Raw genomic sequence first — 57,671 nt, forward strand, 5'->3', positions numbered from 1 at the left:
TTAAAAACTTCATGCTTTTCATTGACCAAAATCGTAATCGTATATTTAGTATCTGATATTTTTTCTTCCGAAAGTATTTTGTAAAAATCTTTTAAAACCATTTTTTATTTTACTTTAAAAGTATAACTAATACCAAACTGCAATACCTGATTTAAAATAATTTGATCATAATAATAGTCATCATAATCAATACCGTCATAACCGTAAATATCGATTAAACCTTGTTTAAATCTTGCTTCAAAAGTCAATCCGTTTGGTAATGTATAGCCAATACCGCCAACAAATGCGAAATCGGTACCAATTGGATCATATCCGTAACGCCCAAAATTGTCACTTGTCTTCAAGTCAAGTGATGGTCCTGCCAATACATGAAAACCTTTTCCTCCAAAGTTAAATTTTGCAACAGCCCCAAGCGTTACATAATTCAACTCATATTTTGCATCCTGAAAAGCATTTGATCCGTTATAATATTCTCTTCCTTCGGCACCTTGTCTTGAATATGTGATTTCAGGCTGAAGTGTAAAATACCTATTGAATTTTATTGCCACTAATCCTCCAATATAATAATCAGCTTTCATACTGTTGTTATCAATATTGGTTAAACTTGTAAGGTTTAAACCACCTCTAATACCTGGATTTACTGATACTTGTGCTTGCATTGAAGCAACACCAATAAATAGTACAAATGCAAATAAGGTTATTTTTTTCATAGTTGGATTCGTTTATATTTTTACTCTGATTTAAAATAATTCAGTTCAATTTTCAACTTGATATTCTGATGTAAAATGACGACTTTTTTAGCAAAATTATCGTTTTCTAAAGTAAAAGTAATTGTTATTTTATCTTTTGTTTTAGAAGAACGTACTACTTTTTCTAATTTTTGGTCTTTTTTTGAAAAGAAAAGATAATTGTCACGAGCGCCATCCGCTGATTTATAAATGTTAAAATCTACATTTTCAAACTGTTCCTGAATCAGAAAATCTTTTTTAAGAAGAATTCTGAAATCTTCAGTTAATGTATTAATTAGGATTTTTCGATCCAATTCAGAAACTATCGAATTGACTTTAAAAGTCTTTTCAGCAATTTCAAAATCTAATAATTTGTTTCCAAATTCGGTTGTAAAAACTACTCGATGCGTTGTGTCATTTACTTTCTTGGCAATAAAAATTCCGGACAATTCATGACCATAAACGGTGATGTTTGTTTTATAAACATAATCAGCATTTGCATCAGCAAAATAGGGAACTTCAATAGCTGTTTTTTCTAATTTTTTAGGCGTATAATTTTTTGTGACCGAGCCACAGGAAACTAAAAAAATGGCCAGAAAACAATTAATTAGTAAAAACTGAATCGTCGATTTTTGCATTGATCACTTTATTTTTAAGTACAATTCGGGTATAATCTTCAGATGATTCTAATAATTTTACCTGAACAACTGTTGCTTCTTCCTTGTCGAAAGTCAGCTCGATTTGTTTAATGTATTTTTTCAAAGTTGCATCTTTCGGAACAAATTTCGCTAAGTTCTGACCTTTCAATTTAAAATACGAAATCGTAAATTCTTTGTCATCAAACATATTGCCGCTCACACTTCCGATAATCAATTTGTTGATGCGAGCAAAAATTTTACTGTTCCCAATATCAACCGCACTTTTCTTTCCTTCGTCGTTAATCAGGATTTTTCCGTTCTTGAAAACAATGCTGTAATTATATGGTTTTTTGTACTGCCAAGATAATAACGCCGGTTCTTTAAAAATCATTTTTCCAGAAGTTTCAATATCTTTCGAAAGAAAATCCAAATGTTTGTACTGAACAAAATCAGTACTTAAAGTTTTGATTTTTTTGGAAACCACATTTACCTCTTGTTTGAAAGTGGCAATTTCAGCATCAGTCATTTTTTGTTCTTGAGCAAAAATGGAAATGCTGAAAATATTCAGGAAAAGGAAAATATATAATCTAGTTTTCATAAGCTTTAAGATTCAGTAATTCTTCAACAGAAACCACTTCATAATTGTTTTGCTGTAAAAATTGCAAAAACTGTTCCAATACCAAAACGGAGTGCGGAGCAGTATCATGCAAAAGTACAATTCCGCCGGGATAAAGTCGTTTTTTAATTCGGCTTAAAATCAATTCCGTATTTTTTGTTCCGCCGTCAAGCGAACGAATATTCCAGCCAATAACTTTGTGTCCGGTAACTTTTAAAGCCCTGCGAATTGAAGGAGTGGTAACCCCATAAGGCGGACGAAAAAAGTTTATTTTTTTGGATGTGAATTTTTCCAACAATTTATCTGTTTTCTGAAGTTCTTCGGTTATTTTTTTAGCATTATAAAAATCAAAAAACTTAGAATGTGAATAAGAATGATTTCCAACCAAGTGACCTTTTGAAATAATTTTTTGGAGGATTTCCGGATGCTTTTCAATATTTTTTCCAATACAGAAAAAAGTCGCTTTGGCATTGTTTTTTTTCAGCAATTCTAAAACTTCCAAAGTAAATTCACTCGGGCCGTCATCAAAAGTTAAGGCAATTTTTTTTTCTGTTTCCGATTGATTATTGCAGAAAGCTTTTACATGATAATTAGAAGAAATTCGGGCAGAACCAAAAGCATTTATTCCCGTCCAAATCAAAACAATCAAAAGAAACCACCAAAAATTAATTGCTGTATAAAAGTTCAAAAGAAATAATACGAGCAATAAAAAGATAAAAAAAACAGATATGTTTTTATGCGTTATCATTTTGAAAGCAACATAAAACTATGATTTTTTCCATTTACTTGATTATACAATAAAATGGTATTATAGGCAGGTTTTGAAACCGAATTTACTTTTATAATTTCCGGAATTTCTTGAGTTTTTATAATTTTTGATGCCATCCACAAAGCAAATGCCGAAGCCGTATCATATTCTCCGCTCAAATGTTTGTAATACAGTTGAGGCGTTTCTGCGAAAGTATTTTCAGAAAGATTCTTATAATAGAAATCAGAATCTGCGTTTCCGTCAAAACCTAAAACAACGGCGTCAAGATCTGAAATTTGTAAATTATTTACTTTTAGAAAAGAAATTAAAGCAGTTTCTACTTCATTTTTTTCTAAAGTATTTACAATTTCGACATCAAGAATTTCAGCATAAGTATTCGCTTTTCTTTCATTTTCCAAAATAAAAAAACTGGCACCTTCACCATAAATAACGCCACTGGAATTTGAATTTAAAAACTCAGAATGAAGATCATTTTCTTTTTTAATTCTTCCCGCCAATTTAAAAAGTGACATCGTATAATCGCCGGTTTCATCAACTCCGCCAACTAAAATTGAATTGGCTTCGTTTTCTTCAATTTGCATTTTGGCATCCAAAAGTGCCGATTCAAAGGAAACCGCGCCATTTACATACGTAAAATTATAACCTTTACATTGTAAAGAAAGTGCGATTTGTGCACCAACAGTATTATGAGTCGATTGAATAAAAGAAGTTGGTGTTAAAAATTCTTCGTTATTATCGAGAATGTTTTTCAGGAATTTTTCAGAATCTTCAATACAACCTAAACCCGTTCCGGTAATGATGGCATCGACATTTTCTACATTAGCATCTTTCATTGCCAAAGCCGAAGCTACAATTCCGTTTTTCACTCCTTTTGCCATTCTTCTTATCATCGTAGGAGAAATATAATCTTTGTAAACCGGAGGAACGATTGAAAGAACCGTTTCATTTTGATTGTAAACAGCGTCTTCTAAAAAAACAGTATCAAATGTTTTTTGAGTCGAAATACAGCCTACTCCATTTATATATGTCTTTTTTGTCATTAGCTTTTAGAAAATATAAGGGTTGAACAATTTCCGCCAAAACCAAAAGAATTGGATAAAACGTGTTCGATATTTTTCATTTTTAAAGTTTTTTGAGGTTTCAATTCAAATTCTTCCATTGGCACTTCAAAATTCAAATTTGGATAAACCACACTATTCTGAATTGCCAAAACAGAATAAACGGCTTCAATTGCCGCCGCCGCCGCTAAAGTGTGTCCTGTAAAAGGTTTTGTAGAACTGAAATCCGGCACTTTTTCATCTTTATAAATTCGCAATAATGCTCTTCCTTCAGATAAATCATTGTTTGGTGTTGCGGTTCCGTGAACGTTGATATAATCAATTTCAGAAGGTTTTAAACCCGAAACTTCAAAGGCTTTTTTCATGGCCAAATAAGCGCCGTCGCCGTTTTCTGAAGAAGCAGTTTGGTGAAAAGCATCATTTGCATTTCCATAACCAGAAACTCTTGCTAGGACTTTTTTGTTTTGTTTGGCAACAATTTCATCTGATTCTAAAACTAAAAAAGCAGCCGCTTCACCAAGATTTAGCCCTTTTCGATTATTATCAAATGGTTTGTTATAATCGTCAGATAAAATCATTAAAGTCTTGAATCCGTTGATGGTGAATTTTGCCAAAGCATCAGTTCCCCCAACAATTACGCGATCCAGTTTTCCAGATTTAATTAGTCGTGTGCCTAACATGATTGAATTTGCCGCCGAGGAACAAGCCGTACTGATTGTCGTAACCATTCCTTTTAAACCTAGTTCAGAAGCAATTTTTTCAGCCACATCGCCGCCGTCATGACAAGTTATGTATTTGACCAATTCCGGTTTTTCGAAATAATCGAAATAATGTTTTTCCGTCATGTCCATTCCGCCCACACTTGTAGCCGAAATAAGTCCCGTCCTGAATTCGTTTATAGAAGTAATTCCAGCATTTTCAACAGCTTGTTTGGCTGCCAAAGCACCAATCATCGCCGTTCTCGAAAAGTTATTATTTTCTGAAAGCTGTAATTCGGAAATTAATTCTTCATTGGTTTTTTTGATTTCACCAACTTTGATTATATCAGCATGAACCGTCGGAATATTTTCAATTCTGGAAATACCAATTTTATTTTCGATTAGGGAAATATAATTTTCTTCGACTGAATTTCCAATCGAAGAGATAATTCCCATTCCGGTTATTGCGACACCTTTTGCCATTTTAGACTTTATTTTAGACTTCTTAGATTTTCAGACTGACTTAGACTTCTTAGATTTTTTGAATTTTATTCTTGTCTAAGCAAGTCTATTTAGTTCTGTTCGCGCTAATATACGCTGCCATAGTTTCGATAGACTGGAAAATTGATTTTCCTTCTTTCGGGTCAACCAGTTTAATTCCGTAATCTTTATCTAAAATCACGATTAATTCAAGTGCATCAATCGAGTCTAAACCTAAACCGTCTCCAAACAAAGGATCGTTATCAGCAATGTCTTCGATAGTGATATCTTCCAGGTTTAAAGTCGTAATGATTTTATTTTTTAATTCTTCTTTTAATGCTTCCATGATTATTTATTGTATAATGTATTGATATTTTCGTTTGTATATTTTTCGTTTTCTTCTTTACTAAAGATGCAAAGAAACGCTTTATAATTGTCATTGTAAAATTCTACCCAACCACACAGAACTGAATCTGCTTTATTTGTGTTTAATAAAATCTCAGAATAATTCAACAAAAATTCAGAATTGAAAGCATCAAATATAAAAAAAGAATTTTCACTTTTCAGCTGATGACGGATACTTATTTCGCCCAAACAAATATTTGGCAGCGTATAAACAAAAACCGCCGGACTCGGATAATAGTTTTCTTTATCAGAAATCGATTCCTGATATTTTACATCGGTATCTAAACTCGATGACTTATTGGCCAAAACCAAAGCGATATTATTTTCTTCTTCAGCAGAAACAATCGGACTCAAAAGCAACTCCGATCCTAAAAAAGCCAGTTTGCTCAAAGCATCCATTTTGAAAAACTTTGGATATTGTATTTCAAAATTACGATAGGCTTGTTTGGAGAAATCAGCAAAATCGGTTGGTTCAGTTTTGAATACGGAAGTTCCGTTCAAAACAATTTCGTTGTTTTGAATGGTGATGTAGGATTGTATGCAGGTTTTGGTTTTAGTCATTTTATTTTATATAATCTTCTGCCTGATAAGCATCAATAGGAAAATCTTCTTCTGTTGCCGATTTATAAAAGAAAGTTCCAATACTCATTTTTAGATCAATGTAAACTTTATCTAAATCTTCAATATTTTCTTCTTCCCAAAGAATGTCATGAAAGATATATCCAACATTCAGTGTTTTAGTATTTACAACAATTGGATCGCCGTTTGTACCTGAACCAATTATAAGTAAATCTTTTTTATAGATTTCTTTATTCCCTTCTTTAAGATTTTCTATTCTAATTCTGTTTACACAATTAAAGTAAATACTACCAAAATCAATTTCTTCTCTAAAAGAAAATGTTTTAAAAAAGGTTAATAAATCTTTAGATACATTTAAGCTTTCAAGAAATTCAATAATTTTATCCGTTACTTTTACTACATCATTTTTGAAATCAAAACCTTGAATTTTTAAAGCTTTCTTAAATAGTGATTGATCTAAATTCATGATATTTAAATTTTGAACTTGTAAGGAAAATTTACAAGTTGGATTTTATCTTTTCAAAAACAACCGCCGTATTACAACCTCCAAATCCAGAAGCCGTTTTCAAAAAATACGCAATATTTGCCTCTTCATTTTTCTCAATAACATTTACAGTTTCACTAACTCCAATTTCATCAAAACCTTTCGATTCAAAAAGCATATTTTTATTCGCTGATTCAATTGCAATTACCGTTTCCAATAATCCCGAAGCGCCTAACGTATGACCGTAAAATCCTTTTAAACTATTGACAGGAACATTTTGTAAACCTAAACGGCTAAACGCAATCGCTTCCATTTCGTCGTTGAACGGAGTTGCGGTTCCGTGAGCAGAAATATAATCTAATTTATGGGCTTCAATTTTTGCTTCTTTCAAAGCATTCTGAATACTTCTGAACAAACCTTCGCCTGTTCTTGAAGGTCCGGAAATATGATTCGCATCGTTTATCGAACTGTCTCCAATTACTTTTATTTTGGCGTTTTTGGCTTCCGCCGATACTAAAACTGCTGAAGTTGCTTCGCCCAAACTTACTCCGGTTCTGTTTTTAGAATACGGTTTACAAGGCAATTCGCTCATTGCCTGAAAAGCATTAAAACCAGATAAAACAAATTCGGAAACTTCGTCGCCGGCTACAACAAAAATGTTATCGTAAAGTTCGGATTGAATCATTCTTTTGGCAACAGAAACAGCTAAAATTCCAGAAACGCAGGCATTTGAAACTACAATTGGCCGAGTTTTAAATCCGAAGAAATTGGCAATATTTTTTGCCAAAACATCTAAATGTGCGTTATTAAAATTCTCTTCTGAATTCTCTTTTAAAGCCGTAACATTTCCTTTTGTTGTTGAAAGTATAAAAGCGGTTTTCGAATTCAATTCAACTCCCGAATTTTTGATAATGGGTTCCAAAGCCAGAATCATCATTTTCTCTAAACGGGAATATTTTGTTTCAGCGCTGATTTTTGCAAAAGCGCTGTTTATTTTTTCATCAGAAATAATGGCAGCATAAAATGAATTGGGCATCAAGGAAATATTGCTATGAAGTTGAATTCCTGAATCGCCACGCAAAATCGCTTCGATGTTCGATTCAACATCAAAACCTAAAGGCGTGATACAATTTGTTTGCGTGATGTATATTTCTTTTAACATTTTATGATTTATTTCTTTGCGATTTTATGGTACGCAGATGACGCGGATAAAACGGATTTTTTATTTATAAACGTTGGCTTATTTTTTAAACACATAGAATCATAGTTTTTGTTTTCTAAAAAAGGCATTTCATTTGTTTAAATAAACATAGCTATGTGTGCAAATCTAGATTTGTTTTATTCTCTTTCAATATCTGTAAAATCTATGTTTCTATGTGTTTAAATTTTTTTACGCAGATTATTTATTTTTTAATTCGTGCTAATTCGTGACCCCGATAGCTATCAGGAGTGGCGAAAAAACTTTATTTCAACAACCCAATCTTCCTTTTCCATTCCTCATAAAAAGGCGGATTTGTCAGCATTAAATTCCCTTCTTTATCTAAAAAAACCTGAACAGTTTCGCCCGTGCAGGCAACTTCGCCTTGAGCGTCGATAATTTTGAAACGGTAAATTATTTTCGCGGCCGGAGTATCGACAACTGTGGTTTCGATTGTTACAACATCGCCGTAACGCAAAGACAATTTATGTTCGCATTTTGATTTTACAATTGGAGTAGTGTAACCCGTTTTTGCAATGTCCAAATATGTAAGTCCGTGTTGACGTCCAAAGGCCTCACGACCGTCTTCAAAATAGGTAATATAATGGCCATGCCAAACAATTCCAAGCGGATCAGTTTCGTTAAAACGAATTCTGATTTCGTGCGAAACGGTTAAGTCTGAGGCTTCGTTATACTGTTCTTTTCTTTTTGTCATAAAATAAGGCGATCGAAGTTGTGATTATAAAGAACAAAAATAGCAAACTTATTTTTGGAATGATTTCGATGAAAGAAACGTTGCGCAATAAAACATCATAAAAGGCTTCTAATCCCCAATTCATAGGTGAAGATTTGGCAATAATCTGCATCATTTTGGGCATTACAAAAACCGGAACCCAAACACCTCCAATTGCGGCCAGAATAATTACGCTTGTCGCACCAAACGGCGCCGATTGTTCCTGCGTGCTTGCAACAGTTCCCAATAAAATTCCGAAACCAATTGCTGCGAAACCTGAAAATAAAGCGACAACACTCATTAAAAACAAATGACCTTCGATATTTAACGGAGGCAGACCAATATGAGGAAATAGGAAAATCGCAACAGCAACCATCATATAAAATTGAATCATACAGATGATAGAATACGTAATGGTTTTGCCAATAATCACAACTAAATTCGAAACGGGATTAGTCAATAAACGAACAAAAGTTCCTTGCGATTTTTCTTTTACAATATTAATAGACAACGGAATCACAATAAAAAATATCGCAAAAAGCGTCCACGCCGGAACGTTGTGCTGTACCGAATTAGGTAAGACTTCTTTATTGTTAATTTTCGGAATTATTTCTTTGAAAGTAATAAAATTTTTTTGATCGAATTTCACATTTTCTTCTCCCAACTGATTTTGAAAAGTAGTATAAATGGACTTAGTTTCGATTTGGGAAATCATTTTGTCAATCGAACTCATTACCGAATTTTTGAAACTCAGCTGAACCGCCGGATCAAAATATAATTTGACTTCTTTTTGAGTTATAATTTTTTGTTTTTCAGGTTTTGAAACACTGTCCGTAAAACCCATTTTGCTTACAATGTTTTCTACATTCTGATCAACTTTGGCTTGCAAATCTGCGCTTAAGTTTTTTGGAATTATGATCGCCAATTGAAACTTTCCTTTGTACACATTTTCTCTGGCAACTTCTTCGGTAATTGTTTTATTGTCGAGCTGTGTTACAACGCTGAATAAATTATTCTTTTGAAGATTATCAAAAACGGTTTTCGACACAGAACCTTTATCATTGTCAACCAATAAAATCTGAATTTTGTTATCGCTTACGGTTTTAAAAGTACTGTCCTGGATGATGGTAACCGTGATGACCAAAACCAAAGGCATGATAAATAAAATAATCAATCCGCCTAAATCTCGTTTCAGTAACAAGAATTCTTTTACTATCGACATCCAAATTTTATATAGCATCTCGCAAGTCTTTACCGGTTAATGAAATAAAAACGTCTTCGAGATTTCGAGCATTTTCTGTCGAATCAATTAGGGTTTTTGGTGTTCCTTTTGCATAAATTTTGCCTCGGTCTAAAATGGCAATATTCGTGCAGAAATCTTCGGCTTCCGCCAAATGATGTGAGGTATAAATAATCGTAGTTCCGTTTTGATTTAAAACTTTAAGATAATCGATAATGGCATTTTTCGACTGCACATCAACACCAACAGTTGGTTCATCCAAAAACAAAACTTTCGGGTTGTGCAGAATTCCGGCAATCAAATTCACACGGCGTTTCATTCCGCCAGAAAAAGTATGAATTTGTTTATCAGCGAATTTTAATAAACCTAAAAGATCTAAAGTTTCGATGACTTTATCTTTTAAATCGTAACCTTTCAAACCGTACATACTTCCAAAATAATGCAGATTTTCTCTCGCTGTTAAAGTCGGATATAACGCATATTCCTGAGGTACAACGCCAATGATTTTTTTGATTTTGGATGAATGATGCTGATAATCTAAATCATCAATTGAAAAATGTCCCGAAGTGGGTTTTATCAATCCGCAGAGCATTGAAATTAAAGTGGTTTTTCCGGCACCATTTGGACCTAATAATCCAAAAATCTGACCTTCATTTATATCCAGCGAAACATCGTTCAAAGAAAACTGATTCGCATCTTTGTACTTTTTCGAAAGAGATTCTATTTTTATAATGGAATTCAAAATATAACTAGCTGATTGCTTTTTTTAGTTTTTTGAAAAAGATTTCTTCACGATTCGCGATGTCCAGAAGTTCATCGGCAATGGCGTTATAGGCATCTTCTTTGGCACTTCTATTTTTGTAAATTCTGGAAGCTTCAACGGCAAAATCGCGCCATGAATCGCCAATTTGTGTCATTTCTTTCGAAAGATTTTTTAATTCTTCATTTCCTAAAATAACCGAAGCTTCCTGTAAAAAAGCCGCGTAAATAAATCGGAAACCACCACCTCCGGTTCCAATTTCTTCCTGCATACGTACCATTTGTGCCAGATAATGATTTGCTTTTCTGACACCGTGTTTAGCAGGCCATTTTCTGATTCGGCGGGAAACAAATCTAATTCCACGGACACCTACAATTGGCATTGGTGCCAGCATAGTTCGACACGTATCTTTGATTCCTTTAATGATCGCACTTTTGAAATCAACTTCACTCGGAATCTGAATCGGGTAATACATTTGTCCGCGTGGGGCAAAAGCACCTTTGGCAAAACGGACTTTATCCATTTCATCGTGAGTCAAAGTCGTAACAGTTTCCATCACCGGATCGCTAATCAAATAATCGGTTTCGGTTTTGCCGTAAACAACTAAATTATGGGCATTGAAATGAAAGCGATATTCATCAGGAAAATAGCTCAAATGATAAACGCCAACTTGCAGTCCGGTTGGGATATTATTTTTCAAATTTTCTTCTAAAGCTTTGTTTGCATTGGCAACCGAAGAAAATTTTTGTCTTTTAATTTTAAGATTTAAACGGTTTGCGACTTTATTAAAAATATGCCCAGGCATAGTTCTATAGCTGATTGCCGGCGCATGATTTACTTTTAAAAAAGGCAAATACACAAATAAAAGCCCGGAACCAATTCCGAAAACCATCGGTTCACTGATGTTGAGTCCGCTGTTTTTTAAGAGGTTTGAAGCTACTCCGTTTTCACAATGAGCAGATTGATGATGTGTAAAAGAAACTTGCATTAATCTGTTTTAAAGTTTTTTAATTCGGCTATCGAAATATCAAAAGCGTCGGCATATTTTTGTAAAGTTCTGTCGTTTAGTTTTGCAAAAACGGCAGGTTTAAAATGTCTTTTCACGCGCCATTTCCACATTTCCACATATCCAGCAAGAATTGAAAGATCCATTTTGTTGAGTTCCATAAAATAACAAATCGGACTCAATTCTCCGCTTTGAACTTTGATTCTGGCTTCTTCGGCACGTTCTTTTATATCGTCGATTGCGTTTGAAAGTGCAATGGCTTTTGGTTCCCAGCCGGTGCTCAAAGCGGTTGTGTAATTACCGTTTTCGTCAGTAGCATAAACCAATTCTTTGAGATTTTTTTTGCTTAAATTTCCATCGTGCTGCGGTACATTTTCTTTTTCCATGACGGGATTTATTTTCGATTTAGCATTATGTTGTTATCGAAATTGTCTTTTGAATAAACAAATTAATTTCGCATTCTAAAAGTATTTTTTCTTCGAATAAACTTTCGCAACTCATCGTGCATAAAGTATAATCGTCGCCAACAAATTTGGAAACCAAAGTTGCTTTGGTCGTTATGACATCGCCAACTTTTGGCAATGCATGTATTTTTAGATTTTTTAAAGCGCTGATAAAACCAATAACATTTATGTTTTCATTTTCGGTTCCGTCTTCTTCAAAAAAGTATTTTTTCCCAACAATTGAGGAACAGGTTTGCGCTGTATTTTCGATTAAACCGGCTTCTATTAAAATGCCATTATCAACAAAAATATTGTCTTCTTTAATTAAAAATTCGGTTTCAACTGAAGTGGCATCAATTTCCAAAATCAAATCAACCATGAGCATCGGTGCTCGGTGCGGTAAATAATTTTGTATGTCGATTCCAACTTTCATAGGTCGTATTATTTTGCTAAAACAGTTTTCATTTGTCCGCTTGCAATTTCTTCATCATTCAAAAATGTCACAATATCCACTAAAGTTACTCCTGCAAATTCCTGCAAAATGGTAACATTCGACTGAATTGTATCGTTGATTTCAGGCAATTTTTTAATCTGAATATCTTTAATAGAACCAATATAGCCAGTTGGAGCAGTTTCGTTTTTTAAAAAAAATTGATAACCGGTATGCAAAGCAACAGATTGGGCCATGTGTTCAATTAATCCGGCTTCTAAAAAAGAATTTTCTTCTAAAAAAATATTGCTTTCCTGAATTTTCAAACCAGAAATTAATCCTGTTTCTGAATAGGAAACCATGCGATCTACCATTACAAAAGGAAACTTTTGCGGAAGCAGATTTTCAACCGCTTCTTTTTCTAAAAGTACTGAAGCATTCATTAGCAAACGGTTAAATACGCATAAGCAAATGAAAAACGTCCGCTTTCTGGAACTGACAATAAAATTTTGTCTCCTTTTTTTAATTTTCCAGAATTCATCAATTCTTCAACTGCAATATAAATCGAAGCTGAGCCGACATTTCCAACTTTTAAAAGGTTCATGAACCATTTTTCAGATGGAATTACAACTCCTTTTTCGTCTAGTCCTTTTTTTAGTCCTTCAACAAAAAAGTAAGAAGAAACGTGTGGCAAAAAGTAATCAACATCGTTGGAAGTAACATTATGTTTTGCCATGGCGTCGCACATACTTTCGACACCTTTTGGCAGAATAAATTCGTCTAATAATTTTACATCTTGTTTTACTGCAAAAACAGATTCGTTCAGCCATTGTTCAGGTTTGAAATCGCTCCAGGGTTTGATGTCGCCATTTTCTGTTTTGTCTCCTCCGGCATACATGCAGGCTTCTAATTCGAATGCATACGAATAGGCTTCCATCCATTCGATTTTTAAAGAAACAGTTCCGCTTGGTTTATTTTCCAATAAAAAAGCACCAGCTCCGTCAGATAACATCCAACGTAAGAAATCTTTTTTGAACGCAATAATTGGTTGTTCTTCCAGATTTTTTAAGTTGATGATTTCATGATTGTATTTTTGTGCCGAAAGCCAGGTCGAAACTTTTTCAGATCCTGTACAAACTGCATTTTTAGAATTTCCAGATTTTATCGAAAGAAAACCATATTTTAAAGCATTCATTCCAGAACAACAAATTCCAGAAGAAGAGTTTAATTCAACCGATTTGTTTTTCAATAATCCGTGAACCATTGCTGCATGCGAAGGTGCAAAAACATCTGGCGACGAAGTGCCGCAGGAAAGAACTTCTAAATCCTGATCGGTGAAATTTTCATCAAACAGCTGTGAAATCGCATTTTTAGCAAGTTCAGCATTGCTATGCGTGCTTTTGCCATTTTTGTCAACGGCATAATATCGGCTTGTAATTTTATTATTGCGCAAAATAATGCGTCTTGCTTTTGAAGCAGTATCGTTTATTAGTCCTAAATAATTCTCCATTTCATCGTTTGAAACAGCTTCATTAGGCAAATATTTTGCGGCTTTGGTAATATATACGTCAAACATAATATAATTTTCTCCTCTTCTAAACTCCTTGATAGTATTGAGTTTCTTTTTTTATAGTTTTAATCTTAAACGGATAGCTAATAACATGCAATATATATACTATTGGCGAGATTACCCATATTGCAAGGAATAAATAAACATAAAATAATTTAAGAAGCAGTTTTCTGTTTTTTTGATTCTTATGAATGAAATTAGACCATTTATTAAAGATTTTATTAGCCGTTTTGTCTACAGTCACTAAATACGGACTGATTTTTACGGCTCCAATTTCGGCTAACTTTGGTTGTAAATCTTCTAATTTATTTTGTTTAAATTGTGAAAGCATCACTTCGCCGAATTTATCTGATTCTTGAATGTCTTTATCAGAAACTCCTGGTAACGGGAAAAACCCTAAATACCGTTTCTTAATTCCTGAAAACATCCAGTTTACAATAGTGATTACGCTAATTAAATTTCCAACGCGATCGACTAACGCAACATTTCCAACCAATTTTGCATTGGCTTCCTGCAATAAAACTTTGACTTTTTCCTGTGCCATTATCCACATATTTCTGGAACCATTTATAGTAATAACGGGAGTACTGTTTAGAATATTTTTACCGTCAGCACTTTTCAGAAAAGAGTTCATAGGAATGGAAGGCGTTAAATACCAAACCTGATAATGCAATAAAATAAGGTCGAATTTTGTGTTCAGAATTTCGTCCGGAACTGGTTTTAAAGCCGTTGGAATTTGAAGAAACGATTCTGGGAAAGCATCAAAAAAAGTAGTTTTGTTCCAAGGAAAAGGAAAAGGTTTTTCTAATTGAATTTCATGAAAAGTTACTTTTATTTCATCTGAATTTAAAAAGGGTTTGGCAATATTACGCGCAATGGATTCTAGTTGTCCAGATTGAGAATAAAAAATAACGAGAACATTTTTCATTTTAGGTTTACTTTCTTTGGTTGCGAGCAAAAATAAGTAAATTATTTTAAACGAATTTTCTTGTTTAGTGTTTCGTTTTATAAGTTTTTTTAAGCTCGGATTTGTGTTGCGTTTTTAATCTCGCAAAGACGCGAAGTCGCAAAGTTTATTTTCAATAGCCGCTAGCTTCAGCTAGGGGAATAAGATTTGAATAAGAAAGGGCTTTAGCCAAACTTTACGATTTGGCTAAAGCCCTGTGATTGTGTCTATATTTTCATCCAGCTAAAGCTGGACGCTATTGAATCTTACTTTAAAAAAACTTTGCGACTTCGCGTCTTTGCGAGATTCTTTACTCACTATGTCACATCATTCCAAAAATCAAAATAGTTGAACCATTGCAGTGGATATTTCTGTAAGATGCTTTCAACGCTTTTTACGTATTCTTTTAATAAACCTTTTTCGTCGCGATGTTTTACTGTTGCTTCTCTCGCGTATAAATGATAATGAAGATTTGGTTCTTTCATTACATATACAAATACAACAGGAACTTTTAATCTTGAAGCGATTAAAAATGGGCCTGCTGGAAAATTAGCTTCTTTACCCAAAATTTCTTCAGAAAGTGATTTGGTTCCTTCAAAATAACGGTCGCCAGTAAAACAAACTAGTTCGTTATTGGCCAAAGCCGCATTGATCTCAAAAATATGAGATAAATCGTCTTTGATGATAATAAATTTTACGGATGATTTTTGCGTAACGCTTTCCAGATAATGCTTAATTGCAGAATGTTCCAAATCTGTTGTTACAAGATTGATTTGAAAATCAAGATCGATGTCGCCAAAAAAATGTTCGGCGATTTCAAAATTTCCAACGTGCGCACTTATTAAAACGCCACCTTTTTTCTCGGCCAAAAGTTTTTTCAGGATTTCGATTCCGTCAAATTCATAAGTGAATTTGTTTCGCATTCCGGCTGAAATCGAAACTTTGTCAATAATAGTTTGTCCAAAAGTGTAATAACTTTTGAAAACCATTTTTTTTGATTGAAAATAAGAATACTGAAGTCTTTCTCTGAAATAGTAAAAAATTGCCTGATTGCTTTTCTTCAGAAACAAAAAGTAATAAGAAGCAACAAAATAAAGTAAGACATAAGCAGATTTCACACCCGTTTTTTGTATCAAAAAAACGAATATTTTATAACCTAAAACAGTACCTTTTGATTTGCCATCCCATTGACTCATTAAGCAGCTTTAGCTTTTAGTTTGGCTTCGATCAAATCATAGAAGTTTTGAAAAGTTGCAATTCCAACGAAATCAGCCTCAACTAGTTTTACACCAAAGTTAGATTCTATTGAAACGACTAAATCAACATAATCTAAACTGTCTAATCCAAGTGTATCTTTTAAATTAGCATCTGGTTCAATTTCATCATTATCTACTTCAAACTCATCAACCAAAAAACCATTAATTTTCGTTATAATCTCTTCTTTATTCATTGTCCAATTTAAACTTTTTAACCACCAACGCAGAGTTGGTTCCTCCGAAACCGAAAGAATTGGACAAAAATATGTCAAATTTTTTGTTTAACGTCGTTTTAACTAAATTTAATTTCATCGCATCTTCATCTGGATTTTCCAAATTGATGTTTGGCGCAATGAAATCGTTCTGCATCATAATAATAGAATAAATGATTTCGCTTGCTCCGGCCATCCAGCATTCGTGGCCTGTCATTGATTTTGTAGAACTTACAGGAGGATTTTTCTCACCAAAAACTTCAAAGATAGCTTTAGCTTCGTTTGCATCTCCAACCGGAGTTGAAGTTGCGTGCGCATTTATATATTCAATTTCTGATGCATTTAGCTTTGCATCGTCAAGAGCTCTTTTCATTGCTGTGGCTGGTCCTTCGACATTTGGAGTTGAAATATGTCCGCCGTTTGATGAAAATCCGTAACCGGAAACTTCGGCAATAATATTGGCGCCTCTTGCAATTGCCGATTCGTAGCTTTCTAAAATTAACGTCGCACCACCGCCGCTCGGAATCAATCCGTCACGTCCGGCGTCAAAAGGTCTTGAGGCTTTTTCAGGCTCGTTTTCTCTATTCGAAAAAACACCCAAACCATCAAAACTGCTCATGGCATATTTGTTGATTTCCTGGGCTCCGCCAGTAATTATAATATCCTGAAAACCACTTTTTATTAAAAAATAAGCCAATCCGATAGAATGAGATCCGCTTGCGCAGGCCGCGCTTACGGTTAAATTGATTCCACGAAGTTTAAAAATCGTTGAAAGATTCATCGTAACGGTAGAATTCATCGATTTAAAAATGGCACCAGAACCAATTAAGGCAGTATCTTTTTTCTCGCGGACAATATCTGTAGCATCAATAATAGCTTTAGAAACGCTGTCGTTTCCGTACATAATTCCAACTTCTCTTTCTTCAAAAAAAGCATCGTTGATATTCGCATTTTTCAATGCTTCGATAGTCGCCATATAAGCATACTCGGTTTCTTCACCAATGCTCATACGCTGTCTGCGAGTCAATAAATTTTTTAAATCAGCTTTTGGAACCATTCCGGTCAAAGCCGACTGGAAACCAAATTCTTTTCTTTCTGGATCAAATTTAATTCCGGATTTCCCTTCGTATAAAGATTCCTTTACTTCATCTAAAGAAGTTCCGATACAAGAATAAATTCCCATTCCAGTAATTACAACTCTCTTATTCATTGTCTTTCAAAGTAATTTTTTATCCTTAAAGTGTGATTTTCTATGTTTTAAAAAACTTAAAATATTATGCAAACATAGTATTCTTAAGAATATATTCCTCCGTTTATATTAATAATTTCGCCGGTAATATAACTTGATTTTTTAGAAATCAAAAAGCTTACCAAATCAGCAACTTCTTCTGCTTCTCCAAAACGATTTACAGGAATTAGTTTTAATAATTCTTTTTCGTCGAGTTGGCTTGTCATATCAGTTCTGATAAAACCTGGCGCAACAGCATTTACTGTAATGTTTCGTTTTGCCACTTCCTGAGCCAAAGCTTTTGTAGCGGCAACAATAGCGCCTTTAGCAGCCGAATAATTAGTTTGTCCGGCAGTTCCTTTAACTCCCGAAACCGAAACCATATTTACAATTCGACCATATTTGTTGCGCAGCATTTTTTGAATGAAAAACTGCGTTACATTAAAAAATCCGTTTACACTTGTGTTCACAACTCCGTTCCAGTCTTCGGGAGTCATCCACATAAAAAGACCGTCTTTTGTAATTCCGGCATTGTTTACAATCGCTTCAACTAGAGCTTCAGGATTGGCGCCCTGCCATTTTGTTAAAACATCTTGTACTTGTTCAAAATTAGAAACGTCAAAACCCAGAATTTCTCCGGTTGCGCCTAATTTTTGTATTTCCTGAAGTGTTTCTTCAGCAGCGGTTTGGTTAGAATGATAATTAATCAGAATATGATAATCAGATTCAACGGCTAATTTTTTGCAAATTGCACTTCCAATTCCTCTTGAACCGCCTGTTACTAATACACATTTCATTTATGTTGATTTTATTTTGGGCTAAATATTATTTTTTCTTGCTGACCGGTTTTTTTGCTGGTTTTGTAGCAGTTTTTGCTGGCTTGGTTTCTTCTTTAGGTTTTTCTGCTACAGCTTCAACTGTTTGATTTTTTTCTGATTTCGAAAATAATTCAGCATTTTCAAACCATTGATTGCTTAAAACTGTTCCGTCTGGTTTAAGAAAACCCCATTTTCCTTCGTTTTTTACTCTTGCAACACCATCAATAAATCCTTTGTCTTGCTGTGTAAACATGGCGATAATGGCATTTGTTGTAATTCCGTATTGTGTCGGGATTACTATTTTTCCGGTTTCATTTATGAATCCCCAATTGCTTTCTTTCACCGGAGCCAATCCGTTGGAACTGAAAACTTCGGCATCATTGTAAGTTGGTTCAATTACAAATTTTCCTTCCGGATTAATAAATCCCCATTTTTTTCCAACTAAAACCGGCGCCAGGTTTTTTGAGAACGCTTTTCCTTTATCATATATAGGTAGAATTGTCCAATTTCCTTTTAAGTCAATATAACCGATTTTTCCGTTTTTTTTAGCAAATGTCAAATCCTGCGTTTCAAAATCCCAGATTTTTTCAGCACCGTCAACAGGAATAAATTTCCCTGAACTTACAAGACCGAAAGTTTTATCTTTTCTTGCCCAGGTTGTGTTTTTGAAATAATTTCCAATTTCAGCATAAACAGGTTCAACAAGTTCTTTTCCGGCTGTGTTTATGATTCCCCAGTTTTTGTTCAGTTCAACTCTGGCAAAACCATTTTCAAAAGGTTTGATCTGATCGTATTTTGGTTCTAAAACAACAGTCATTTTATTATTGATTAATCCAACTTTGTTGTTTTGTCTGATAAAAGCAACGCCATTGTCAAAATCAAATAATTTTTCTGAAGCTGGAGCTTTTTGAACTTCGCCTTTTGTATTAATGTAAACCCACTTTTTATCTTTTTGTACGATTGCAATTCCGCTGTTAAAATCTTTGGCATTATTAAACTCGGCCGGAATTACCCAAGTTCCTTTTGCATCAATAAATCCCCATTTTCCGCCATTTTCTACAGCAGCCAACCCTTCAGAAAAACTTCTGGCAGATTTGTATTGAGGTTCGATTTTAAAAGATCCGTCTTTGGAAATATATCCGATTTTTGAATTCTTTTTAACTAATGCCAGTTCTTGACTATTAACAAATTGAATGAAAACTAGCAACAAAAAAATAAGCGGTTTTTTCATGATTTTAAGATTCAATAATTAATATGCGAAAAAAAATTTAGCTGTTGATCAGATAATCTTTTACTTTTTGAACAAAAGGATACATAACCTGATCTTCTTTAAATTCCGGAATAATATGGCGAACATCATCGTACCATTTTTTAGTAACCGATGAAATTTTATCTTTCTGACCTAAATAATCAATTGCCTGAACGATGGTAATCATTTCAATAGCCAAAACTTCAAAAGCATTTTCGATTACTTTTGAGGTAATAACCGCTGCATTTGTTCCCATACTTACAATATCCTGATTGTCATTGTTGTTTGGAATCGAATGCACATACATTGGGTTCGACAACATTTGACTTTCGGCAGTTGTTGAGGTTGCTGTAAACTGAACACCCTGCATTCCGAAATTAAATCCTAATGTTCCTAAGTTTACGAATGGAGGAAGAATTTCGTTGATTTTTGAATTCAGTAGATAATTCAATTGACGTTCTGCCAGCATGGTTAATTTTGTAATAACAATTTTCAGTTTGTCCATTTCAAGCGAAATATAATCGCCGTGGAAATTTCCTCCGTGATAAACGTGTTGGTTTTTTACATCGATAATTGGGTTGTCGTTTGCCGAGTTGAATTCGTCTTCTAAAATCGAAGCAACATTATTAATCGTTTCTAAAACCGGTCCCAAAATTTGTGGAACGCATCTTAAAGAATAATACTCCTGAACTTTTTCTTTGAAAATTTCTTCGGTGTTTTCTCCAGAATATAAATGATCTTCACGTTTGCGGATTAAAGTACTGTCAGAAAGATTTTGTCTCATTCTTTCTGCGATTTCCTGTTGTCCTTTATGACGTTTTGTTTGGTTTAATTCTGCCGAAAAATGATCGTCATACGCCTGAACCAATTCGTTTATGGCACAAGAAGATTTTAATGACCAGTCTAATAATTTTTTAGCATGATGAACATTCACAACACCAATTCCTGTCATTACCGAAGTTCCGTTGATTAAAGCCAAACCTTCTCTGATTTCAACCTGAATTGGTTTTAAATCTTCAATTGCAAAAACATCTTTGGTTGGTCTTCTTCCGCCTTTATAAAAAACTTCACCTTCGCCGATTAAAACTAAAGCTAAATGTGATAATTGAACTAAATCGCCACTTGCACCAACGCCACCGTGTTCAAAAATTAGAGGTGTAATATCTCTGTTAATTAATTCCGCCATCAAGTGGATAACTGAAGGATGAACTCCAGAATTCCCTAATGAAAGTGTATTCAAACGTGCCAAAATTGCCGCTTTAGCACAAACAGGACTTAATGGTTTTCCCGTTCCGGAAGAGTGGCTTCGAATTAAATTATATTGCAACTGAATTTGGTCTGACTCTTTAATTCTATATTGAGCCATTGGCCCGAAACCAGTGTTTACGCCATATATTATTTTGTTCCCCGAAAATTCTTTCAGGAAATTAAAGCTTTCATTTACTCGATTTAAAACGACATCACTGATTGCAACTTTATTATTTCCAAAAATGATTGACTCGAATTCTGCTAAACTTAAATATTCATTAATTGTGTTCATTAAACCGTATTTGATTGTGCTAATTTAATTTTATTTATCAAAATAAATGTAGTTATTTTGATGATGGCAAATGTAAGTTAATAATTCATAACATTTTTATTATGACAAAGGAGTTTGTTGATGTTTTAGTGATTGGTGCAGGACCTTCGGGATGCGTTTCGGCATCGTATCTTCATAAAAATAATGTCAAGGTCAAAGTTGTAGAAAAAGCAAAATTTCCGAGACTTGTGGTCGGCGAAAGCCTTATTCCGCGAGTGATGGATCATTTTGCGGAGGCGGAGCTATATGATGCGTTAAACGCAATGAACTTTGAAAAAAAATTAGGAGCCCGTTTTATCAGAGGCGAAGAAATTTGTGTTTTTGATTTCAGTCAGAAATTTGGAGAAGGCTGGGATTGGACCTGGCAGGTTCCGCGCGCCGATTTTGACAACACAATGGCGCAGGAAGTAGTTAGAAAAGGAATTGACTTAGAATTTGAAACTGAAGTTCTGGAAGTTTCTTTTGAAGGAAAAAAATCGAAAACAATTGTAAAAGACAAGGATGGAAATTTAAAAGAAATTCACGCTAAATTTATTGTTGATTCCAGCGGATATGGACGTGTTTTGCCACGACTTTTAGATTTAGATACGCCATCAAAACTAGATCCGCATTCTTCGATTTTTGCACATGTTAAAGATATAAACAGAGAAGAAGGCGAGGAGGGAACTCAAATTTCGTTTGATATTTTGGAAACTGAAGTTTGGCTTTGGGTAATTCCGTTTTCAAATGGAAATACCAGTTTAGGAGTTGTTGGTCCGACGGATTTTATTAATTCGCTTTCTGAAAATAAAGATAACGCTGAAGCTTTGCGAAATGCAATTCAGAAATCAGACTATTATATTAAAAGATTTAAAGGAACTGAATTTTTATTTGAACCAGTAAAATTGGAAAATTATTCAAGAGCTGTAAAAAGAATGTATGGTGACGGTTTTGCTTTGACAGGAAACAGTTCTGAATTTCTTGATCCTGTTTTTTCATCCGGAGTAGCTTTTGCAACCGAATCAGGAATGTTGGCAGCGAAATTATATTTGAAAGAATCACAAGGAATCCCTGTTGATTGGGAAGTTGAATTTGCGCAATATATGAAACGCGGAATAGCAGTTTTCACCACTTATGTTCAAGAATGGTACACAGGAAACTTACAAACATTGTTTTTCCATCAGCCTGAAAATCCTGAAGTAAAAGAGAAAATATGTTCGGTTTTAGCAGGATATGTTTGGAATGAAGAAAATCCGTTTGTGAAGAAACATGATCACGTAATAGCAAATATGGCGTATTTACTAAATATGCAAAAAGAACAAAGCCCTGAATAATCAGGGCTTTTTTTATGATTTTATTTGAATGCTTTTTTCAATAAAAGTTTAGATAACGATTTTGCTGTTTTGGCATATCCTTCACCAATTCGGGTTTCGTTATTGAAATTATTTCCCCATTGATCTCCCGGAGCTTCTATGCTTGAAATTTCTAATAAAACATTAGACTTGTTGGCTGTTTCTACGAAAGACAAAACAGTAGTCACCTTTGCTGGTTGTTTCATAATTCCGGCATCCCATCCTGGATAAATCCATACTGTTTTTACAATTAAAGTATAAGGAGTTTTTAAACCTTCCTGAAAATTTACGTCTTTACCTGCTTTGGCTAATACAATATTTCCTATTTCTAAAAATTTTGGAGTCCAGATTTGGTCTTTGGCAACAACCCATCTTTTGTGCCAAAGATTTCCGTTTCCTTTTGCTTTTTTATCTAAATCGGCTTTGTGTTCTTCAACATATTGTGCTTCCGGTTTGTTTTCTTTCATCATAGTAAAATTACTATAATCAAATTCTACGTTGATTTCTTTTTGATCTTTTAAAAAATCAAAGTTTCCATTTAAAATTTCCATGTCCTGACAGAAAGCAGTTGCTGAAATAAAGAAACAGGCAATAATTAGTTTTTTCATTTGTTAGGTTTGTTAGTTTATTTTTTTGGCCAAAAATAACCAAATCGGTCAGATTATGGTTTTTTCTCTTGAAAATTTTATCAAATAAAAAAAGGCTGTCTAATCATCAGACAGCCTTTTAATCTTCAAAAAATAATATAGTAAAAAATTATACTACCAGAATTTAACGTACAGTGCAACAATAATCAATAATGTAATTACGATTAAAACTGTAGTTTGTGGTTTTACTTTAAACATTTCAGAGTCAATTTCAAACGCTTTTGGATTTACTTTTGGTCCAGCAAAACTGATTCCGATCATAGCCAGCATCGTAAAGAAGAATGATAACCCCATACAAATATGGAAAGGAATTTCAAAAGCTCCTTTTCCGTTAGGATAAGCAGTATAAAGTAAAGTTTCGTTTCCGAATAAAGCAGGTGCATATTCGTTGAATAAAACAGATAAAACAAATCCTAAAATTACACCCACGATTGCTGCAGTTCCAGTTGTTCTTTTCCAGAACATACCAAGGAAAAACATAGCGAAAACTCCAGGGCTGATGAATCCAGTGTATTTTTGGATATAGGTAAATCCACCAACTCCTCCAATTCCTAAAATATCATTCCATGTAAATAAAACAGCTAAAAGCATTGCAGCAAAAACCGCAATTCTACCAATGTTTACTTGTTGTTTTTCACCCGCTTCTTTTTGAATGTATTTTTTATGAACATCTAATGTGTAAATAGTCGAGATACTGTTTACTTTTCCAGCTAACGAAGCTACAATTGCCGCAGTCAAAGCTGCAACAGAAAGTCCTTTTAAACCTGTTGGCAGGAAAGTTAAAATGGCTGAGTAAGCTCCATCTTTTCCTCCAACTAATTGAGGCAATTCTCCGTTTTGGTATAAAACATAAGCTGCAATACCAGGAAGCATCACGATAAGAGGCATTAATAATTTTAACATACCAGCAAACAAAATTCCTGTACGAGCCGTTTGTAAATCAGCACCTAAAGCTCTTTGTGTGATGTATTGGTTACATCCCCAATAGTTTAAGTTGATGATCCAGATACCAGCAAGGTAAGACATCAAACCTGGGAAAGTTAAATATTTGTCTATTTCAAGTTGAGATGAAGTCGCTGTTGGTCTTGGAATGATCATTTTGAAATGCTCAGGTGCCTCTCTCATTAAAACCTTGAAACCTTCAATCGCATTTTCTCCAACTCCAAAAGCGCTTCCAACAGTTGTCAAAGCAATATAAGAAGTTACTAAACCTCCAATAATTAAAACCGCAACCTGAATAACGTCTGTATAAGCTACAACTTTCATTCCTCCTAAAGAGATGAATAAAGCAAAAACAGCCAATCCAATCATGATTACATGCAGATATTCTCCACCTGCAAGTCCGTTAATAGCAACAGCTCCCAAATAAAGGATAGAAGTTAAGTTTACAAAAACATATAAAAACAACCAGAAAACTGCCATAATCAAAGCAGTCGATTCGTTGTAACGTGTTTTTAAGAATTGAGGCATCGTGTAAATCTTGTTTTTAAGATAAACAGGAATAAACCAAACCGCTACTATAATTAAAGCAACAGCAGCAAGCCATTCGTAAGCAGCAACTGCGATTCCTAAAAAGAAACCTTCACCGCTCATTCCGATGAATTGTTCAGCCGAGATATTTGAAGCAATTAAAGAAGCTCCAATAGCCCACCAAGTTAAATTTCCTTCAGCCAAGAAATAAGCTTTAGCATCATGTTCGTCTTGTTTACGCTTGCGGTAAACGCTGTAACCGTAGGCAGAAACTACGATGAAATAAATAATAAAAACCGCATAATCGGCGAAAGCGAGGTTCTGGTTCATTGTTAATAGTATTTTAAAAAATTAGTATAGGTGATTGTTTGTAAAGTGGTTTTATAAATTCATTTTTAATTATAATTTCCGAAACCTATTATTTTGTTGGTTTATCTTGTTAAAACTAAGATATCTGTTTTTATTCTGTTATTTTTTTATGAAAATAAGAACGAAAGCCAAAAGTATAATAAAATTCCATATCTACACCATTTACAAATGTGTTTTTTACATTTATAATCGATTTATTATGTTAAATTTTAAAACAGCTTTGATTTTAGCACATTTTCAAGTCTGTTTTTAAAGACTTTTATAGTGTACATCAGATTGCTGTCTTAAAATTTCGGCACTTCTTTCAGGAGTTATGTCTCTTTGTGATTCTCCCATCATTTCATAACCAACCATGAATTTTTTAACCGTTGCTGATCTCAATAATGGTGGGTAAAAATGCATATGGAAATGCCATTCAGGATGTTTTAGCCCATCTGTTGGCGCTTGATGAATTCCAGAGGAATAGGGGAAAGAAGTACTGAATAAATTATCGTATTTAATTGTAAGCTGTTTTAAGATTTTAGCAAAGGCAGTGGTTTCTTCTGAAGTAAAATCAGTGATTTTTCCAAAAGTTCTTTTGCTTAAAATCATGGTTTCATAAGGCCAGATTGCCCAAAACGGGACTAAAGCCACAAAATGATCGTTTTCGATTACGATACGTTCTCCTGATTTTAATTCTGCCTGAAGATAATCTTCAAGAAGCGTTCTGTTGTTTTTATCGAAATAAGATTTTAAACTGTTTTGCGTTTTTTCAACTTGCGTTGGCAAAGAGGATTGCGCCCAAATTTGTCCGTGCGGATGCGGATTGCTACAACCCATTACACTTCCTTTATTTTCAAAAATCTGAACGTGGTTGATATATTTAATACTTCCTAAATCAGTATATTCTTTTTGCCATGTTCTGATGATATTCTCAATTCCATCAACTTCCATTTCTGGCAAAGTCAGATCGTGTCTTGGCGAAAAACAAACTACTCTTGAAATTCCTTGTTCCGGTTTTGCTTTAAAGAAAGTATGTTTGATATCTTCTTCAAAAATAATTTCATCCTGTTTCATGGCAGCAAAATCATTTTCGAAAACAAAACTGCTTTCATATTTCGGATTGTTCATTCCGTTGGCACGAACATTTCCAGGGCATAAGTAACAAGTTGGATCATACTTTGGCAAAGCTTCAGTAGCGATAGTCTCGTTTTGCCCTTGCCAAGGACGTTTTGCGCGATGAGGTGAAACTAAAACCCACTCGTTAATTAAAGGGTTAAAACGTCTGTGAGGATCTTCGTTAATGTCAAAATTTTTCATTGTAATGTGTTGTGGTATTAAAGTAGTTGTGTTCCGTTTGATATTTTTACATCATAGAATTTTAATTCAATTCCAAATGTATCTAAATAAAGATTTGAAAACTTACGTTTTATCTCATTTTCATATCCTTTTTTAATTAAATTTATCGTACAGCCACCAAAACCGCCACCCATTAAACGAGAACCAATTACCGCATCATCAGCTTTTGCAGTATCTACAAGCATATCCAATTCTTCGCAGCTTACTGCATATTCTTGAGATAAACCGTAATGCGTTTCAAAAAGCAATTGTCCTAAAAGTTCTATATTTCCTTTGTCAAGCGCCTCACATGCTTTGATTACTCGGTTGATTTCTTTTACAACAAAATGCACTCTTTTAAAAACAGTTGGATCAAATTTATCCTTAATGCTTAAAAGCTGTTCTTCTTTACAATCTCTAAAAGTTTTTACTTCAGGAAAATGATTTTTTATAATCGCTAAACCTTGCTCGCACTCGATTCTTCTTGTATTATATTCTGAAGTAAAAAGAGAATGTTTCACGTTGCTATCCATTAAAATCAAAGAATAATCTTTGAAATCAGCATTGTGATATTCAAATTCCAATGTGTTGCAGTCTAATTTAATTACTTTGTTGTCAAGACCGTGAACGCTTGAAAACTGATCCATAATTCCGCAGTTGATTCCAACCCAGTGTTCTGCTTTTTGTCCTAATAATGCTATATCTTTCTTTTCAATTTTTAAGTCGAAAAGTGCTGCTATACCGAAAATCATTCCGCACTCTAAAGCTGCCGAAGACGATAATCCAGATCCAACCGGAATATTACTACTGAAAACACAATTGAAACCTTCAAAAGAAAATCCGTTATCCTGAAGTTGTTTGATAACGCCACGAATATAATTGGTCCATACGGCATCGTTTAATTCGATTTTTTGAGTCAAATCGATTTCAAATTCTTCATTTAAATCGATGGCGATTATTTTAGATTTTTGAGTGTTGTTTTTCTCAAAAGCAAAACAAATTACTTTGTCAATTGCGGCTGGCAAAACGTAGCCGTCGTTATAATCAATATGTTCTCCAATAATGTTGATTCTTCCTGGAGAAAGTACAATTTTTTGAGGAGCAGACCCGAAAGTTTTCTCAAAAAATGCTGTGGTGTTTTGAATTAAAATCTCATTCATTATTTAGTAATTGTAATAGTATTTTCTTGTAATTTATTTGATGTTGCTTTTAGGGCAATTTTCTTTTTCAGGTCTTTTGTTTTCAGAATAATCGTTGCAATTCCGGCTTCAGCCTGAATAGGATTTTGACCAATGATTTCTGCATTTCCTTCGCTTAAAGCAAAAGTAACTTCGTTCGTTGCTGTTGGAATTACTGTTCCGTTTTCATCAGTAATTTTGGCATAAACAAAAATCATATCTGGAAATTCCGGATTGATTTTTACTGAAGAAAGATCATAACTTAATTCAATTTTCGAAGCTTTTTCAGGAGTTTTAACACTATTTGAAGCCACTTTTTTTCCTTTGATAAATCCTTCAGCACGCAAAGTTCCCGCTTGAAATGCGCTCACTTTAAAAATGAACGGAGCATGTTCCAGTTTGTCGCTGTTGTTATTTAAAGTTGGTTTTTCCTTAGAAATTAAAATGTCATTTACATACAAAGCCACTTCATCACAATTGCTGTAAACGGTAACATTTAATGGCGATTCCGGCGTCCAGAAATTGGCAATATTGACTATTGGTCCAGAGAGTAATTTTTTATCCAAAACCACATTAGCATCGCGCTGACTTTGATAAAAATAGTAAGCGAACTTCGGAATTCTGAAAATATCACTGATTCCAGAACTTTCTAAATCTGGGCTGTAACCTCGGTTGTAATCAAACATAACCCAGTTTGCTTCTCCAATTGTTGATGCTCCTTTTCGGTTAGAGTTTGATGCTTCCTGAAAATTGTACGCTTGTTGTAATAAACGTTTTTCACCAGCGCTTCTTAATTGACGTGAAGTTCTTTCTTCTTCTTTTAAGTTGGCAAATTCCGTTTGGTTGAAACCTGCGTTTTGTGCGTAATATTCCCAATCGCCATATTCTGCAATGAAGATTTTACGGTTTCCTTTGTTGTATTTTGTCCAATAATCTGGCGCTTTTGCATGCTGACGTGCCGGAATAAAGATGTCGTAATTGTCGTTGTCGATCCAGCTTGCACTATAATTATGATCAAAAGGCAATTCTTCTTTTAAGGTTTTTGTCGCTTCTTTCATAAATTCTGGCGACATATTGGTTTCGTTTAATGAAGCTTCCCAGAAAATAATACTCGGATGATTTCGGTCTCTTCTTGCCATATCACGAATATCCTGATAAGCGCTTTTTTGAAATTGCTCTCCGCCAAAAAACTGCCATCCAGTCAAGCTGTTCATGACTAAAATTCCCAATTCGTCGCAGGCATTTAAGAAAGCTTCGGCGTGCGGATAATGTGACATACGTACAAAATCAAAGCCTGCATTTTTAATTTTTACCGCATCACGATATTGCGCTTCATCAGAAATGGCATAACCTAAATACGGATATTCTTGATGTTCGTTTGTTCCGGTGATGTAGATTTTTTCGTCATTCAAATAATAACCATCGGCTTTTATTTCTGATTTTCTGATTCCGATTTTTTCTGAATAAGAATCCACAACTTTATTGTTCGAAATAATCTGAACTTCTAATTTGTATAAATTCGGATTATGAATCGACCATAATTTTGGAGTTGCAACCGAAATATTTTGCGTCAAGACAAAATCAGCATTCGGTTTAACCGAAAAAATATCCGATTTGATTTCGTTTTTTTTGCCTTTATTATCCGTTAAAATAAATTTTAAAAATGCTTTTTGTTCTGCTTCAAAATCATTTTGCAAATGCACCTGAACAGTTCCCGAAGCTTCATTTTTATTGATGTTTTTAAAATTCACATAAAGACCTCCGCTCGCCACTTTATTAGCATTTACAGCATCGGTAATATGCAATTTTGAAGCCGTAATGAAATAAACATTTCTGTAAATGCCACCATAGTAATTAAAGTCTAAATCTTTAATTGGTTTCCCAGGTAAAAAATCCGGATTGTCTTCGTTGTTGACTTTTACTTTAATTGTGTTTTCATTATTGGCATTCAAATATGGCGTAACATCAACCGTAAAAGGCAAATAACCGCCTTTATGATTCGTTACTTTTTTATCATTAATCCAAACATCTGCTTCCTGCATCACACCTTCAAAATAAATAAAGGCTTTTTGATCTTTTGAAATTGCAGTTTTGAATTTTTTCTGATACCAAGAGGTTCCCTGAAATTGTTTTATTACAACTAGTTTCTCTAATCGAGCAGTATGCGGAATCGTTACTTTTTCCCAATCCTGAGCTGGAGTTTCCTCTCTTTTAAATTCCCAATCAGCACCAAAGTTTACTTTTGTACGGGATTGCGCCTGAATTTTTCCGAAAGAAAAAGTAAGCAGAAATGATAAAAGGAAAAATATATTTTTTGAAAAGGTATTCATTTTGTAAAATTTAATTTTTGAAAGCATCTAAAGCCGGTGAAGGTTTTCCGTCAGAAAGCCAAGCGCTTAATTGATAACCGCTCCAGCTTTTTTCGCCTTCAGGTTCCCAATAAATTACACCTAAACCTTTGTTGTTTGGAACACTTTTAACCGCTTTTATAGTAGCTTCAAGCATTTCCTTGGTGTTTTGTACCAAAGTATAATCACCGCCAACTTCAACAACCATAACTTCTTTATTGTATCGCGAAGCCATATCTTTTAAATTATTTTCTAAATCTAGAATGGTGCTTTTGTAATCGGTTTTAATCCAGTATGGATAATAGGACATTCCAATTACATCGTATTTTACATTGTTTGCAGTGGCTTTGTCAAAAAACCATCTGAATTTTTCGCTCTTGTTTCCTTCGTCTAGATGCACGACCACTTTTATTTTTGAATCGATTGCTTTTGTCGCATCATAACCTTTATTAAGTAATTGTGCCAATTGTCCAAAATTGTCTGAACTTCCTTCCGGCCAAAGCATTCCACCCGGAATTTCATTTCCAACCTGAACCCATTCTGGAGTTACGCCGGCTTTTTTTAATAAAGTCAATACATCGAAAGTGTGAGTGTAAACATCATTCAAAAGTTCAGCAAATGAATGTTTTGCCCAAGCTGCAGGTTTATTTTGTTTGCCAGGATCTGCCCAGGAATCGCTGTAATGAAAATCGATCATAATGCGCATACCCATCTTTTGGGCACGTACCGCCATCAAAACAGTTTCTTCGGGACTGCAATGTCCGCTTGCTTTGTCATTATTCGGGTTTACCCAAACACGCAAACGGATCGTGTTGATTCCTCTGTCTTTTAATAATTGCAGACAGTCTTTTTCTTTTCCATCGGTATCATAAAATTTATAACCAGTTGCTTCCATCTGCGGCAACCAGCCAACATCGGCGCCTTTTGCAAAACCATTTACTTGAGGTTTTATTTCCTTGCTGTCTTTTGTTGTTGTGCACGAAGCGAAAACAGCAACAGCAATAAGGCTTAATAATAATTTGATCTTCTTCATAAATCTTAAATTACATGTTCAAATTTGTAAATTGTTTTTTGATGATATTCTTCTCCTTTTTTCAAAATTGAATTCGGGAAATGTTCGTGATTTGGTGCATCGGGAAAATTTTGCGTTTCAAAACAAATTCCGCTTGACGGATGATAATTTGAATTTTCTTTTCCTTTCAAAGTGTCAAAACAATTTCCGCCTACATATATATGTACACTTGGCTGATCGGTGTAAACACTCATTTTTAATTTTGTTTTCGGACTGTATAATGTCGCCACAACATCATTTGAAGGTTCAATTACAAATGAATTGTCAATAGATGCCGGACAGTTTTTTCCTGTTCTGAAATCAAAATCATGACCAGAAACAGTTGTGAATTTGCCAGTTGGAATATTTTCCGAATTTGTTTCTAAAAATTGATCCGAAACAATAGTCATTTCCTGATCCAAAACAGTAGAATCATGACCATTCAAATTAAAATAACTGTGATGCGTCAAATTAATAACCGTATCTTCAGTAGTTGTTGCTTTATATTCCAACTGTAGTTCGTTTGCTTCTGTCAACGTATATTTTAAATCAACGTGTAAAGCACCAGGATAATTTTGGTCCAAATTTTCACTTAAAAGACTAAAAGTAATCGAAGGATTTTCACCAGAAGTTATATCAGTTACATTCCATGCTTTTTTTCCAAAACCGACATTTCCGCCATGCAAAGCATTTCCGTTATTATTTCCTGCCAATTGAAATGTTTTTCCATTTAATGTGAAAACACCTTTATTGATTCTTCCCGCATAACGACCGACAGTTGTACCAAAATAAGGCGCACTCGGCAAGTTGTACGAAGCGATATAAGACTCTAATGTATCAAAACCCAAAACCACATCAACCAGTTTTCCATCAACAGGAATTTGCAGCGAAGTAACAGTTGCGCCGTAATTGATTAACTGCACTTTCATTCCGTTTTTATTTGACAATTCAAAAGAAAGAATTTCTTCGCTATCAAGCGTTAAACCAAACGATTTGAAAGCAGAAGCATCTTTAAAATGCGATATATGTTTTATTTCCATGCTATTTTTAACAAAAGTGAAATTCAAAAATAGAAACATTTTAAACGTTTACATACCAGTACCTACCAGTTTTTTGTATATTGCACCAAAATTTCAATTTCTATGAATATTATTTCAATTCAGAATAACATTGGTTTGCCAAAATATAAGCAGATAATTCTTTCAATTGAAAAAGCGATTGATGAGGAAAAATTAGTAAAAGGAGACAGGCTTCCATCCGTAAACAAGGTTTGCCTTGGTTTTTCATTATCACGCGATACTGTTTTATTGGCTTATGATGACTTAAAAAAAAGAGGAATTATTTATGCCATTCCGGGCAAAGGTTATTATGTTAAAAGCGTTGAAACCACTATAAAACAAAAGGTTTTTTTACTTTTTGATGAATTGAATATTTTTAAAGAAGACATTTATAATTCGTTTTTAAAAAATATCGGGAAAAATGTTCAGGTTGATATTTTCTTCCATCATTTCAATATTCAGGTTTTTCAAAAGCTCATTAACGACAGCAATGGCAATTACACAAAATATATTATTATGCCAACAAATTTGCTCGATACTGCGGCTTCGATAAAAACCCTACCAGTAAACGAAGTTATCATACTGGATCAAACCAATCCCGATTTGAAAGCCTATCCGGCGATTTATCAAAATCACGAAAAAGATATTTTTGAAGGTTTGTATAATGCAAAAGCAAGATTGAAAAATTACAAAAAACTTATTTTAATTTTCCCAGGATTCAGAGAACCGCTCGGTATGAAAATAGGGTTTGAGGCTTTTTGTTCCGAATATGATTTTGTATACGAAATCATAAGCGAATTTACAGACCGAAAAATTGCTGTTGGCGATGTTTATATTATCCCGACTGATCGTGAATTGGTTCATGTAATTGAAAATGCAAGAAATCAGAATTTGAGATTAGGGAGTGATTTTGGCATTATTTCTTATAATGAAACACGATTGAAAAAAATAGTCGCAAACGGAATTACTACAATTTCGACTCATTTTGAAACAATGGGAGAAATTTTGGCAGAAATGGTTTTAAAAGGAAAAAACAAACAAATCGAAAACAAATCTTCTTTGATCATGCGAAATTCTTTGTAATATTTATCACTGCGTGTTTTTGTTTTAACACATAGAAACATAGCTTTTGTTTTCTTAAAAAAGGCGTTTCACTTGCATAAACAAACATAGAAATACTTCTTGGCTATGTGTAAAGAAACTAGTTTCTTTTTTTTATTCTTTGAGTCAAAAGGAAAAAACCTATGTTTCTATGTGTTTAAATTCAATTTATATCACAAGTAATTTTCTTTTTACTTGATAAATCAGCATCTTTTTAATTAAAAAAATAAGGAAACAATTTTTTTGTTTTTGTGGAATTATTTTGCATACATTTGTAAATGTAAATTTTACACTTATTATTTATTTCGTTTTGACAGAATGATTTTCTTTCGAAATTCTGTAAAAAGAAACATTTTAAGGCCATTTTTTTATTTGAAATTCCGGATTTTCTATTAAAAATAACGGCACAGAAAACATTATAACCAATCAAAAAAAAGACAAATGAAATTTTTTATAGATACAGCAAATTTAAAAGATATTAAAGAAGCCAACGATTTAGGGGTTTTAGATGGAGTAACTACAAATCCGTCATTAATGGCAAAAGAAGGAATTACAGGAGCGCAGAATATTTTAGATCATTATATAAAAATTTGTGAATTGGTAGAAGGCGATGTAAGTGCCGAAGTAATTTCGACTGATTTTGAAGGAATGATTGCCGAAGGCGAAAAATTAGCGGCGTTGCATCCGCAGATTGTAGTGAAAATTCCGATGATAAAAGACGGTGTAAAGGCGATCCGATATTTTGCCAACAAAGGAATCAGAACGAATTGCACTTTAGTGTTTTCATCTGGCCAGGCATTATTGGCTGCAAAAGCTGGAGCAACTTATGTGTCTCCTTTTATCGGGCGTTTGGATGATGTTTCGACTGACGGAATGAATCTTATAGAAGAAATTAGACTTATTTATGACAATTTTGGATATGAAACTCAAATTTTGGCAGCGTCAGTTCGTAATGTAATGCACATTATTAATTGTGCAAAAATTGGGTCAGATGTTATTACGGGGCCATTAAGCGCAATTGAAGGTTTATTGAAACATCCGTTAACGGATATTGGTCTAGCACAATTTTTAGCAGATTATCAAAAAGGGAATAGCTAATTTTTACAGTCCACTGATTGAACGGATTAAACGGATTTGCGCAGATTTTATTTAATAAAAAGAATCTATGGCAAAACTAATAATGTAATTAGTTAGTTTTTTAATAAGTAGTTTTATTTAAGTAAAAACCCTGAAAAATTGTGGCTTTCAGGGTTTTGTTTTTTTAAGAAATATAAAAAATAAATCTGTGTAAATCCGTTTAATCCGTTCGATCTGCGGGCTAATAGCTTACAAGTTCAGCACAAAATCATTAAGTAATTTTTCTTCATATTTTTCTTTGTTGAAAGTGTACAAGTAAGAACCTTTTCTAGAAGACCCCATATCTTTTTCGTCTAATTTATTCAGGATTTCTAAAGAATTGATTTTGCTTATAAAGTTTCGTTTGTCTAATTCTTTACTCAAAATAGCTTCATACAATTCTAATAACTGACGCATTGTGAATTTCTCCGGAAGCAATTCGAATCCGATTGGTTTTATGGAAGTTCTGTAACGAAGTCTTCTGATGGCGTGTTCCACCATTTCATTGTGGTCAAAAATCAGATTTGGAGCATCGGTAATACTAAACCATTGTGCGTGATAATTTTTGATCAGTTCAGCATTATGATTTTCGATATTAATCAAAGCATAATAGGAAACCGAAATGGTTCTTTCAACAGGATCACGATCAATTTCAGAGTAGGCATAAAGCTGCTCCATATAAATGTCGTTTAAACCTGTGTATGTATTTAAAATTCTTGTCGCGGCATTATCCAGTACTTCATCACGTTTTAAAAACCCCCCAATCAAAGACCATTTGCCCTTTTCTGGCTCAAAGTCTCTTTTGATCAAAAGTATTTTTAAACCCTGATTGTCGAATCCAAAAATGATACAATCTACCGCTAATAACGCTTTATCAGCAGAGCTATAACTGTTTAGCATAAATCTATATTTTGTGGTAAATATATAAACTTCCTAATACGTTTCATAATTTATTAATGTAGATTTTACACTTAAAAGCAAAAATTATCAAAAAAGAAGTTAAAACAAATCATAATAAATCAGCAAATAGAAGCTTGTTTTATCATTTTCAAACGTTTTCGGAACAAAAATAAGCTGTTTTTTTAATATTCGAAGCAATTCTTGCCGAAAATTAAACTTCATAAACAAGATTTTTTTTACAAATAAAATATTTTTTAAACCGCAAATTATTCTAAAACAGCCTATTTATAATTTTTTTTTAGAACTCGTTTTTTTGATTAAAAACTGGCTTTTTGATAAAAAGTGTAAATTTTACACAAATAACTCTTTAAAAAGGTCTTTTTTTTGAAAAAAACATCAATTTATTAATGTGTATTTTACACTTAATTTGTGATATGTATTTTTTTTCAGCTGTTTTTTTGTCATATTAATTTGTTTATGAGGTTTTTTTTTAGTTAAATTTACAAATGTAAAATTAACACTTATAATTATACACTAACCAACTTAATTAAACCTTATGATAACAAACCAACGATTATTTTTTTATTGCAACTTTTTGTTGCCAAAAAAAGAATGGCTTTTAGCATTCATGATGCTATTATTCTCTGCTAATCAAATGTCGGCTCAAGGCAAAGCGATTAGCGGAGTTGTTACTTCGGCTCAGGACAAATTACCATTGCCGGGTGTAAATATTATGATAAAAGGAACCAAAACCGTTACAACAACGGGTTTTGATGGAGAGTATTCGATTAAAGCATCACCAAACGATGTTTTAGTTTTTTCATTTATAGGATTTCAGAACCAAGAAATCACAGTAGGAAATCAATCAAAAATTGACCTAGCCTTAGGAGAAGACACAAATAAACTTAATGAAGTAGTAGTGGTAGGTTACGGTACACAAAAGAAAGCCGATCTTACCGGTTCAATTGGTGTAGTTGATATGGAAGCGGCTAAGAAAACCGTAACGTATGATCCTGCAAAAATGCTTCAGGGACAAGTTGCGGGTGTAACTGTACAATCATCAGGGGAGCCTGGAGGATTTGTAAATGTTAAGATTAGAGGTATCAACTCGTTTACAAATAACAACCCTCTTTTTGTTATTGACGGAATGATCGTATCAAACCCGAATGACTTTGCACCAGGAGATATCGAATCTATGCAGGTTTTAAAAGATGCATCTGCAGCCGCTATTTATGGAGTTCAGGGAGCAAATGGAGTTGTAATTATTACGACTAAAAAAGGAAAGTCAGGCAAACTGGACATTAAATACAAATCGCTTGTAGGTTTTCAGAATGTAGCTAAAACATGGGATGTAACGGATCGTGTAGGGTATCAAAAAATCACTTCGGCTGCTGAACAAAATGCTGGATTAGGAATTGCACCAGGAAATGATCCAAATAGTCCTTCGTATATTAAAAATGTAGATACAAATTGGCAAAAAGAAGCTTTTAAGACAGGTCTTGTTCAAAATCACTCGCTTACTTTTAGCGGAGGAGCTGAAACGTTGGGCTACAACTTAAATACAGATTATTTCAAAAATACAAGTTATTTGAATTCGCCTCAAGATTACGAAAGATATTCTATGAATTTGAATTTATATGGTAAAAAAGGAAAATTCAAATACGGTTCAAAAATTGGATATACAAAATCAGGTAAAGAAAACTTTAATGAATACAATGGTGGACAATCTGCGATTGTTGATTTATTAGGTGCAGTGCCAACAATGCCTGTTTATGATGCAAACAGACTTGGAGGTTATGGTGGAACAGACAACTTAACACAGCGAGCAATCTCCATGAACGTTATCGGTTACAATAATCTGATTACGAATAATGGACAAAGAAGCCGTTTTATTGGGGATCTTTGGGGAGAATTGGAAATCATCAAAGGCTTAAAATATAAATTAGATTTAAGTTATGACAGATTGGATTTTCAAAATAGAAAATTCATTCCGCCAAGTGATTTAGGATGGTATTATATTACCACAAATGATGAGGCTTCTTTAGATGTTGACAACGGAAATCAGCAAAGAACTTTCGTAAACAACTTATTGACTTACGAAATCACTTTGAACAAACACAAAATCGACGCTTTAGCAGGATGGATTCAAGAAAGAAACGATTATTACAGACATTGGTCAAGAGGTGTTGGCTATACGCCAGGAGAAATCAGCCAAATTCAATACGCTGATGCTACAAGCGCAGGTGAATACAAAAATACACTTACAAATATCTCTTACTTAAGCCGTTTGAATTATTCTTATGATGATCGTTATTTCATCACAGGAAACTTCAGACAAGACAAAACGTCTCTTTTTAGTGAAGACAATAATACAGCAAATTTCTACTCTTTTTCTGGAGCTTGGAAATTAAGCAACGAGAAATTCATCCATTTACCAGATTGGTTTAATACGATCAAATTCAGAGGAGGTTATGGAGAATTAGGAAACAACACACTTGGAGTTTATGCATATTCGCCAACAATCAATGCTTTTGCAGGATATGATTTCAATAATACATTAGCGCCTGGAACTACAGTTGTAAGTGCTATTGACCCAAATGTTCACTGGGAAAAAACAGCTACTTCAAACGTTGCTGTTGAACTTGGATTCTTAGACAATGATTTGCAGATTACTGCTGAATATTATCAGAAAAAATCAACTGATTTATTAATCGGAGTTCCGTTGCCTTATTCAACTGGAGCATTCCCAGCAAGTATTACAACAAATGCAGGAGCAGTAAAAAACAGTGGTTTTGAGTTTACAGCAACGTACAACAACAATCACCACGAATTTAAGTACAATATTTCGGCAAACTTAGGAACCTTGAAAAATGAGGTTTTACAAATTGGTCTTGACGGAAATCCAATTTACGGAGCGGCTTCAAAAACAGAAGTGGGAAGATCAATTGGTGAACTTTATACGTATCAAGTGGCTGGAATTTTCCAAAATGCAGCTGATTTAGCTTCATCGCCAACTCAGACTAATGCAGGTGTAGGGGATCTTAAATTCGCTGATTTAAATGGTGACGGCCAAATCACAGATGCCGACAGAAAGTTTATGGGAGTTTCAATTCCTAAATACAGCTACGGAATCAATTTTGGTGCAAATTATAAAAATTGGGATTTCTCAATGTTCTGGCAAGGCTCAGGAGGAAACAAAGTATTCAACGGATTGTATCGTAATTTAATGACAGAACAATATGGAAATCATAGTGTTGATGCATTGAACTATTGGACACCAACAAATACAAATACAAATGTTCCTCGTCCAATTATTGGAGATCCAAACGGAAACGCGAGAGATTCTGACCGATTTATTGAAAGCGGTGATTATATCAAATTACAGACAATGGAAATTGGATACGAGCTTCCGTTGCCAAAAGATTTGTTTATTCAAAGAGCAAAAGTGTATGTGAATGGTCAAAACTTATGGATCATTAGCAAATACAAAGGTTACGATCCAGATTTTAATTACAATGACGGATTATTTTCTAGAGGATATGATGCTGGATCATTCCCAAATCCAAGAACAATTTCTTTGGGTGTTGAAGTAACTTTTTAAACTAGCCTAACCAATTAAAAACGAATTAAAATGAAATATAAAGTATTTAACTATATAACAGTTTTCTTTTCATTGGCACTTGTTACCACAAGTTGCGTTGATAATGAAGACTTGAATCAAGTAGATCCAAACGTTGAGACTGCAGGTTCATTTTGGAAAACAGATCAAGATGCTATTGAGGGAGTAAACGCCGCTTATGGAAGTTTGCTTACTGATGGAACTTACATGAGAAGTACTCCTTTGCTTTTAGATTTAAAAGGAGATGATACTCGAAGTAACAGCCCTTGGGGTGCAATGTATAACGTTGGTCGTTTCAACTCAAATCCTACAGATCCTGCAATTTATGGCTGGGCTTTTGAAACGTATTATCAAGGAATTTACCGTGCCAATCAAGTTTTAACCAATGTTCCAGAAATACAATTTGAAGATGCTGCACTTAAAAACAGAATTTTAGGACAAGCTTATTTTTTAAGAGGATTGTATTTGTTTCATGCAGTAAACATGTTTAAAAATGTACCAATTCCAACAGAAATTAAATTGTATACGCCACAAAAAACAGAAGCCGAAGGATGGGCGCAGGTAATTGCTGATTTTAAAGCGGCTGCTGAATTGCTTCCAACATCATACGATGGAATTACAGGAATTGATAAAGGTCAAAAAGGACGCGCTACAAAAGGAGCGGCTTTAGGCTATTTAGGAAAAGCTTATTTGTTTACTAAAGATTTTGCAAACGCAAAAACAACTTTCAAACAAGTGATTGATTTAGGAGTTTACTCATTAGTTTCTAACTATCGTGATAACTTTACTACTACTAATGAAAACAATTCTGAATCTCTTTTTGAAGTGCAGTTCAGCAGAGATGCAGGAGGAGTTGATTTAGGTTGGGGTGGTGCGCCGGCTTCTGGCTGGGGAAAAACATCTGCTCGTGCAATTACCTATGCACCAAGAGCTTTTGGATGGACAGACGTTCAGCCTTCATGGACATTATTTAATGAATATCAGCAGGAAAAAACAAAAACAAATACTGTAGATCCTCGTTTAGACGCTACTATTTTTTATAATAAACCAGGTGGAATGCAATTATACGGTAAAGATTTTGCGACTTTTTACGCAACGAGTCCAGCCGATTTAAATGATATCTTCTGCAGAAAATATCAAAATTCAGATGGTCAGTTTGCTGATGAGTACGACTGGCGTTCTGGTATCAACGAGCGTTTGTTACGATATGCTGATATTTTATTAATGTACGCAGAATGTTTGAACGAAACGGGAGATACACCTGGAGCTTATACTTATATTCAAATGGTAAGAAACAGAGTGAACTTGCCCGATTTAGCGACAACAAAACCAGGAATGAATCAGGCTCAAATGAGAGATCAGATTGGACACGAAAGATTCTTAGAATTCCCTCTTGAAGGACACCGTTTTGACGATATCCGTCGTTGGGGCTGGCTTCAGGATGCTACAAAATTGGCTTGGTTAAAATCGAGAGATGCAGAGTTCAATTCATATGCGCCAGGAAGAGAATATTTCCCAATTCCGCAGTTAGAAATGGATAACAATCCGGGAACAAAACAAAATGATAGTTATTAAAAAAGTTTTCAGTCACAGTTTCCACGGAGACTGAAAACTACGACTAAATATTATTTGAATTAGTTAGAATACCTAATATCATGTGGAGGTTTTAAATCTTCACATGATATTATAAATTTAAAACATTATGAAAAAAGCACTTTTAATTACCTTTCTTATTACCCTTTGTAATCAGGTAAGTTTTGCCCAAAATCAAACCACAGTTGTTACCATAAAAAATAATACAGATGCTCCGGTAATCAACAAAAACATTTACGGGCATTTTGCAGAACACTTAGGACGCTGTATTTACGGCGGATTTTTTGTTGGAGATACTTCAAAAATACCAAATACAAATGGAGTTAGAAATGACATTATTGCTGCTTTAAAAGAGTTGAAAATTCCGAATTTAAGATGGCCCGGCGGATGTTTTGCCGATACTTACCATTGGAAAGACGGAATTGGACCAAAAGAACAGAGACCGACTATTGTAAACAAATGGTGGGGTGGTGTAACAGAAGACAATAGTTTTGGAACTCACGATTTCCTAAACATGTGTGAACTTCTTGGAGCTGAACCTTATTTGTCAGGAAATGTTGGAAGCGGAACCGTTCAGGAATTAGCGGATTGGGTTCAGTACACCAATTTCGGAGGTAAAAGTCCTATGAGTGATTTGCGTGTAAAAAATGGAAGAAAAGAACCTTGGAAAGTTAAATTCTGGGGAATTGGAAATGAAGCTTGGGGATGCGGAGGAAATATGACTGCCGAATATTATGCTGGAGAATACAGAAAATTTGCAACATTCATGTCGGATTGGGAAAACACAGGAGGATTGACTCGCATCGCGTCAGGTTCAAACGGTGATGATTATAATTGGACAGAAGTTTTAATGAAAAACATTCCAACAAATATGTTAGGTGGCCTTGGAGTGCATCATTATGCTGTAATTGAATGGGCTAAAAAAGGAGATGACAGAGATTTTACTGAAGAAGGCTATTTCAAAACCATGAAATCGGCTTTAAAAATGGAAGAACTTGTTACAAAGCATTCAGCCATAATGGATAAATACGACCCGCAGAAAAAAGTAGCCATGATGGTTGACGAATGGGGAGGCTGGTATGAAGTTGAAAAAGGAACAAATCCAGGGTTTTTATATCAGCAAAATACAATGCGTGACGCAGTTTTAGCTGGTTCAACATTGAATATTTTCAACAACCATGCTGACAGAGTTAAAATGGCAAACTTAGCGCAATGTGTAAATGTTTTGCAAGCTGTAATCTTAACAGACAAAGCAAAAATGATTACAACGCCAACGTACCATGTAATGAAAATGTACAGCGTGCATCAAGACGCAAAATTATTGCCGGTAAGTTTTACTTCTCCAAATTATACATTTAACGGAGAAACACTTCCAGCAGTATCAGCTTCGGCTTCAAAAGATAAAAATGGAGCAGTTCACATTTCATTGGTAAACGTTGATGCAAAAAACAAAAACAAAATAGAGATTGATGTAAATGAACTTGGCGTAAAAAATTTCACAGGTATAGTTTTAACATCGGCTAAATTACAAGATTACAATTCTTTCGATACACCAAACAAAATTGTTCCAACAGTTTTTAAAGGTTTCGAAAACAAAAAAGGAAAACTTGAAATCACAATTCCTCCTTTCTCAGTTGTTGTTTTAGAAGGAAAATAAAAAGATAAAACATGAAAAAATCATATTCCATTCTAAAAATAGTGCCGTGCATCGGATTGTTTTTAGGCGCGTTATTGGTGTTTGGCTGTTCGAGCGACAGTCCTGAAACACCATTAACGCCAGATCCGCCGGTTGTGGTCGATCCACCAGTGGTTACGCCGACTTTTCCGGGACCAACTTATGCAGATAATTATACTTCAATTTCAAGTTGGGGAAACAGATCGCAATGGAATTTGGCCAACGTGCACGACCCGTCTGTAGAAAAATCTGGAGAATATTATTATATGTACCAAACGGATGCTTCATACGGAAATGCACACGAAGGCAACGGACATTTTTTCTACAGAAGATCAAAAGACTTAATCAATTGGGAATTTATGGGGTCTTCCATGGCTCAGGCTCCAGCTTGGGTAAAAGATTCTTTGAACAATAAAAGAGCAAGAATGAATCCGGCTCTTCCTCCAATCACAAATCCGAGTTATGGATATTGGGCACCTTGTGTTCGAAAAGTGGGAAATAAATTCAGAATGTATTACAGCATTGTCGTAACGAATCCAATTACAGGAACAGATACCAATACATCGTGGTCAGAACGCGCTTTTATTGGTTTAGCCGAAACAGATGATTTGGCTTCAAATAATTGGACAGATAAAGGAATGGTTGTTTGTTCTGAGCCAGATGGCGTAAAAAGTTACGTTAGAAATGGTGGAAACGATTGGGATGCTTATTTTAAATTCAACGCCATCGATCCAAGTTTTATTCAGACTCCAGAAGGCGATCAGTATTTAATTTACGGTTCATGGCATTCTGGAATTGCAGCTTTAAAATTAGATCCAGCGACAGGAAAACCAGCTAAATTAAAAACCATTGATGATTACGGAGTACGAATTGCAGGGCGTGGAAATGTAAGCACAAATCGTTGGCAAGCACTTGAAGGCCCTGAAATTATTTATAATCCAGATACACAATATTACTATTTGTTTTTGGCTTATGACGAATTATCGGTGGCATACAATACTCGCGTGGCTCGTTCAAAAAATATTTTAGGCCCGTATTTAACTATCAGCGGAAGCAGTATTACAACCGGAGCAGAATGTTATCCAATGGTAACACATCCATACCAATTTAAAAATCATACGGGCTGGGTTGGATTTTCGCATTGCGCCGTTTTTCAAAATCCAGATACGAAGCAATGGTATTATGCTTCTCAGGCGCGTTTGCCTGAAGGTGTTGCCGGAATTGCAGTTTCAAATGCAGTAATGATGGGACATGTTCGCGCCATTCAATGGACTGAAGATGGCTGGCCAGTTGTTGAAGCGGAGCGTTATGCAGGAGTTCCGGCAACAACAATTACCGATGCAAATTTCGTGGGAACTTGGGAACAGATTACAATGAATTACCAATACAAAACCATGCAAAAAGCAGGAACAATTTATTTGACTGCCGATAAAAAAGTGAGTGGCGACGCAACAGGAACTTGGTCGTATGACAGCACTAAAAAGGTATTGACTGTTAATGGAGTAAAATGCAACGTTTCTGATTCTTGGGATTGGGAATTAGCAACCAGAAAAGTAACCTTGAGTTATTCTGGATATACAGCAGCCGGATTGCCTGTTTGGGGTAAAAAGATTAATTAGAAAATTAGAAAATTAGAAAATTAGAAAATTAGAAAATTAGAAAATTTCAATTTTTAAAATTCTAAAATAAAAATTTGCTCAATCTGCGAGAGAAAAAATAAGTCACGAATTGTACAAATTCCAACAAATTAAAATTTGAGAAAATTTGTGCAATTCGTGGTAAAAACAAAATCATAATGAAGAACCTATTTACAAGCCTTTCCATTTTGTTTTTATCGATAACAGGAACTGCACAATCGGTAAAATTCAATAATCCAATTATAAAAGATCAATATACAGGTGATCCTGCGGCATTGGTTTACAAAGACAAAGTGTATTTATATGCCGGTCATGATGAAGCGCCAAACGATTTTAATTTTTATAAGATGAATGAATGGGTGGTGTATTCTTCTTCAGATATGAAAAAATGGGAATCGCATCCAGTTCCCTTAAAAGTAACCGATTTTAAATGGGCAAAAAGTGATGCGTGGGCTTCGCAAGTAATTGAAAGAAACGGGAAATTTTATTGGTTTGTAACAGTTGAACATGGTTCAGTTCACGGAAAAGCAATTGGTGTTGCAGTTTCAGATAGTCCAATCGGACCTTTTAAAGATGCTATAGGAAAAGCCTTAATTACAAATGACATGACCAAATATACCGATATAAGCTGGGACGATATCGATCCGACGGTTTATATCGATATCGATGGACAAGCCTATTTGTTTTGGGGAAATACTGCCTGTCATTATGCAAAATTAAAAGAAAACATGACGGAGATAGATGGAGAAATTCATCATATAAAACTTCCAAATTACACAGAAGCACCGTGGATTCACAAACATAAGGACTGGTATTATTTGTCATACGCATACGAATTTCCAGAAAAAATTGCCTACGCCATGAGCAAATCAATAAGTGGTCCGTGGGAATTCAAAGGAATTTTGAATGAATTGGCAGGAAACAGTAATACGAATCATCAATCGATAATTGATTTTAAAGGACAGTCGTATTTTATTTATCACAATGGAGCGTCAATTCCGCACGGAGGAAGTTTCAGAAGATCAGTTTGCGTAGACAAATTATTTTATAACAAAGACGGAACAATGAAAAGAGTAGTTATGACGTCTGAAGGAATTACAGAATAATCAGGAAAAGATTGAGAAAAAACACAAACATTTTAACAATTATATTTTAAACACATGGTTTTCTCCTACATGAAAGTGAGTTTGAAAAAAATAACGATTAAATCATTTTATTTAATCACAACTCTCTTAATTACTATTCCTTCAATCGCACAGATGCAGGAATTTAAATTGCAAGAGATAGAACTAACTAGTGGTCCTTTCAAAAATGCTCAAAACGTTGATCTTAAATATTTATTAGACCTAAATCCAGATCGACTATTAGCACCTTATTTGATAGCTGCCGGCTTACCTACAAAAGCGGATAGATATGGCAACTGGGAAAACATAGGTCTTGATGGACATATAGGAGGTCATTATTTAGCGGCATTATCAATGATGTATGCTGCTACGGGAAATAAAGAAATTAAGGACCGTTTGGATTATATGATTTCTGAATTGGATCGTTGCCAGCAAAAGGACGGAACTGGTTATGTTGGAGGTATTCCTGAAGGAAAAGTCTTTTGGGATAGAATTCATAAAGGAGATATAGACGGTAGTGGTTTTGGTTTAAATAATACCTGGGTTCCAATCTATAATATTCATAAACTTTTTGCAGGCTTAATTGATGCCTACAATTATACGGGTAATGAAAAGGCAAAAGAAATTGTAATAAAATTAGGAGATTGGTTTATCGAATTGATCCGACCTCTTTCTGATGAGCAAATTCAAAGAATCTTAAAAACAGAACATGGTGGTATAAACGAATCTTTTGCTGATTTATATAGCATCACAAAAAACAAAAAATATCTTGAAACGGCTGAAAAGCTTTCGCAAAAAGCCATTCTGGATCCATTAATTAAAAAGGAAGACAAACTAACGGGTTTACATGCTAATACACAAATACCAAAAGTTATTGGTTTTGAGAAAATTGGAAAGCTATCGGATAATAAACAATGGTCCGATGCCGCGCAGTTTTTTTGGAAAAATGTAACCGAAAAAAGAACTGTCGCTTTTGGAGGAAATAGCGTTGCTGAACATTTCAATCCTATAAATGATTTTAGTGGCATGCTAAAATCAAATCAAGGCCCGGAAACTTGTAATTCCTACAATATGGAACGTTTAAGTAAAGCATTGTTTTTAGACAAAAATGATGTGAGTTACCTTGATTTTTATGAGCGTACACTTTACAATCACATTCTTTCAAGCCAAGAGCCTAATAGAGGTGGTTTTGTGTATTTTACTCCGATTAGACCAAATCATTATCGTGTATACTCGCAGCCAGAAACCAGCATGTGGTGTTGCGTTGGGACGGGACTTGAAAATCATTCTAAATATGGAGAATTAATTTATAGCCATTCAGAGCATGATATTTTTGTAAATCTTTTTATTCCATCCACTTTAAATTGGAAGGAAAAAGGAATAGAATTAGAGCAAACCACAAAATTTCCTTATGAAAACAATACTGAGATTGTTCTAAAACTTAAAAATCCTAAATCTTTTGTTTTGAATATTCGTTATCCAAAATGGGCAACGAATTTCGAAATTTTAGTCAACGGAAAATGGCAAAAAACAGATACCAAACCAGCCAACTATGTAAGTCTGGCAAGAAAATGGAAATCAGGAGATAAAATAACTATTGCATTCCAGACTTCAACTCATTTGGAAAAGTTGCCTGATGGCTCCAATTGGGCCGCATTTGTAAATGGTCCTATTGTATTAGCTGCTAAAACCTCTACTGAAAATTTAGATGGTTTGTTTGCCGATGATAGCCGAATGGGACATGTTGCTCAAGGAAAATATATTTCTTTAGACAAAGCTTATGCACTAGTAGGAGAAGAGGGAAGTTATGTTTCAAAACTTAAAGATTTAGGTAATATGCGCTTTAAGCTAGATTCATTAGAATTACAACCCTTCTTTGAAATACACGATGCCCGTTATCAGATGTATTTTCAAACCTATAAACCAGAAGATTACAAAGAAAAGCAAGCACTGTTAAGACAACAGGAAATTGAAGCTATGGCTATTGAAGCTAACACGGTCGATAAAATAAATTGTGGAGAACAACAGCCTGAAGTAGATCACCAGTATAAAGGAGAAAAAAGTGAATCGGGCTATGAGGAAGATGGTTTTTGGAGAAATACCAGCTCTTATATTTCCTATCAAATGGTAAATAAAAATCTAGAAGGCAAATTTATTGAAATTAGTTTTTTAGGAGACTTTAAAACGGATAACCTTGATGTTTTTATTAATGAAAAACCTGCTGCAATTGTGGTAAAAAAAGACAAAATAATTCAATTCAAATTAGACAATACTCAAATTATTGATTTAAAAATTAAGTCTAAAGACGGCAAAAAAACGTCTAAAATTTCTCAAATAAGAATTGTAAAATAAAAAATAATTATGGGAGTGTATACCAAAATAAAATCAATATTATCAATCCTATTTATTCTAACGGGATCCGCAACAATAGCACAAGACATTGTTGTTCATGATCCGGTTGTGATCAAACAAAAAGATACTTATTATTTATATTGTACCGGAAACGGAATTAGTGTCTTTAGTTCAAAAGATTTAAAAAAATGGGACAAACAGCCACAGGTTTTCAAAGATAAACCTGTTTGGGCAGATGGCGTTGCCGCCGATTTCAAAAATCATATTTGGGCACCAGATATTTCATTGCACAACAATGTTTATTATCTGTATTATTCGGTTTCGGCTTTCGCCAAAAATACTTCGGCAATTGGAGTAGCTACGAATACGACTTTAGATCCATCTGATAAAAATTACAAATGGGTCGATCAGGGAATTGTAATTCAATCACAGCCTAATCGTGACATGTGGAACGCTATTGATCCGAATTTGGTTTTTGATGAAAACAATACACCTTGGCTTTCATTTGGTTCTTTTTGGGAAGGCTTGAAAATGGTGAAATTAAATCCCGATTTAAAATCAATTGCACAGCCACAGGAATGGCATACGATTTCAAAAAGAAAAAGAACTTTTGAATTAGCTGATTCTGATCCGGGTGACGGCGCACTTGAAGCCCCATTTATTTTTAAGAAAAACGGATATTATTATCAATTTCTTTCTTGGGATTTGTGCTGTCGCGGAGAAAAAAGCACCTATAAAGTTGTGGTTGGAAGATCAAAAAACGTAACCGGACCTTATGTTGATAAAGACGGAAAATTATTAACCGAAGGCGGTGGAACCATCGTAGTTCAAGGCGATGAAAATTATTTTGGAGTAGGACATAACAGTGCTTATACGCTTGATGGCAAAGATTATATTTTCTATCATGCTTATGAAAAGAAAACGAATGGAACACCAAGATTAGTAGTAAAAGAAATGAAATGGGATGCTGATTTATGGCCTGTTTTGAAATAGAATATAAATTATAGAAAATAGAACAAAGAAGCAAGATTTTAGACTATTTAGATAAAAGATTAAAATAGATCTGCCTAATCAGCGAGAGAAAATTTAAACACACAACTATGTGTATTTTAAATAAATGAAATGCCTTTTTTAGACGATGCACAACTATGATTCTATGTGTTCAAATTAAAGCCACAATAGAAAACAAAATTAAAAACCCGTTTTATCCGCGTCATACGCGTGCCATAAAACACATTTAAATAAATAAAAAATGAAGTCCAATTTAATTACAAAAATTACCCTTTGCGGTTTAATGCTGAGTGGCGTTTATGCATCGGCACAAAAAAATAATCTTCAAGTTGATGTTGCAAAAACAGTAACAAAAATTCAGCCCACCATGTACGGAGTATTTTTTGAAGATATCAATTTTGCTGCTGATGGCGGATTGTATGCCGAAATGATCAAAAACAGATCTTTCGAATTCCAGTTTCCATTAATGGGATGGAATCAGCCAAAAAGCGATCGTCATAAATTAAACACCGAATCCGGAATTGCAAATGTGATTCAGTATTCCCAAAAAGGAACAAATCATAATTACTGCCGAATTACCATTAATGATGCCTCAGGTTATGAATTGATTAATGAAGGTTTCAGAGGAATGGGAATCAAGAAAGATTTGAAATACAATCTGACTTTAAAAGCTTCAAAAATTTCGGGGAATATCTCAAAAATTAAATTCCAATTTATTGATAAAAACAATAAAGTTTTAGGCGAAACTTCGGTCGTGCCAACATCAAATGATTGGTCAAATTATTCGGCTCAATTAACCTCTTCAGCAATAGAAGCAAAAGCAAAATTAAAAATCACTTTTGAAGGAAATGGCGTAATTGATTTGGACAATATTTCGTTGTTTCCAGAAGATACTTGGGCAGGAAGAAAAAACGGACTTCGTAAAGATTTAGTACAATTATTATACGATTTGAAACCTGGATTTTTACGTTTTCCGGGCGGTTGTATTGTGGAAGGAAGAACTTTGGCAGAGCGTTACCAATGGAAAAAATCGGTAGGAAATGTTGAAGATAGAGAAACAGCAGTAAACCGTTGGAATATGGAATTTTCACATCGTCCAGCTCCAGATTATTTCCAGAGTTTTGGTTTAGGTTTCTTTGAATATTTCCAGCTTTCAGAAGATATTGGCGCTTCACCGCTTCCAATTTTAAGCTGTGGAATGGCGTGCCAGTTCAACACAGGAGAATTAGTTCCGATGGATCAAATCGATCCTTATGTTCAGGATGCTTTAGACTTAATCGAATTTGCAAACGGCGATGCAACTACAGCTTGGGGAAAAGTAAGAGCCGATATGGGGCATCCAAAGCCTTTCAACTTAAAATTCATTGGAGTAGGAAATGAGCAATGGGGACCCGATTATATCGAGCGTTTCAAAGTATTTCAAAAAGCCATTAAAACAAAATATCCAAACATCACAATCGTATCTGGAACAGGCCCTTTTCCTGACGGAGATTTTTACGATTACGGCATGAAAGAGCTTAAAAACCTAAATGCTGAAATTGTAGACGAACATTATTATAAAGATCCAGCTTGGTTCAGAAAAAATGTAACGCGTTACGACAATTACGACCGTAAAGGGCCAAAGATTTTTGCTGGAGAATATGCAGCACAAAGTGTTGCGATTGCAAGTCCAGAAAACAAAAACAACTGGGAATGTGCCTTTTCTGAAGCGGCATTTATGACCGGAATGGAGCGTAATGCTGAGGTAGTTCAATTAACATCTTATGCGCCTTTATTAGCGCACGTTGAAGGCTGGCAATGGACACCAGATATGATTTGGTTCAATAATTTACAATCGTATGGAACGCCTAATTATTATGTTCAGAAATTATTCTCTAATAATAAAGGAACCGATTTAATTACTATTACAAAAGACGGAAAAGCGGTGACAGGCCAAAATGATTTGTTTGCATCGGCGGTGAAAGATGTAAATTCTAAAGAAGTGATTTTGAAAATTGTGAATGCAAATGCTGCTTCTCAAAATGTTTCAATTGATTTAAAAGGAGCAAAATTAGATTCAAAAGGAACGGCGATAGTTTTAAAAGGAGACGGAATAAATGATGAAAATTCTTTTGAATCTCCAACTAAAATTAGTCCAAAAGAAAGCGAATTTAAAGTAAGCGGAAGCAAAGTTCAGTACGATTTTCCAGCTTATTCAGTAACGGTTTTGAAAATTAAGATGAAATAATCGCAACAGAATAAATGTTAAACTAACATTTATTTCCTGTTTTAGTCATAATTGCTTGTTTTGATGCATTATTTGTAAAAATGCAAAGCTCAGTTTTTATTAAGTGTTTATTGTACACTTATAAATGAATTATAATTATATTTGTCATTATTAAAAATGAATTTCGAATGAAAAATTACGTTATAGGATTGGACTACGGAACAGATTCTGTTCGAGCGGTGCTTATCGATACTGAAAATGGGCAGGAATTAGCATCGAATGTTTCTCATTATAAAAGATGGAAAAACAAACAATATTGTGACGCGTCTATAAATCAATTTCGTCAGCATCCTTTGGATCATATCGAAGGATTAGAAATCACGATTCAAAATGTTATAAAAGAAAGTAAAGTTGATCCTTCATTAGTAAAAGGAATTTGTATTGACACAACGGGATCTTCTCCTGTGCCGGTTACAAAAGATGGAATTCCATTGGCATTGACAAAAGGTTTTGAAGAAAATCCGAATGCAATGATGGTTTTGTGGAAAGATCATACTGCGATTAATGAAGCAAACGAAATCAACGAACTGGCAGTAAGTTGGGGCGGAGAAGATGTTACAAAATATGTGGGTGGCATTTATTCTTCGGAATGGTTTTGGGCAAAAATCCTTCACATTGCAAGACAAGATGAAGCAGTTAGAAATGCAGCGCATACTTGGATGGAACACTGCGATTTAATGACGTATTTGTTAATCGAAGATAAAGATTTAAAAACCTTCAAAAGAAGCCGTTGCGCCGCAGGTCACAAAGCAATGTGGCACACAGACTGGAACGGATTGCCGCCAGTTGAATTCTTAGAAAAATTACATCCATATTTAGCGCAGCTTCGCGGTAATTTATATGATGAAACCTATACATCAGATTTAGTTGCTGGAAATTTAAGCAAAGAATGGGCAGAGCGTTTAGGACTTTCGACAGAAACAGTAATTGCTGTTGGAACTTTCGATGCGCATTCTGGAGCAGTTGGAGCTAAAATTGGAGAAAACACTTTAGTTCGTGTTATGGGAACGTCAACTTGTGACATTCTGGTTGGTTCGTATGATGAAGTGGGAACAAAAACAGTTCGTGGAATCTGCGGACAAGTTGATGGTTCAGTTATTCCGGGCTTTATTGGTCTTGAAGCAGGACAATCTGCTTTTGGAGATTTATTGGCTTGGTACAAAGAATTATTAATGTGGCCAACGGAACATTTATTAGGCGCTACATCACTTTTAAATGATGCTCAAAAAGAACAATTGAGAGAAGAATTCAGCGATAAATTAATTGTAGAATTGACAAAAGAAGCAGAGAAAATTCCAGTTTCTCAAAGTCTTCCAATTGCTTTGGACTGGATCAACGGGCGACGAACTCCAGATGCAAACCAAGAAGTAAAAAGTGCCATTTCAAATTTATCTTTAGGAACAAAAGCACCTCATATTTTCAAAGCTTTAGTAAATGCAATTTGTTTTGGGGCGAAGAAAATTGTAGATCGTTTTGAAGAAGAAGGAGTAAAAATCGACAGCGTTATCGGAATTGGTGGCGTTGCTAGAAAATCTCCTTTTATCATGCAGACATTGGCGAATGTTTTAAACAAGCCAATTAAAATTGCAGCTTCAGACCAAACTCCGGCTTTAGGAGCAGCAATTTATGCAGCCGTTGCAGCTGGAATTTATCCAAATGTAATCGAAGCAAGTCAGAAAATAGGAAGTGATTTTGATGGAGAATATTTCCCTCAATTAGATAAAGTGGCAGCTTATAACAAACTACTTATCGCTTACGAACAATTAAGTGTTTTTGCAGATCCAACAATTAAAATTCCTCAAAATGAGCTCTCTTTATAAAGATTTAAAACAAGAATGTTACGAAGCCAATATGCAGTTAAATGCATTGAATTTGGTTGTGTATACATTTGGAAATGTAAGTGCCGTGGACAGAAAAAATGGGGTTTTTGCCATTAAACCAAGTGGCGTTCCGTACGAAGATTTAAAACCAGAAGATATTGTCATTGTCGATTTTGATAATAACATTATTGAAGGAACGATGCGTCCGTCATCAGACACCAAAACGCATGCTTATTTATACAAAAACTGGCCAAATATTGGTGGCGTTGCGCATACACACGCTACTTATTCGGTTGCATGGGCACAGGCACAAAGAGATATTCCAATTTTTGGAACAACACACGCCGATCATTTAACGGCTGATATTCCATGCGCACCACCAATGGCAGATTCTCTTATCGAAGGAAACTACGAACACAATACCGGAATTCAGATTCTGGATTGTTTCAAAGAAAAGAATCTTTCTTACGAAGAGGTGGAAATGATTTTGATAGGAAACCACGGCCCATTCGCATGGGGAAAAAACGCTGCAAAAGCGGTTTACAACAGTAAAGTTCTAGAAGTTGTGGCTGAAATGGCCTACCTGACTTTACAAATAAATCCAAACGCACCAAGATTAAAAGATTCATTAATAAAGAAACATTACAACCGTAAACACGGAAAAGATTCGTATTACGGGCAATAATGATTTTAGATTAAAGAAAATAGAATAAAGAACAAAGAGAAAAGATTTTCGTTAATAGTGAATTTTTAGATAAAGAAAAACGATTTGACGATTAAACAAATAAACGATTAAACAAAATGATAGATATATCTCAAAAAGAAGTATGGTTTGTAGTGGGAAGCCAGGAATTATATGGTGAAGAAACACTAAGAAAAGTAGCAGAACATTCTCAGATAATTGCAAAAGGATTAGATGCTTCGTCTTCAATTCCAGTAAAAGTGGTTTACAAAGATGTGGTAAAATCGCCTTCGCAGATTTTAGATGTTTGTTTGGCAGCGAATTCAGAGAAAAACTGTATCGGAATTATTGCCTGGATGCATACTTTCTCTCCTGCAAAAATGTGGATTGGAGGTTTGAGTATTTTGAAAAAACCTTTATGTCATTTGCATACACAATACAATGCTGAAATTCCGTGGGGATCTATCGACATGGATTTCATGAACTTGAATCAATCGGCTCACGGAGATCGTGAATTCGGTTTCATTATGTCAAGAATGCGCAAAAAACGTAAAGTTGTTGTTGGGCATTGGGAAGACGAAAGAGTTCAGAAAAAATTAGGAATTTGGTCAAGAGTGGTTTTAGGTTGGGATGAACTTCAAAACCTAAAAGTAGCTCGCATTGGAGACAATATGCGTGAAGTTGCGGTTACAGAAGGCGATAAAGTAGAAGCTCAAATTCGTTTTGGAGTTTCAGTAAACGGATTCGATTCTTCAGATGTTACCAAACATATTGAGAAAGTTACAGACAAACAATTAGCTGATTTATTAGCAGTTTACGAACAATCATATACTTTAACTGATTCTTTAAAAGAAGGCGGCGCACAAAGAAGTTCGTTGGTTGAAGCAGCAAAAATTGAATTAGGGTTAAGAGCTTTTCTTGAAGAAGGGGGATTTGGTGCTTTCACAGATACATTCGAAAATCTTGGAGCTTGGAAACAATTACCAGGAATCGCAACACAAAGATTAATGGCCGATGGTTATGGTTTTGGTGGTGAAGGAGACTGGAAAACCGCTGCAATGGTTAGAGCTTTAAAAGTGATGAATATTGGTTTGGAAGGCGGAACTTCTTTCATGGAAGATTATACGTACCATTTCACACCACAAAAATCATACGTTTTAGGTTCTCACATGTTGGAAATCTGTCCATCAATTGCTGAAGGAAAACCTTCTTGTGAAGTGCATCCGTTAGGAATTGGAGGAAAAGAAGATCCAGCCCGTTTGGTGTTTAATTCACCAGCCGGAGATGCAATCAATGTTTCTTTAGTTGATATGGGAACTCGTTTCCGTTTAATCGTAAACGAAGTAGAAGCGGTTAAACCAATGGCAGAATTACCAAAATTACCAGTTGCACGTGTTCTTTGGGATTGTAAACCAAACTTGGATATCGCAGCAACAGCTTGGATTCTTGCTGGAGGAGCGCATCACACGGTTTACAGCCAGTCATTGACAACAGAATACATGGAAGATTTCGCAGACATCGCCGGAATCGAATTATTGGTAATTGATGAAAAAACTACTGTAAGAGAGTTTAAAGATAAAATTAACGCTAATGAAGCGTATTATCATTTGTTTCAACACGGACTTTAAATTAGTCAAAAGTCGAAAGTCATAAAGTCCGAAAGTTTTAGTTACTTTGAAGAAAAGACTTTATGACTTTTAACCTTAAGACTTTACTAACTAAAAAATAACCATTTATGAATGTATTAAAACGTTGTGTTTTCGGATTAAGCCTTTTGAGTTTGGCTGCAGTTTCAGTTCAATGTAAAAGCGATAAAAAAGCCGATACAGAAAAAGTTGCCACTGATGAAAAAGCTTTGGTTACAATCGATAAATCAGAATACGGAACAACTGCAAAAGGAGAGAAAGTCGATAGTTACAAACTGAAAAACCAAAATGGGATGGAAGTTGACATCATCACTTTTGGCGGCAGAATTACAGATTTGAAAGTACCAAATAAAGAAGGTGTTTCTGAAAATGTAGTAATCGGATTTACTTCTTTGGCACAATATGAAAAAGAAAATCCTTTCTTCGGAGCTTTGATCGGAAGATATGGAAACCGAATTGCAAAAGGTAAATTTTCATTAGATGGAAAAGAATATCAATTAGCAATTAACAACGCGCCAAATGCATTGCACGGCGGTCCGCAAGGATATTTTAATGTAGTTTGGAAAGCTGATGAGGTAAAATCTGGCGATACAGCAACCTTGAAATTATCTTATTTAAGTAAAGATTTAGAAGAAGGATATCCTGGAAATTTACAGGTTTTTGTTACTTATACATTGACAAATGATAATCAATTAGAAGTTTTATACGAAGCAACTACAGACAAGAAAACGGTTGTGAATTTGACGCAGCATTCTTATTTCAATTTATCTGGAGATTTTACAAAAACAATCTTAGATCACGAATTGACTTTAAATGCTGATAAATTAGTTCCAGTTGATGCGACTTTAATTCCGACAGGAAAATTAGATGATGTGGCCGGTACGCCTTTCGATTTCAGAACGCCAAAATTAATTGGAAAAGATATCAATGCTAAAAATGAGCAGTTAGAAAGAGGAAAAGGTTACGATCACTGCTGGGTATTGAACAATCCTGAAAAAGGAAAAACAATTGTTGCAAAAGTATACCACGCAGCAAGTGGAAGAGTTATGGAAATGACAACAGATGAACCTGGAATTCAGTTTTACTCAGGAAATTTCCTTGACGGAACTTTGCCAACACGCGACGGAAAGACATACGCACACAGAACAGGACTTTGTCTAGAAACAGAACATTATCCAGATTCTCCCAACCAGAAAAATTTCCCAACAACGGTTTTAAACCCGGGAGAAAAGTATAAAACGAAAACTACTTTTAAATTTTCGGTTCAAAAATAATCTTTAGAATTTGTTTAGTTAGTTCTAATTCTCTGAAAAACCTCGAAAGTATTAAGCTTTCGAGGTTTTTTGTTTCAATTGAGAAGTAAAGTTTTTTTAATCTCGCAGAGTCGCCAAGCTTATAAAAACTTTGCGACTCTGCGACTTTGCGAGATTAATTCATTAGCAGTTAATAAAATCTTAACTTAGCGTCAGCAAAAGCAAGCAAAATGAAACATTTATTCAAAGCAGAATTAAATTGGACTTCAAATAAAAATAAAGAAGTAACAGTTGCGAAAGTTTATAATAAAACCCATCAAATCAAAATTGAAGGAAAACCAATTTTAGAAGTTTCAGCAGCAAAAGCATTCAAAGGAGATCCGGAATTATATAATCCGGAAGATTTATTGTTAAGCAGTTTAGTTTCCTGCCACATGATGTCGTATTTATACGTCTGTTCTCAAAACGGAATAGAAGTGCTCGAATACTCAGACAACGCCGAAGCAACACTCGAAGTTGCTCCAGACGGAAGTGGAAAATTTACCGAAGTTATATTAAACCCGAAAGTAAAAATCTCAAATCCTGACCAAATAGAATTGGCTTTGGATTTACATTTTAAAGCAAATCAATTGTGTTTTATTGCCAATTCCTGCAATTTTTCGGTTTTGCATGAGGCGAGTTGTGGGGTTTGAACCATTTAAGTTGCAGAAGGTCATTTAATAAATCGTTATTAATCGCATAGTTATATTTCCTTAATATGACTTATATGGTTTTAAAAAAAATCATAAAAAAAAACCTCTTCCGTTAAGAAGAGGTTTTTAAGTACCCGGAGCCGGAGTCGAACCGGCACGGTTTCCCACAGGTGTTTGAGACCAGCGCGTCTACCAATTCCGCCATCCGGGCGTAGCAGACGAAAAAATAAATCATAAATAATCTATTTTAACGCAATAGAATGAAGTCATAAATGGCGTCATTCCTTTAACACGGTGCAAATGTAAAAAATAAAATTAAACATTCTAATAAAAATACTTAAATTTTTGCTTTCAGTGTTCAATAAATTTTATAAATTTGCACCTCGTTAAAACGACGCACACACAACTAACTACACCCGAGACATTTATGAATGTTTTGCTTTACCTAAAATGATAAAGCCGAATTATACTAAGCGTAGCGGAGCAAAAACAACAAATTATAATGTCGCACCTAGAACCAGAAGCTAAAATTTTTGCTTGTTCACAAAGTGTTTATCTTGCAGAAAAAATTGCAGAGCAGTACGGAATTCCGTTAGGAAAAGTAACGATGTCAACGTATAGTGATGGAGAATTTCAGCCATCTTACGAAGAATCAATAAGAGGTTTACGAGTATTTATCGTATGTTCAACTTTCCCATCGGCAGATAATTTGATGGAATTGTTATTAATGATTGATGCTGCAAAACGCGCATCAGCTAGACATATTACAGCTGTAATGCCTTATTTTGGTTGGGCAAGACAGGATAGAAAAGATAAGCCAAGAGTTCCAATTGGGGCAAAGTTAGTAGCAAACCTATTGACAGCTGCAGGAGCAACAAGAATCATGACAATGGATTTGCACGCAGACCAAATTCAGGGATTTTTTGAAAAACCTGTAGATCATTTATTTGCATCTACAATCTTTTTGCCTTACGTGCAAAGTTTAAATTTAGAAAATCTAACAATTGCATCTCCTGATATGGGAGGTTCAAAAAGAGCATATGCTTACTCTAAGTTTTTAGAATCAGATGTAGTAATCTGTTACAAACAAAGAAAAGCAGCCAATGTTATCGATACTATGGAACTAATTGGTGAAGTAAAAGGTCGTAACGTAATCTTAGTAGACGATATGATCGATACAGGAGGAACTTTAGCGAAAGCGGCAGACCTAATGATCGAAAAAGGAGCGCTAAGTGTAAGAGCAATTTGTACACACGCTATATTATCTGGCGGGGCGTATGAGAAAATTGAAA

At 34.5% G+C, this 57,671-nt stretch carries 51 protein-coding genes and 1 tRNA gene (2 of these 52 only partly in view); 17 read left to right on the forward strand and 35 right to left on the reverse strand.

The genetic code is table 11. The features are described 5' to 3' along the window. The 26 genes from ACWA1B_RS02780 to ACWA1B_RS02905 all read right to left on the reverse strand — a co-directional run. Positions 1-101 carry the start of a 3-hydroxyacyl-ACP dehydratase gene (locus ACWA1B_RS02780; RefSeq protein WP_456904365.1) on the reverse strand. The gene continues 271 nt to the left of window position 1, outside the view, so only the first 101 of its 372 coding nucleotides appear in the window; it begins with the start codon at positions 99-101; its stop codon lies off the left edge, out of view. Between the two features lie 3 nt (positions 102-104). Beyond that, on the reverse strand, positions 105-710 hold the full coding sequence (locus tag ACWA1B_RS02785) for a porin family protein (RefSeq protein ID WP_456904366.1): 606 nt from the start codon (positions 708-710) through the stop codon (positions 105-107). A gap of 20 nt (positions 711-730) precedes the next feature. Continuing rightward, positions 731-1,366 carry a flexirubin biosynthesis protein LolB2 gene (locus ACWA1B_RS02790; RefSeq protein WP_456904367.1) on the reverse strand — a complete coding sequence of 212 codons (636 nt, stop codon included), beginning with the start codon at positions 1,364-1,366 and terminating at the stop codon, positions 731-733. Further along, positions 1,332-1,964 carry a flexirubin biosynthesis/transport protein LolA2 gene (locus ACWA1B_RS02795; protein ID WP_456904368.1) on the reverse strand — a complete coding sequence of 211 codons (633 nt, stop codon included), beginning with the start codon at positions 1,962-1,964 and terminating at the stop codon, positions 1,332-1,334. Before ACWA1B_RS02795 ends, ACWA1B_RS02790 begins: the two co-directional genes overlap by 35 nt. After that, positions 1,954-2,670 carry a polysaccharide deacetylase family protein gene (locus ACWA1B_RS02800; RefSeq protein WP_456904369.1) on the reverse strand — a complete coding sequence of 239 codons (717 nt, stop codon included), beginning with the start codon at positions 2,668-2,670 and terminating at the stop codon, positions 1,954-1,956. Before ACWA1B_RS02800 ends, ACWA1B_RS02795 begins: the two co-directional genes overlap by 11 nt. Before the next feature lie 56 nt (positions 2,671-2,726). Further along, positions 2,727-3,791 (reverse strand): beta-ketoacyl synthase N-terminal-like domain-containing protein, encoded by a 1,065-nt coding sequence (locus ACWA1B_RS02805; protein ID WP_456904370.1) that lies wholly within the window; start codon positions 3,789-3,791, stop codon positions 2,727-2,729. Next, positions 3,791-4,990: a beta-ketoacyl-[acyl-carrier-protein] synthase family protein gene (locus ACWA1B_RS02810; RefSeq protein ID WP_456904371.1), complete on the reverse strand. Its 1,200-nt coding sequence runs from the start codon at positions 4,988-4,990 to the stop codon at positions 3,791-3,793. The genes ACWA1B_RS02805 and ACWA1B_RS02810 overlap by 1 nt, the downstream gene beginning before the upstream one ends. Positions 4,991-5,075: 85 nt before the next feature. Beyond that, on the reverse strand, positions 5,076-5,333 hold the full coding sequence (locus ACWA1B_RS02815) for a phosphopantetheine-binding protein (RefSeq protein WP_456904372.1): 258 nt from the start codon (positions 5,331-5,333) through the stop codon (positions 5,076-5,078). A gap of 2 nt (positions 5,334-5,335) precedes the next feature. Beyond that, entirely contained in the window at positions 5,336-5,953 is a 618-nt protein-coding gene (locus ACWA1B_RS02820; RefSeq protein ID WP_456904373.1) for a 3-oxoacyl-ACP synthase, read from the reverse strand. Position 5,954: 1 nt separating this feature from the next. Continuing rightward, positions 5,955-6,437: a hypothetical protein gene (locus ACWA1B_RS02825; protein ID WP_456904374.1), complete on the reverse strand. Its 483-nt coding sequence runs from the start codon at positions 6,435-6,437 to the stop codon at positions 5,955-5,957. A 31-nt stretch (positions 6,438-6,468) separates the two neighbouring features. Continuing rightward, positions 6,469-7,617: a beta-ketoacyl synthase N-terminal-like domain-containing protein gene (locus tag ACWA1B_RS02830; RefSeq protein WP_456904375.1), complete on the reverse strand. Its 1,149-nt coding sequence runs from the start codon at positions 7,615-7,617 to the stop codon at positions 6,469-6,471. 301 nt (positions 7,618-7,918) lie between these two features. After that, on the reverse strand, positions 7,919-8,368 hold the full coding sequence (locus tag ACWA1B_RS02835) for an acyl-CoA thioesterase (RefSeq protein ID WP_456904376.1): 450 nt from the start codon (positions 8,366-8,368) through the stop codon (positions 7,919-7,921). Continuing rightward, entirely contained in the window at positions 8,343-9,626 is a 1,284-nt protein-coding gene (locus ACWA1B_RS02840; RefSeq protein WP_456904377.1) for an ABC transporter permease, read from the reverse strand. Before ACWA1B_RS02840 ends, ACWA1B_RS02835 begins: the two co-directional genes overlap by 26 nt. Further along, on the reverse strand, positions 9,616-10,368 hold the full coding sequence (locus tag ACWA1B_RS02845) for an ABC transporter ATP-binding protein (protein ID WP_456904378.1): 753 nt from the start codon (positions 10,366-10,368) through the stop codon (positions 9,616-9,618). The genes ACWA1B_RS02840 and ACWA1B_RS02845 overlap by 11 nt, the downstream gene beginning before the upstream one ends. A 7-nt stretch (positions 10,369-10,375) precedes the next feature. Next, on the reverse strand, positions 10,376-11,374 hold the full coding sequence (locus tag ACWA1B_RS02850; RefSeq protein ID WP_456904379.1) for a BtrH-related acyltransferase DarH: 999 nt from the start codon (positions 11,372-11,374) through the stop codon (positions 10,376-10,378). After that, on the reverse strand, positions 11,374-11,778 hold the full coding sequence (locus tag ACWA1B_RS02855; protein ID WP_456904380.1) for a flexirubin biosynthesis protein DarG: 405 nt from the start codon (positions 11,776-11,778) through the stop codon (positions 11,374-11,376). Before ACWA1B_RS02855 ends, ACWA1B_RS02850 begins: the two co-directional genes overlap by 1 nt. Before the next feature lie 25 nt (positions 11,779-11,803). Continuing rightward, positions 11,804-12,268, reverse strand: coding sequence for an ABC transporter permease (locus ACWA1B_RS02860; protein ID WP_456904381.1), 465 nt, complete (start codon positions 12,266-12,268; stop codon positions 11,804-11,806). Between the two features lie 8 nt (positions 12,269-12,276). Beyond that, positions 12,277-12,708: a hypothetical protein gene (locus ACWA1B_RS02865; protein ID WP_456904382.1), complete on the reverse strand. Its 432-nt coding sequence runs from the start codon at positions 12,706-12,708 to the stop codon at positions 12,277-12,279. Further along, entirely contained in the window at positions 12,708-13,841 is a 1,134-nt protein-coding gene (locus ACWA1B_RS02870) for a dialkylresorcinol biosynthesis protein DarB (protein WP_456904383.1), read from the reverse strand. Before ACWA1B_RS02870 ends, ACWA1B_RS02865 begins: the two co-directional genes overlap by 1 nt. A gap of 19 nt (positions 13,842-13,860) precedes the next feature. Continuing rightward, positions 13,861-14,763, reverse strand: coding sequence for an NADPH-dependent FMN reductase family protein (locus tag ACWA1B_RS02875; protein ID WP_456904384.1), 903 nt, complete (start codon positions 14,761-14,763; stop codon positions 13,861-13,863). A gap of 335 nt (positions 14,764-15,098) precedes the next feature. Beyond that, the gene (locus tag ACWA1B_RS02880; RefSeq protein ID WP_456904385.1) at positions 15,099-15,977 is read right to left on the reverse strand and encodes an LpxL/LpxP family acyltransferase; all 879 of its coding nucleotides are present in this window, start codon (positions 15,975-15,977) and stop codon (positions 15,099-15,101) included. Further along, on the reverse strand, positions 15,977-16,231 hold the full coding sequence (locus ACWA1B_RS02885; RefSeq protein ID WP_456904386.1) for an acyl carrier protein: 255 nt from the start codon (positions 16,229-16,231) through the stop codon (positions 15,977-15,979). The genes ACWA1B_RS02880 and ACWA1B_RS02885 overlap by 1 nt, the downstream gene beginning before the upstream one ends. Next, complete coding sequence (locus ACWA1B_RS02890) at positions 16,224-17,459, reverse strand: beta-ketoacyl-[acyl-carrier-protein] synthase family protein (protein ID WP_456904387.1); 1,236 nt, start codon at positions 17,457-17,459, stop codon at positions 16,224-16,226. Before ACWA1B_RS02890 ends, ACWA1B_RS02885 begins: the two co-directional genes overlap by 8 nt. An 83-nt stretch (positions 17,460-17,542) precedes the next feature. After that, positions 17,543-18,274, reverse strand: a complete 732-nt coding sequence (gene fabG, locus ACWA1B_RS02895) for a flexirubin biosynthesis SDR family reductase FlxB (RefSeq protein WP_456904388.1) — start codon at positions 18,272-18,274, stop codon at positions 17,543-17,545. A 28-nt stretch (positions 18,275-18,302) separates the two neighbouring features. Next, positions 18,303-19,526 (reverse strand): WG repeat-containing protein, encoded by a 1,224-nt coding sequence (locus ACWA1B_RS02900; RefSeq protein WP_456904389.1) that lies wholly within the window; start codon positions 19,524-19,526, stop codon positions 18,303-18,305. Positions 19,527-19,563: 37 nt separating this feature from the next. Continuing rightward, entirely contained in the window at positions 19,564-21,084 is a 1,521-nt protein-coding gene (locus ACWA1B_RS02905) for a flexirubin biosynthesis tyrosine ammonia-lyase FlxA (protein ID WP_456904390.1), read from the reverse strand. A gap of 101 nt (positions 21,085-21,185) precedes the next feature. Here ACWA1B_RS02905 and ACWA1B_RS02910 point away from each other — a divergent pair, with 101 nt between their 5' ends. Continuing rightward, entirely contained in the window at positions 21,186-22,436 is a 1,251-nt protein-coding gene (locus ACWA1B_RS02910) for an NAD(P)/FAD-dependent oxidoreductase (protein ID WP_456904391.1), read from the forward strand. A 20-nt stretch (positions 22,437-22,456) separates the two neighbouring features. On the opposite strand, the gene ACWA1B_RS02915 is transcribed toward ACWA1B_RS02910, so the two are convergent. The 7 genes from ACWA1B_RS02915 to ACWA1B_RS02945 all read right to left on the reverse strand — a co-directional run bounded on the left by ACWA1B_RS02915 (position 22,457) and on the right by ACWA1B_RS02945 (position 31,874). Continuing rightward, entirely contained in the window at positions 22,457-23,062 is a 606-nt protein-coding gene (locus ACWA1B_RS02915) for a hypothetical protein (RefSeq protein ID WP_456904392.1), read from the reverse strand. A gap of 153 nt (positions 23,063-23,215) precedes the next feature. Next, on the reverse strand, positions 23,216-24,901 hold the full coding sequence (locus ACWA1B_RS02920) for a sodium/sugar symporter (RefSeq protein WP_456904393.1): 1,686 nt from the start codon (positions 24,899-24,901) through the stop codon (positions 23,216-23,218). Positions 24,902-25,189: 288 nt separating this feature from the next. Beyond that, entirely contained in the window at positions 25,190-26,239 is a 1,050-nt protein-coding gene (locus ACWA1B_RS02925) for a UDP-glucose--hexose-1-phosphate uridylyltransferase (RefSeq protein WP_456904394.1), read from the reverse strand. A gap of 17 nt (positions 26,240-26,256) precedes the next feature. Then, positions 26,257-27,417, reverse strand: a complete 1,161-nt coding sequence (gene galK, locus ACWA1B_RS02930; protein ID WP_456904395.1) for a galactokinase — start codon at positions 27,415-27,417, stop codon at positions 26,257-26,259. Then, on the reverse strand, positions 27,417-29,765 hold the full coding sequence (locus ACWA1B_RS02935; RefSeq protein ID WP_456904396.1) for a glycoside hydrolase family 2 protein: 2,349 nt from the start codon (positions 29,763-29,765) through the stop codon (positions 27,417-27,419). The genes galK and ACWA1B_RS02935 overlap by 1 nt, the downstream gene beginning before the upstream one ends. Positions 29,766-29,775: 10 nt before the next feature. Continuing rightward, the gene (locus ACWA1B_RS02940) at positions 29,776-30,816 is read right to left on the reverse strand and encodes a glycoside hydrolase family 53 protein (protein WP_456904397.1); all 1,041 of its coding nucleotides are present in this window, start codon (positions 30,814-30,816) and stop codon (positions 29,776-29,778) included. Positions 30,817-30,821: 5 nt separating this feature from the next. Continuing rightward, complete coding sequence (locus ACWA1B_RS02945) at positions 30,822-31,874, reverse strand: aldose epimerase family protein (protein ID WP_456904398.1); 1,053 nt, start codon at positions 31,872-31,874, stop codon at positions 30,822-30,824. 102 nt (positions 31,875-31,976) lie between these two features. On the opposite strand from ACWA1B_RS02945, the gene ACWA1B_RS02950 reads away from it, so the two are divergent. Together ACWA1B_RS02950 and fsa are read left to right on the forward strand one after the other, a co-directional pair. After that, positions 31,977-32,975, forward strand: a complete 999-nt coding sequence (locus tag ACWA1B_RS02950; protein WP_456904399.1) for a GntR family transcriptional regulator — start codon at positions 31,977-31,979, stop codon at positions 32,973-32,975. Between the two features lie 459 nt (positions 32,976-33,434). After that, complete coding sequence (fsa, locus tag ACWA1B_RS02955; RefSeq protein WP_035646483.1) at positions 33,435-34,091, forward strand: fructose-6-phosphate aldolase; 657 nt, start codon at positions 33,435-33,437, stop codon at positions 34,089-34,091. Between the two features lie 228 nt (positions 34,092-34,319). On the opposite strand, the gene ACWA1B_RS02960 is transcribed toward fsa, so the two are convergent. Continuing rightward, positions 34,320-35,009 (reverse strand): NUDIX hydrolase, encoded by a 690-nt coding sequence (locus ACWA1B_RS02960; RefSeq protein ID WP_035646480.1) that lies wholly within the window; start codon positions 35,007-35,009, stop codon positions 34,320-34,322. Between the two features lie 556 nt (positions 35,010-35,565). Here ACWA1B_RS02960 and ACWA1B_RS02965 point away from each other — a divergent pair. From ACWA1B_RS02965 to ACWA1B_RS03025, 13 genes are all read left to right on the forward strand, one after another. Beyond that, on the forward strand, positions 35,566-38,610 hold the full coding sequence (locus ACWA1B_RS02965) for a SusC/RagA family TonB-linked outer membrane protein (protein ID WP_456904400.1): 3,045 nt from the start codon (positions 35,566-35,568) through the stop codon (positions 38,608-38,610). Positions 38,611-38,640: 30 nt separating this feature from the next. Continuing rightward, the gene (locus ACWA1B_RS02970) at positions 38,641-40,203 is read left to right on the forward strand and encodes a RagB/SusD family nutrient uptake outer membrane protein (RefSeq protein ID WP_456904401.1); all 1,563 of its coding nucleotides are present in this window, start codon (positions 38,641-38,643) and stop codon (positions 40,201-40,203) included. Positions 40,204-40,330: 127 nt separating this feature from the next. Then, positions 40,331-41,878 carry an alpha-N-arabinofuranosidase gene (locus ACWA1B_RS02975; protein WP_456904402.1) on the forward strand — a complete coding sequence of 516 codons (1,548 nt, stop codon included), beginning with the start codon at positions 40,331-40,333 and terminating at the stop codon, positions 41,876-41,878. A gap of 11 nt (positions 41,879-41,889) precedes the next feature. Then, a complete protein-coding gene (locus tag ACWA1B_RS02980; RefSeq protein WP_456904403.1) occupies positions 41,890-43,515 on the forward strand; it encodes an arabinan endo-1,5-alpha-L-arabinosidase in 1,626 nt (541 codons plus the stop codon). Between the two features lie 176 nt (positions 43,516-43,691). Continuing rightward, positions 43,692-44,639: a glycoside hydrolase family 43 protein gene (locus ACWA1B_RS02985; protein WP_456904404.1), complete on the forward strand. Its 948-nt coding sequence runs from the start codon at positions 43,692-43,694 to the stop codon at positions 44,637-44,639. Between the two features lie 54 nt (positions 44,640-44,693). Next, positions 44,694-47,009: a glycoside hydrolase family 127 protein gene (locus ACWA1B_RS02990; RefSeq protein WP_456904405.1), complete on the forward strand. Its 2,316-nt coding sequence runs from the start codon at positions 44,694-44,696 to the stop codon at positions 47,007-47,009. A 9-nt stretch (positions 47,010-47,018) separates the two neighbouring features. Then, positions 47,019-48,002 (forward strand): arabinan endo-1,5-alpha-L-arabinosidase, encoded by a 984-nt coding sequence (locus ACWA1B_RS02995; protein ID WP_456904406.1) that lies wholly within the window; start codon positions 47,019-47,021, stop codon positions 48,000-48,002. Positions 48,003-48,261: 259 nt separating this feature from the next. Continuing rightward, positions 48,262-50,247 (forward strand): alpha-L-arabinofuranosidase C-terminal domain-containing protein, encoded by a 1,986-nt coding sequence (locus ACWA1B_RS03000; protein ID WP_456904407.1) that lies wholly within the window; start codon positions 48,262-48,264, stop codon positions 50,245-50,247. A gap of 167 nt (positions 50,248-50,414) precedes the next feature. Further along, the gene (locus ACWA1B_RS03005; RefSeq protein ID WP_456904408.1) at positions 50,415-52,106 is read left to right on the forward strand and encodes a ribulokinase; all 1,692 of its coding nucleotides are present in this window, start codon (positions 50,415-50,417) and stop codon (positions 52,104-52,106) included. Then, the gene (locus ACWA1B_RS03010; protein ID WP_456904409.1) at positions 52,090-52,791 is read left to right on the forward strand and encodes an L-ribulose-5-phosphate 4-epimerase; all 702 of its coding nucleotides are present in this window, start codon (positions 52,090-52,092) and stop codon (positions 52,789-52,791) included. The genes ACWA1B_RS03005 and ACWA1B_RS03010 overlap by 17 nt, the downstream gene beginning before the upstream one ends. Before the next feature lie 116 nt (positions 52,792-52,907). Beyond that, positions 52,908-54,416 carry an L-arabinose isomerase gene (gene araA, locus ACWA1B_RS03015; RefSeq protein ID WP_456904410.1) on the forward strand — a complete coding sequence of 503 codons (1,509 nt, stop codon included), beginning with the start codon at positions 52,908-52,910 and terminating at the stop codon, positions 54,414-54,416. Positions 54,417-54,523: 107 nt separating this feature from the next. Further along, entirely contained in the window at positions 54,524-55,708 is a 1,185-nt protein-coding gene (locus ACWA1B_RS03020; protein WP_456904411.1) for an aldose epimerase family protein, read from the forward strand. A 209-nt stretch (positions 55,709-55,917) separates the two neighbouring features. Then, positions 55,918-56,379, forward strand: a complete 462-nt coding sequence (locus ACWA1B_RS03025) for an OsmC family protein (protein WP_456904412.1) — start codon at positions 55,918-55,920, stop codon at positions 56,377-56,379. A 131-nt stretch (positions 56,380-56,510) separates the two neighbouring features. Here ACWA1B_RS03025 and ACWA1B_RS03030 read toward each other — a convergent pair. Further along, positions 56,511-56,590: transfer RNA gene (locus ACWA1B_RS03030), tRNA-Leu, on the reverse strand. A 291-nt stretch (positions 56,591-56,881) separates the two neighbouring features. Here ACWA1B_RS03030 and ACWA1B_RS03035 point away from each other — a divergent pair. Further along, positions 56,882-57,671: the 5' portion of a ribose-phosphate pyrophosphokinase gene (locus ACWA1B_RS03035; RefSeq protein ID WP_012023211.1), read on the forward strand. 152 nt of this gene lie beyond the right edge of the window; the window shows 790 of its 942 coding nt (coding positions 1-790); it begins with the start codon at positions 56,882-56,884; its stop codon lies off the right edge, out of view.

Source organism: Flavobacterium xizangense (assembly GCF_054075145.1).

Coding starts and splice junctions, on each gene's coding strand:
- ACWA1B_RS02785 (WP_456904366.1), bottom strand. CDS start 710: ATGAAAAAAATAACCTTATTTGCATTTGTACTATTTATTGGTGTTGCT.
- ACWA1B_RS02790 (WP_456904367.1), bottom strand. CDS start 1,366: ATGCAAAAATCGACGATTCAGTTTTTACTAATTAATTGTTTTCTGGCC.
- ACWA1B_RS02795 (WP_456904368.1), bottom strand. CDS start 1,964: ATGAAAACTAGATTATATATTTTCCTTTTCCTGAATATTTTCAGCATT.
- ACWA1B_RS02805 (WP_456904370.1), bottom strand. CDS start 3,791: ATGACAAAAAAGACATATATAAATGGAGTAGGCTGTATTTCGACTCAA.
- ACWA1B_RS02810 (WP_456904371.1), bottom strand. CDS start 4,990: ATGGCAAAAGGTGTCGCAATAACCGGAATGGGAATTATCTCTTCGATT.
- ACWA1B_RS02815 (WP_456904372.1), bottom strand. CDS start 5,333: ATGGAAGCATTAAAAGAAGAATTAAAAAATAAAATCATTACGACTTTA.
- ACWA1B_RS02820 (WP_456904373.1), bottom strand. CDS start 5,953: ATGACTAAAACCAAAACCTGCATACAATCCTACATCACCATTCAAAAC.
- ACWA1B_RS02825 (WP_456904374.1), bottom strand. CDS start 6,437: ATGAATTTAGATCAATCACTATTTAAGAAAGCTTTAAAAATTCAAGGT.
- ACWA1B_RS02830 (WP_456904375.1), bottom strand. CDS start 7,617: ATGTTAAAAGAAATATACATCACGCAAACAAATTGTATCACGCCTTTA.
- ACWA1B_RS02835 (WP_456904376.1), bottom strand. CDS start 8,368: ATGACAAAAAGAAAAGAACAGTATAACGAAGCCTCAGACTTAACCGTT.
- ACWA1B_RS02840 (WP_456904377.1), bottom strand. CDS start 9,626: ATGCTATATAAAATTTGGATGTCGATAGTAAAAGAATTCTTGTTACTG.
- ACWA1B_RS02850 (WP_456904379.1), bottom strand. CDS start 11,374: ATGCAAGTTTCTTTTACACATCATCAATCTGCTCATTGTGAAAACGGA.
- ACWA1B_RS02855 (WP_456904380.1), bottom strand. CDS start 11,778: ATGGAAAAAGAAAATGTACCGCAGCACGATGGAAATTTAAGCAAAAAA.
- ACWA1B_RS02860 (WP_456904381.1), bottom strand. CDS start 12,268: ATGAAAGTTGGAATCGACATACAAAATTATTTACCGCACCGAGCACCG.
- ACWA1B_RS02865 (WP_456904382.1), bottom strand. CDS start 12,708: ATGAATGCTTCAGTACTTTTAGAAAAAGAAGCGGTTGAAAATCTGCTT.
- ACWA1B_RS02870 (WP_456904383.1), bottom strand. CDS start 13,841: ATGTTTGACGTATATATTACCAAAGCCGCAAAATATTTGCCTAATGAA.
- ACWA1B_RS02875 (WP_456904384.1), bottom strand. CDS start 14,763: ATGAAAAATGTTCTCGTTATTTTTTATTCTCAATCTGGACAACTAGAA.
- ACWA1B_RS02880 (WP_456904385.1), bottom strand. CDS start 15,977: ATGAGTCAATGGGATGGCAAATCAAAAGGTACTGTTTTAGGTTATAAA.
- ACWA1B_RS02885 (WP_456904386.1), bottom strand. CDS start 16,231: ATGAATAAAGAAGAGATTATAACGAAAATTAATGGTTTTTTGGTTGAT.
- ACWA1B_RS02890 (WP_456904387.1), bottom strand. CDS start 17,459: ATGAATAAGAGAGTTGTAATTACTGGAATGGGAATTTATTCTTGTATC.
- fabG (WP_456904388.1), bottom strand. CDS start 18,274: ATGAAATGTGTATTAGTAACAGGCGGTTCAAGAGGAATTGGAAGTGCA.
- ACWA1B_RS02900 (WP_456904389.1), bottom strand. CDS start 19,526: ATGAAAAAACCGCTTATTTTTTTGTTGCTAGTTTTCATTCAATTTGTT.
- ACWA1B_RS02905 (WP_456904390.1), bottom strand. CDS start 21,084: ATGAACACAATTAATGAATATTTAAGTTTAGCAGAATTCGAGTCAATC.
- ACWA1B_RS02910 (WP_456904391.1), top strand. CDS start 21,186: ATGACAAAGGAGTTTGTTGATGTTTTAGTGATTGGTGCAGGACCTTCG.
- ACWA1B_RS02915 (WP_456904392.1), bottom strand. CDS start 23,062: ATGAAAAAACTAATTATTGCCTGTTTCTTTATTTCAGCAACTGCTTTC.
- ACWA1B_RS02920 (WP_456904393.1), bottom strand. CDS start 24,901: ATGAACCAGAACCTCGCTTTCGCCGATTATGCGGTTTTTATTATTTAT.
- ACWA1B_RS02925 (WP_456904394.1), bottom strand. CDS start 26,239: ATGAAAAATTTTGACATTAACGAAGATCCTCACAGACGTTTTAACCCT.
- galK (WP_456904395.1), bottom strand. CDS start 27,417: ATGAATGAGATTTTAATTCAAAACACCACAGCATTTTTTGAGAAAACT.
- ACWA1B_RS02935 (WP_456904396.1), bottom strand. CDS start 29,765: ATGAATACCTTTTCAAAAAATATATTTTTCCTTTTATCATTTCTGCTT.
- ACWA1B_RS02940 (WP_456904397.1), bottom strand. CDS start 30,816: ATGAAGAAGATCAAATTATTATTAAGCCTTATTGCTGTTGCTGTTTTC.
- ACWA1B_RS02945 (WP_456904398.1), bottom strand. CDS start 31,874: ATGGAAATAAAACATATATCGCATTTTAAAGATGCTTCTGCTTTCAAA.
- ACWA1B_RS02950 (WP_456904399.1), top strand. CDS start 31,977: ATGAATATTATTTCAATTCAGAATAACATTGGTTTGCCAAAATATAAG.
- fsa (WP_035646483.1), top strand. CDS start 33,435: ATGAAATTTTTTATAGATACAGCAAATTTAAAAGATATTAAAGAAGCC.
- ACWA1B_RS02960 (WP_035646480.1), bottom strand. CDS start 35,009: ATGCTAAACAGTTATAGCTCTGCTGATAAAGCGTTATTAGCGGTAGAT.
- ACWA1B_RS02965 (WP_456904400.1), top strand. CDS start 35,566: ATGATAACAAACCAACGATTATTTTTTTATTGCAACTTTTTGTTGCCA.
- ACWA1B_RS02970 (WP_456904401.1), top strand. CDS start 38,641: ATGAAATATAAAGTATTTAACTATATAACAGTTTTCTTTTCATTGGCA.
- ACWA1B_RS02975 (WP_456904402.1), top strand. CDS start 40,331: ATGAAAAAAGCACTTTTAATTACCTTTCTTATTACCCTTTGTAATCAG.
- ACWA1B_RS02980 (WP_456904403.1), top strand. CDS start 41,890: ATGAAAAAATCATATTCCATTCTAAAAATAGTGCCGTGCATCGGATTG.
- ACWA1B_RS02985 (WP_456904404.1), top strand. CDS start 43,692: ATGAAGAACCTATTTACAAGCCTTTCCATTTTGTTTTTATCGATAACA.
- ACWA1B_RS02990 (WP_456904405.1), top strand. CDS start 44,694: ATGGTTTTCTCCTACATGAAAGTGAGTTTGAAAAAAATAACGATTAAA.
- ACWA1B_RS02995 (WP_456904406.1), top strand. CDS start 47,019: ATGGGAGTGTATACCAAAATAAAATCAATATTATCAATCCTATTTATT.
- ACWA1B_RS03000 (WP_456904407.1), top strand. CDS start 48,262: ATGAAGTCCAATTTAATTACAAAAATTACCCTTTGCGGTTTAATGCTG.
- ACWA1B_RS03005 (WP_456904408.1), top strand. CDS start 50,415: ATGAAAAATTACGTTATAGGATTGGACTACGGAACAGATTCTGTTCGA.
- ACWA1B_RS03010 (WP_456904409.1), top strand. CDS start 52,090: ATGAGCTCTCTTTATAAAGATTTAAAACAAGAATGTTACGAAGCCAAT.
- araA (WP_456904410.1), top strand. CDS start 52,908: ATGATAGATATATCTCAAAAAGAAGTATGGTTTGTAGTGGGAAGCCAG.
- ACWA1B_RS03020 (WP_456904411.1), top strand. CDS start 54,524: ATGAATGTATTAAAACGTTGTGTTTTCGGATTAAGCCTTTTGAGTTTG.
- ACWA1B_RS03025 (WP_456904412.1), top strand. CDS start 55,918: ATGAAACATTTATTCAAAGCAGAATTAAATTGGACTTCAAATAAAAAT.